Origin of the sequence: Salinibacter sp. (assembly GCF_042218895.1) — a bacterium.
Taxonomy (GTDB): Bacteria; Bacteroidota; Rhodothermia; order Rhodothermales; family Salinibacteraceae; genus Salinibacter.
Map to the genome: position 1 here is coordinate 1 of NZ_JBDGQQ010000116.1, position 56,027 is coordinate 56,027.

55 protein-coding genes and 2 tRNA genes (1 of these 57 running past the window's edge) are annotated in these 56,027 nt (G+C 64.3%); 23 read left to right on the top strand and 34 right to left on the bottom strand.

The genetic code is table 11. From position 1 onward, the window contains the following. Positions 1–252: 252 nt before the first annotated feature. The 5 genes from pth to ABEL04_RS10250 all read right to left on the bottom strand — a co-directional run bounded on the left by pth (position 253) and on the right by ABEL04_RS10250 (position 4,421). Entirely contained in the window at positions 253–819 is a 567-nt protein-coding gene (pth, locus tag ABEL04_RS10230; RefSeq protein WP_375802293.1) for an aminoacyl-tRNA hydrolase, read from the bottom strand. 110 nt (positions 820–929) lie between these two features. After that, positions 930–1,661, bottom strand: coding sequence for a 50S ribosomal protein L25 (locus ABEL04_RS10235; protein WP_375802294.1), 732 nt, complete (start codon positions 1,659–1,661; stop codon positions 930–932). Positions 1,662–1,924: 263 nt separating this feature from the next. After that, positions 1,925–2,872, bottom strand: coding sequence for a ribose-phosphate diphosphokinase (locus ABEL04_RS10240; RefSeq protein WP_375802295.1), 948 nt, complete (start codon positions 2,870–2,872; stop codon positions 1,925–1,927). 61 nt (positions 2,873–2,933) lie between these two features. Further along, a tRNA-Gln gene (locus ABEL04_RS10245) sits at positions 2,934–3,004 on the bottom strand. Positions 3,005–3,137: 133 nt separating this feature from the next. Further along, on the bottom strand, positions 3,138–4,421 hold the full coding sequence (locus ABEL04_RS10250; RefSeq protein ID WP_375802296.1) for an NUDIX domain-containing protein: 1,284 nt from the start codon (positions 4,419–4,421) through the stop codon (positions 3,138–3,140). 270 nt (positions 4,422–4,691) lie between these two features. On the opposite strand from ABEL04_RS10250, the gene ABEL04_RS10255 reads away from it, so the two are divergent. Next, positions 4,692–6,011 carry a tetratricopeptide repeat protein gene (locus ABEL04_RS10255; RefSeq protein WP_375802297.1) on the top strand — a complete coding sequence of 440 codons (1,320 nt, stop codon included), beginning with the start codon at positions 4,692–4,694 and terminating at the stop codon, positions 6,009–6,011. Positions 6,012–6,234: 223 nt separating this feature from the next. Then, positions 6,235–6,873 carry an outer membrane beta-barrel protein gene (locus tag ABEL04_RS10260; RefSeq protein WP_375802298.1) on the top strand — a complete coding sequence of 213 codons (639 nt, stop codon included), beginning with the start codon at positions 6,235–6,237 and terminating at the stop codon, positions 6,871–6,873. Between the two features lie 36 nt (positions 6,874–6,909). On the opposite strand, the gene ABEL04_RS10265 is transcribed toward ABEL04_RS10260, so the two are convergent. From ABEL04_RS10265 to ABEL04_RS10290, 6 genes are all read right to left on the bottom strand, one after another. Beyond that, positions 6,910–7,215: a NifU family protein gene (locus ABEL04_RS10265; protein WP_375802299.1), complete on the bottom strand. Its 306-nt coding sequence runs from the start codon at positions 7,213–7,215 to the stop codon at positions 6,910–6,912. Positions 7,216–7,383: 168 nt separating this feature from the next. Continuing rightward, complete coding sequence (locus ABEL04_RS10270) at positions 7,384–8,508, bottom strand: Mrp/NBP35 family ATP-binding protein (protein ID WP_375802300.1); 1,125 nt, start codon at positions 8,506–8,508, stop codon at positions 7,384–7,386. Between the two features lie 104 nt (positions 8,509–8,612). Next, positions 8,613–9,407, bottom strand: a complete 795-nt coding sequence (locus ABEL04_RS10275) for a HEPN domain-containing protein (protein ID WP_375802301.1) — start codon at positions 9,405–9,407, stop codon at positions 8,613–8,615. 78 nt (positions 9,408–9,485) lie between these two features. Then, entirely contained in the window at positions 9,486–9,608 is a 123-nt protein-coding gene (locus ABEL04_RS10280) for a hypothetical protein (protein WP_375802302.1), read from the bottom strand. Positions 9,609–9,719: 111 nt separating this feature from the next. Further along, the gene (locus tag ABEL04_RS10285) at positions 9,720–9,956 is read right to left on the bottom strand and encodes a hypothetical protein (protein WP_375802303.1); all 237 of its coding nucleotides are present in this window, start codon (positions 9,954–9,956) and stop codon (positions 9,720–9,722) included. 16 nt (positions 9,957–9,972) lie between these two features. Then, positions 9,973–10,983: an exopolyphosphatase gene (locus ABEL04_RS10290; protein WP_375802304.1), complete on the bottom strand. Its 1,011-nt coding sequence runs from the start codon at positions 10,981–10,983 to the stop codon at positions 9,973–9,975. Between the two features lie 473 nt (positions 10,984–11,456). On the opposite strand from ABEL04_RS10290, the gene ABEL04_RS10295 reads away from it, so the two are divergent. Next, positions 11,457–11,981, top strand: a complete 525-nt coding sequence (locus ABEL04_RS10295) for a hypothetical protein (protein ID WP_375802305.1) — start codon at positions 11,457–11,459, stop codon at positions 11,979–11,981. Here the strand turns inward: ABEL04_RS10295 and prmA are convergent. The 5 genes from prmA to aat form a co-directional block, all read right to left on the bottom strand. After that, positions 11,916–12,752, bottom strand: coding sequence for a 50S ribosomal protein L11 methyltransferase (gene prmA, locus ABEL04_RS10300; RefSeq protein ID WP_375802306.1), 837 nt, complete (start codon positions 12,750–12,752; stop codon positions 11,916–11,918). The two genes, ABEL04_RS10295 and prmA, sit on opposite strands and share 66 nt — an antisense overlap. A 54-nt stretch (positions 12,753–12,806) precedes the next feature. Then, the gene (gene ubiE / locus ABEL04_RS10305) at positions 12,807–13,544 is read right to left on the bottom strand and encodes a bifunctional demethylmenaquinone methyltransferase/2-methoxy-6-polyprenyl-1,4-benzoquinol methylase UbiE (RefSeq protein WP_375802307.1); all 738 of its coding nucleotides are present in this window, start codon (positions 13,542–13,544) and stop codon (positions 12,807–12,809) included. Between the two features lie 165 nt (positions 13,545–13,709). After that, a complete protein-coding gene (gene pfkA / locus ABEL04_RS10310) occupies positions 13,710–14,693 on the bottom strand; it encodes a 6-phosphofructokinase (RefSeq protein WP_375802308.1) in 984 nt (327 codons plus the stop codon). A 92-nt stretch (positions 14,694–14,785) separates the two neighbouring features. Next, positions 14,786–15,739, bottom strand: coding sequence for an N-acetylmuramoyl-L-alanine amidase-like domain-containing protein (locus tag ABEL04_RS10315; RefSeq protein WP_375802309.1), 954 nt, complete (start codon positions 15,737–15,739; stop codon positions 14,786–14,788). Positions 15,740–15,792: 53 nt separating this feature from the next. Next, positions 15,793–16,479, bottom strand: a complete 687-nt coding sequence (gene aat, locus ABEL04_RS10320) for a leucyl/phenylalanyl-tRNA--protein transferase (RefSeq protein WP_375802310.1) — start codon at positions 16,477–16,479, stop codon at positions 15,793–15,795. Positions 16,480–16,591: 112 nt separating this feature from the next. Between aat and ABEL04_RS10325 the strand changes: the two genes are divergently transcribed. From ABEL04_RS10325 to ABEL04_RS10335, 3 genes are all read left to right on the top strand, one after another. Beyond that, complete coding sequence (locus ABEL04_RS10325) at positions 16,592–16,846, top strand: hypothetical protein (protein WP_375802311.1); 255 nt, start codon at positions 16,592–16,594, stop codon at positions 16,844–16,846. A 29-nt stretch (positions 16,847–16,875) separates the two neighbouring features. Further along, positions 16,876–17,871, top strand: a complete 996-nt coding sequence (locus ABEL04_RS10330) for an SDR family oxidoreductase (protein WP_375802312.1) — start codon at positions 16,876–16,878, stop codon at positions 17,869–17,871. A gap of 120 nt (positions 17,872–17,991) precedes the next feature. Continuing rightward, a complete protein-coding gene (locus ABEL04_RS10335; protein WP_375802313.1) occupies positions 17,992–18,501 on the top strand; it encodes a cupin domain-containing protein in 510 nt (169 codons plus the stop codon). 38 nt (positions 18,502–18,539) lie between these two features. Here the strand turns inward: ABEL04_RS10335 and ABEL04_RS10340 are convergent, their stop codons facing one another. From ABEL04_RS10340 to ABEL04_RS10370, 7 genes are all read right to left on the bottom strand, one after another. Further along, positions 18,540–19,055: a copper chaperone PCu(A)C gene (locus ABEL04_RS10340; RefSeq protein WP_375802314.1), complete on the bottom strand. Its 516-nt coding sequence runs from the start codon at positions 19,053–19,055 to the stop codon at positions 18,540–18,542. Positions 19,056–19,319: 264 nt separating this feature from the next. After that, on the bottom strand, positions 19,320–21,800 hold the full coding sequence (locus tag ABEL04_RS10345) for a pyridoxal phosphate-dependent decarboxylase family protein (protein WP_375802315.1): 2,481 nt from the start codon (positions 21,798–21,800) through the stop codon (positions 19,320–19,322). Positions 21,801–22,000: 200 nt separating this feature from the next. Then, entirely contained in the window at positions 22,001–23,347 is a 1,347-nt protein-coding gene (locus ABEL04_RS10350) for an ABC1 kinase family protein (RefSeq protein ID WP_375802316.1), read from the bottom strand. A 157-nt stretch (positions 23,348–23,504) separates the two neighbouring features. Further along, entirely contained in the window at positions 23,505–24,230 is a 726-nt protein-coding gene (locus ABEL04_RS10355) for a hypothetical protein (RefSeq protein WP_375802317.1), read from the bottom strand. 151 nt (positions 24,231–24,381) lie between these two features. Then, a complete protein-coding gene (locus ABEL04_RS10360; RefSeq protein WP_375802318.1) occupies positions 24,382–25,671 on the bottom strand; it encodes a sulfurtransferase in 1,290 nt (429 codons plus the stop codon). A 1,106-nt stretch (positions 25,672–26,777) separates the two neighbouring features. Further along, positions 26,778–27,383: a hypothetical protein gene (locus ABEL04_RS10365; protein ID WP_375802319.1), complete on the bottom strand. Its 606-nt coding sequence runs from the start codon at positions 27,381–27,383 to the stop codon at positions 26,778–26,780. A 666-nt stretch (positions 27,384–28,049) separates the two neighbouring features. Continuing rightward, the gene (locus ABEL04_RS10370) at positions 28,050–28,694 is read right to left on the bottom strand and encodes a histidine phosphatase family protein (protein ID WP_375802320.1); all 645 of its coding nucleotides are present in this window, start codon (positions 28,692–28,694) and stop codon (positions 28,050–28,052) included. Positions 28,695–28,839: 145 nt separating this feature from the next. Here ABEL04_RS10370 and ABEL04_RS10375 point away from each other — a divergent pair, with 145 nt between their 5' ends. From ABEL04_RS10375 to ABEL04_RS10395, 5 genes are all read left to right on the top strand, one after another. Further along, positions 28,840–30,411, top strand: a complete 1,572-nt coding sequence (locus tag ABEL04_RS10375; RefSeq protein ID WP_375802321.1) for an endonuclease/exonuclease/phosphatase family protein — start codon at positions 28,840–28,842, stop codon at positions 30,409–30,411. Positions 30,412–30,735: 324 nt separating this feature from the next. After that, complete coding sequence (locus ABEL04_RS10380) at positions 30,736–31,176, top strand: Hsp20/alpha crystallin family protein (protein WP_375802322.1); 441 nt, start codon at positions 30,736–30,738, stop codon at positions 31,174–31,176. A 279-nt stretch (positions 31,177–31,455) separates the two neighbouring features. Further along, positions 31,456–32,325, top strand: coding sequence for a prephenate dehydratase (gene pheA / locus ABEL04_RS10385; RefSeq protein WP_375802323.1), 870 nt, complete (start codon positions 31,456–31,458; stop codon positions 32,323–32,325). Positions 32,326–32,606: 281 nt separating this feature from the next. Continuing rightward, entirely contained in the window at positions 32,607–33,482 is an 876-nt protein-coding gene (locus tag ABEL04_RS10390; RefSeq protein WP_375802324.1) for a cell division protein FtsX, read from the top strand. 138 nt (positions 33,483–33,620) lie between these two features. Further along, positions 33,621–34,526 carry a DUF4097 family beta strand repeat-containing protein gene (locus tag ABEL04_RS10395; protein ID WP_375802325.1) on the top strand — a complete coding sequence of 302 codons (906 nt, stop codon included), beginning with the start codon at positions 33,621–33,623 and terminating at the stop codon, positions 34,524–34,526. 38 nt (positions 34,527–34,564) lie between these two features. On the opposite strand, the gene ABEL04_RS10400 is transcribed toward ABEL04_RS10395, so the two are convergent. Together ABEL04_RS10400 and ABEL04_RS10405 are read right to left on the bottom strand one after the other, a co-directional pair. Beyond that, complete coding sequence (locus tag ABEL04_RS10400) at positions 34,565–35,821, bottom strand: SGNH/GDSL hydrolase family protein (protein ID WP_375802326.1); 1,257 nt, start codon at positions 35,819–35,821, stop codon at positions 34,565–34,567. A 5-nt stretch (positions 35,822–35,826) separates the two neighbouring features. Continuing rightward, positions 35,827–37,254 carry an OmpP1/FadL family transporter gene (locus ABEL04_RS10405; protein ID WP_375802327.1) on the bottom strand — a complete coding sequence of 476 codons (1,428 nt, stop codon included), beginning with the start codon at positions 37,252–37,254 and terminating at the stop codon, positions 35,827–35,829. Positions 37,255–37,536: 282 nt separating this feature from the next. Between ABEL04_RS10405 and ABEL04_RS10410 the strand changes: the two genes are divergently transcribed. Continuing rightward, a complete protein-coding gene (locus ABEL04_RS10410) occupies positions 37,537–38,325 on the top strand; it encodes a DUF4397 domain-containing protein (protein ID WP_375802328.1) in 789 nt (262 codons plus the stop codon). A gap of 114 nt (positions 38,326–38,439) precedes the next feature. Here the strand turns inward: ABEL04_RS10410 and ABEL04_RS10415 are convergent, their stop codons facing one another. Continuing rightward, on the bottom strand, positions 38,440–38,760 hold the full coding sequence (locus ABEL04_RS10415) for a hypothetical protein (protein WP_375802329.1): 321 nt from the start codon (positions 38,758–38,760) through the stop codon (positions 38,440–38,442). A 104-nt stretch (positions 38,761–38,864) separates the two neighbouring features. Between ABEL04_RS10415 and ABEL04_RS10420 the strand changes: the two genes are divergently transcribed. Beyond that, on the top strand, positions 38,865–39,866 hold the full coding sequence (locus ABEL04_RS10420) for a D-alanine--D-alanine ligase (protein ID WP_375802330.1): 1,002 nt from the start codon (positions 38,865–38,867) through the stop codon (positions 39,864–39,866). Positions 39,867–40,214: 348 nt separating this feature from the next. Here the strand turns inward: ABEL04_RS10420 and ABEL04_RS10425 are convergent, their stop codons facing one another. Beyond that, positions 40,215–40,376, bottom strand: a complete 162-nt coding sequence (locus ABEL04_RS10425; RefSeq protein WP_375802331.1) for a hypothetical protein — start codon at positions 40,374–40,376, stop codon at positions 40,215–40,217. Between the two features lie 110 nt (positions 40,377–40,486). Then, positions 40,487–40,633, bottom strand: coding sequence for a hypothetical protein (locus ABEL04_RS10430; protein ID WP_375802332.1), 147 nt, complete (start codon positions 40,631–40,633; stop codon positions 40,487–40,489). A gap of 217 nt (positions 40,634–40,850) precedes the next feature. Here ABEL04_RS10430 and ABEL04_RS10435 point away from each other — a divergent pair, with 217 nt between their 5' ends. The 3 genes from ABEL04_RS10435 (at position 40,851) to ABEL04_RS10445 (ending at position 44,071) form a co-directional block, all read left to right on the top strand. Continuing rightward, positions 40,851–42,053: a KamA family radical SAM protein gene (locus ABEL04_RS10435; protein ID WP_375802333.1), complete on the top strand. Its 1,203-nt coding sequence runs from the start codon at positions 40,851–40,853 to the stop codon at positions 42,051–42,053. Positions 42,054–42,189: 136 nt separating this feature from the next. Continuing rightward, positions 42,190–43,590, top strand: a complete 1,401-nt coding sequence (locus ABEL04_RS10440) for a GGDEF domain-containing protein (protein ID WP_375802334.1) — start codon at positions 42,190–42,192, stop codon at positions 43,588–43,590. 100 nt (positions 43,591–43,690) lie between these two features. Next, complete coding sequence (locus ABEL04_RS10445; protein WP_375802335.1) at positions 43,691–44,071, top strand: Mth938-like domain-containing protein; 381 nt, start codon at positions 43,691–43,693, stop codon at positions 44,069–44,071. Positions 44,072–44,238: 167 nt separating this feature from the next. On the opposite strand, the gene ABEL04_RS10450 is transcribed toward ABEL04_RS10445, so the two are convergent. The 5 genes from ABEL04_RS10450 to ABEL04_RS10470 all read right to left on the bottom strand — a co-directional run bounded on the left by ABEL04_RS10450 (position 44,239) and on the right by ABEL04_RS10470 (position 47,128). Continuing rightward, positions 44,239–44,646, bottom strand: coding sequence for a hypothetical protein (locus ABEL04_RS10450; RefSeq protein ID WP_375802336.1), 408 nt, complete (start codon positions 44,644–44,646; stop codon positions 44,239–44,241). A gap of 218 nt (positions 44,647–44,864) precedes the next feature. Then, positions 44,865–44,942, bottom strand: a tRNA-Arg gene (locus ABEL04_RS10455). Positions 44,943–45,223: 281 nt separating this feature from the next. Beyond that, positions 45,224–45,478, bottom strand: a complete 255-nt coding sequence (locus ABEL04_RS10460; protein WP_375802337.1) for a Clp1/GlmU family protein — start codon at positions 45,476–45,478, stop codon at positions 45,224–45,226. A gap of 132 nt (positions 45,479–45,610) precedes the next feature. Further along, positions 45,611–46,303 (bottom strand): DUF1614 domain-containing protein, encoded by a 693-nt coding sequence (locus ABEL04_RS10465; protein ID WP_375802338.1) that lies wholly within the window; start codon positions 46,301–46,303, stop codon positions 45,611–45,613. A gap of 60 nt (positions 46,304–46,363) precedes the next feature. Then, positions 46,364–47,128, bottom strand: coding sequence for a DUF6503 family protein (locus ABEL04_RS10470; protein WP_375802339.1), 765 nt, complete (start codon positions 47,126–47,128; stop codon positions 46,364–46,366). Between the two features lie 322 nt (positions 47,129–47,450). Here ABEL04_RS10470 and ABEL04_RS10475 point away from each other — a divergent pair, with 322 nt between their 5' ends. Then, the gene (locus ABEL04_RS10475) at positions 47,451–47,822 is read left to right on the top strand and encodes an SPOR domain-containing protein (protein WP_375802340.1); all 372 of its coding nucleotides are present in this window, start codon (positions 47,451–47,453) and stop codon (positions 47,820–47,822) included. A 59-nt stretch (positions 47,823–47,881) separates the two neighbouring features. Continuing rightward, entirely contained in the window at positions 47,882–48,730 is an 849-nt protein-coding gene (locus tag ABEL04_RS10480) for a carbon-nitrogen hydrolase family protein (protein ID WP_375802341.1), read from the top strand. Positions 48,731–48,781: 51 nt separating this feature from the next. Here the strand turns inward: ABEL04_RS10480 and ABEL04_RS10485 are convergent, their stop codons facing one another. Next, positions 48,782–49,252, bottom strand: a complete 471-nt coding sequence (locus ABEL04_RS10485; RefSeq protein WP_375802342.1) for a hypothetical protein — start codon at positions 49,250–49,252, stop codon at positions 48,782–48,784. A gap of 157 nt (positions 49,253–49,409) precedes the next feature. On the opposite strand from ABEL04_RS10485, the gene ABEL04_RS10490 reads away from it, so the two are divergent. From ABEL04_RS10490 to ABEL04_RS10510, 5 genes are all read left to right on the top strand, one after another. Then, positions 49,410–49,637, top strand: a complete 228-nt coding sequence (locus tag ABEL04_RS10490) for a DUF2905 domain-containing protein (protein WP_375802343.1) — start codon at positions 49,410–49,412, stop codon at positions 49,635–49,637. Positions 49,638–49,808: 171 nt separating this feature from the next. Further along, a complete protein-coding gene (locus tag ABEL04_RS10495; protein ID WP_375802344.1) occupies positions 49,809–51,644 on the top strand; it encodes a choice-of-anchor B family protein in 1,836 nt (611 codons plus the stop codon). A gap of 50 nt (positions 51,645–51,694) precedes the next feature. After that, on the top strand, positions 51,695–52,774 hold the full coding sequence (locus tag ABEL04_RS10500) for a YncE family protein (RefSeq protein WP_375802345.1): 1,080 nt from the start codon (positions 51,695–51,697) through the stop codon (positions 52,772–52,774). A 77-nt stretch (positions 52,775–52,851) separates the two neighbouring features. Further along, a complete protein-coding gene (locus tag ABEL04_RS10505) occupies positions 52,852–55,011 on the top strand; it encodes a T9SS type A sorting domain-containing protein (RefSeq protein WP_375802346.1) in 2,160 nt (719 codons plus the stop codon). 312 nt (positions 55,012–55,323) lie between these two features. Further along, on the top strand, positions 55,324–56,027 hold the 5' portion of the coding sequence (locus tag ABEL04_RS10510) for a glucose-1-phosphate adenylyltransferase (RefSeq protein WP_375802347.1). 580 nt of this gene lie beyond the right edge of the window; only the first 704 of its 1,284 coding nucleotides appear in the window; it begins with the start codon at positions 55,324–55,326; the stop codon falls past the right edge of the window.

The window sequence follows — 56,027 nt, forward strand, 5'->3', positions numbered from 1 at the left end:
CCCCTGATACGGGCTGGGAGAACAGCGGGCAAACGATTCAAACTACCGCAAGAACGTCAGCAATCTACCGAGACGTATTCGCGGTTGGTAGGGAGGTCTACGTAATTCGAAGTGAAAACCGCCGAAAAGAAGAGTGATCCGAGATGTGTGGAGTGCGGCGGGGCGCTCTGGGGCTACGATCACGCATCGTAGTGCTTCTGCATGGAGGGGAGAGGTCGCGCGCGCTGAGACTCCAGCCGAGGTCGGCACGCATCAGTTGAACTGGTTCATGGCCGCCTCCAAGTCGTCGTGGGCTACAGTCAGGATTGCGTCGCCGGCCTCCGTGATCGCGTCGCGAATCGTCGACTTCTGCCCGTCAGAAAAGGGGGACAGCACGTAGTCGACCTGCTCGCCCTCCGGAAAGTCGTTCCCGATGCCTACGCGAAGGCGCGGGTACTCGGTGGTGTCGAGCCGCCGAGCAATGTGGGCGAGGCCATTGTGCCCGCCACTGCTGCCGTTCGGGCGGAGGCGGAGGGCCCCAAGCGGGAGATGGAGGTCATCGACGATGATGAGCAGTTGGTCAAGGCCGAGGTCGTGCTGCTCGCGGAGGGACACGACCGCATTCCCGCTCCGGTTCATGTACGTGAGCGGAAGGGCGAGCCCGACGGTCTCTCCCTCATGGGTTCCCCACCCGACGAGGGCGTTCTGCTGATGCTCGAACGAGACGCCGAGCCGATCCGCCAGTGCGTCGACAACCTGGTAGCCAACGTTGTGGCGCGATCCTTCGTATTCGGCACCCGGGTTGCCGAGACCAATGACAAGAAGGGGAGAAGCGGACACGGGCGAGGCGAAAAAGAACGAGGGAAGAAAGAAAAGGACGGCCGGGTCGGCCGCCCTGAGGAAGAGGGTCGGATGGGGGGCGCTCGGACGAAGAACGAGCGAGCGCGACCCTACTGCTGCTGATACCCGGCGCCGCCTTCTTCGCCCTCGGACGGCGGCTCCTCGCCTTCTTCCTCCTCGGCTTCTGCGGCCTCTTCTTCGAGCTCGGCGATTTCCTCCTCGGAAAGCTCGGCGCGTTCTTCTTCGGTAAGCTCCAGGCCCTCCTCTTCTTCCTCCTCGGCCTCGGGCGACGGGGCTGCCTCGATCTGCGGGGCCACGACCGTCACGAGCGTCTGACTGGACGGCGTCTCGATCTGGTAGCCAACGTCGAGGTCGTAGACGTGAAGCGAATCCCCGATGGCCAACTCGGAAATGTCGACCTCAACCTGGGACGGAATGTTTTTGGGAAGCACCGAGATCGTGAGTTCCCGGACGATCTGCTGCGTGTCGCCTCCGTTCTGCTGGCCCACCGGAATGCCCGCGTAGCGCACCGGTACCGTGAGGGTCACCTCGCTGCCCTCCTCCAGCGCCTGGAAGTCGGCGTGTAGGGGGCGATCCGTGAGTGGGTGCAGATCATAGTCCTTCAGAATGCAGTTCCAACTCTCCCCATCCATCTGGACCTCAGCCACGGGGGCCGTTCGACGGTAAATCAGCTTGTCCAGCGCGCTGATGGGAACCTGTAGTGGTGTCGACTCGACCGTGCGGCCGTACAAAATGCACGGAACGCGGTCGTTATTGCGAATGTCGCGCGCAGCCTTCGAGCCGGTCTCGCGCGGCTGAGCTTCGATAACGGGGGCGTCCATGGCATCGTGCTCGGTCCGGTGAACAAATACGACGGCAGCAGGCAGGAAACCAGCAACCCGATCCCTTTCGCATGCAAGATCTTTACTAGACGTGACTCCACGATTTAGTTCCGGCCCTCCTCCGTCGATTCAAGCAAAATAGACGCCTACTCGCAGTGCGCATTGCGCAGCGCGTGTTGCGTCGTTCAGCAAAGTGAAACAGGGCAACACGAAATACGCGACTCGCGAGTGGAGCCGTTCCGGTACGGAGGCAGCGGCCGCTCCTACTCGGTAAACAGCGTCGAGACGGATCGGTCGGTATAGATGTGGCGGATGGCCTTCGCGAACAGGTTCGAGACACTCGCCACTTCGATGCAGTCCGACGGCCGCTTCAGGGGAATCGTGTCGGTAATGATGAGTCGCTCGAGCGGCGAGCTCTCAATCCGGTCGTAGGCGGGGCCGGAGAGGAGCCCGTGCGTGCACGCAGCCATGATCTTTAGGGCTCCCTGATCCCTCAGAGCCTCGGCGGCCCGGGTGAGCGTGCCGGCCGTATCGACGATGTCGTCGATGATGAGGACATTCCGGTCGTCGATGTCGCCGATGATGTTCATCACCTGGGCCTCGTTCTGATGAGGACGGCGCTTGTCGATCAGGGCAAGATCCACGCCCAGTCGCTGGGCGTAGCTGCGGGCCATCTTGAGGGCCCCAACGTCGGGGGCCAACACCACAAAATCGTCCAGGTCAAGCTGGCGGACGTGGTCGATGAGGACGGTGGAGCCCTGGAGGTGATCGACGGGCACATCGAAGAAGCCCTGGATCTGCGCCGCGTGAAGTTCCATGGTAAGGATGCGGTCAACCCCAGCCGAGGTGAGCATGTTGGCCATAAGCTTGGCCGCGATGGAGACTCGGGGCTGGTCCTTCCGCTCCTGCCGGGCGTACCCGAAGTAGGGAACCACGGCCGTGATGCGGTCCGCAGAGGCGCGCTTCGCAGCGTCGATGGTGAGGAGCAGCTCCATCCAGTTGTCGGCCTTCGGATGGGTGCTCTGGATAATGAACAGGTCGGCCCCGCGGATGGACTCTTCAAACCGGACGTAGATCTCTCCGTCGGCAAAGTCGCGGATGGTAAGGTCCCCAAGTGTTGTCCCGTAGGCCTCCGCGATCTTCGTTGCGAGGGCAGGGTTTGAGCGACCCCCAAAGATGGCGACGCGGCTGTCACTACGCGAGGCACGCATGGAAACGAAAGGAAGACCGGGGCTTAGAGCGACCGACGTGAGGGAAACGGACCGTTCTGGGTTGCCCGGGGTGGATTCGAACCACCACCGACGGCTCCAAAGGCCGCTGTCCTGCCATTAGACGACCGGGCAATGTGCATCGGCTCGAAACAGACATTTTACCGCCTGCAAGATACAAGGACTAACGACACTAATCAACGGACCATAAGGAGTCCGGTTCGTGAAGAGATCCTGAGAAGCGCAGGGGAAGGGCGGAGAACGATTCTCACGTCCAGCCCCGCAGTCCGGCGAGTTCGTCGGCAACGGCACCGACCTCGTTCGGGGACAGGGTCCCTCGCTCCGTGAAGAAGCCGCCGGTTACGAGGCCGGCCGGTGTAGTGTCGAACCGGGGCGCCCACACCGCCAGATCCTTCGGTCCGTCGTACACAGCTCTCTCGCGGACCGACTCGTCAGCCGTCTCCTCACTGACCGAAATTTTGTCGGCGGCGCATGCGACGTGCAGGGGCACCCCGGCCCGCTCGGCGGCGAGGGCGGTGCCGCGCGTCCCAACTTTGTTCACCACGGCCCCGGATGGAAGCACAGTATCGGCCCCAACGAGAACGGCGTCGATGGAGGTCTCATCTAGCCGACGGGCAAGGGCCGTATCGGGAATGAGGGTGACGTCGAGGCCAGCATCGACCAGTCGCTCGGCAACCCCGATTCCCTCCCCGCCCGGTTCCGAGACGGCGATGGTAACCGTGGGCAGGGGGTCCGTCCTGCACAGCGCTTCCAGCACGGTTCCAGACCGCGACAGGGTGAGGACGTGCCTGTCCTGCACCTGTGCGGCCGCGTGCTCTGCGGCGTCGGCGTCGGCACGCAGGGCGTCGTGGATGGCCTCGTGGGCATTTATCTCGACCGTTTCGGGAACGAGCTCCGGACGACTTGCGGACATGACACGGTGGATCCGATTCGCCAGGGCCGCCATGGACGGACGGGCGTCCAGCAGGCGCTGCACCGTGTCAACCAGGCGGGCCCGAGCGTCCTCAATCGTGGAAGCCTCAGACGTAGCGAGCATCCCCGCCCGATCGCGCAGCACCTCGAGTGCCCGGATGGACAGACGGGCGGAGCCGTGGGTCGTATCGTCTGTCAGCCCGATTATGGACGGGGCCACGCGCCGGTAGGAGGTCCAGAGGTCCGGCACCGTGTCTCGCCGGAGAATGGTCGTTGGGGAGACCCACTCACTCTCGTCGGTCTCCCAGTTCGTTTCAATCGACCGGGTCTCGGTGTCAAACAGGAACGGGTGCACGACCCAGCGGGGGTCTCGCTCCTCGTCGTCGACGGTAAAGGAGGTCCCCTGACGGACCTGTGTCACGTCCTGCTCCCGAAGCCTCGTCTCCTCTTCGATCTCGTTCAGGGCAGAAGCCACCGGGTCTGCGTCTTCCACGTGGCCGGCCACGCCCCCCCACTGGCCGGGGTACGAATCTACATCGGCACTGCGGCGGAGCAGGAGAACCTCGCCCTGATTACGGAGAAACACAGTGACGACGGGGGTCTCGGTAGGCTCAGGCATGCTGCAGGGCCGAGGCCAGTTGTGAGCAAGTACCACGACTGTGAAAGACATTTTTCCCACGCACCCGACCGCCAACCGGTTCGTCTCCAACCTTGAGAATTGGAAAATTGCTCTCCGTTTTTTATTACTAAGGTAGTAGACAGTCGAATAGTGCTTTCCCTTCCGATGAGTGCCCGACATCTGCCAGGTTCCGCTACGTTCTGCGTTCTGCTCTTGATGGGTTGTGCGGCGTCAACGCCAAGCGGCGACGGAGACGCTTCGGGGAGGAAAATGGTCCAACCTTCGGATTCGGCCCGTCAACTTTCGGTCTCGGAGGTCCGTCCAGCCTCGAAAGGGCAGGATAAAGCCCCGAGCTCGAGCCTGCGCGCGGCTTACGTGAATGGAAAGTACGAGGCAGTTGTCCGGCGCGCCCGCAAGCGGCTCCGGGACACGCTCCAGGCTGGTGAATCGGTCCGGCTGCACACGCTTCTCGGTCGGGCGGAGCAGGCCCTGGGGCGGCACAAGAAAGCGATTAGGACACTGCGGGAGGCTCGAGCGACGGCGTTTGCGGCGGGACAGTCGGTCGTTCACCTTGATCGGGCCCTTGGGGAGAGTTATGCTGCGCTCTACCGGTGGTCCCAGGCGGCGTTGGCTTTTCAGCGGGTTCTTGAGGCCCAGCCCACCAACCGGGCCTCCCGGCAGGCCCTCGCCGAGGTATACCGGCACTCTCAACACTGGAAAGAGGCGAAGCGGCAGTACACTTGGCTGGTCCGCCGAGACTCGTCGAACGGACGGTGGTGGGCACGTCTGGCAAAGTGCGAGATCGAGTTGGGCAAGGTCGGCCAAGCCATCTCCCACTTCGCCACGGCTCATCGGTTGCTGCCCCAGTCCGTGGAGGTGGCCCTAACGCTCAGCCGTTTCTACCGAAACACCATGCGTCCTGGGGCCGCTCGGCGTGTCATCGACACGACCCTTGCCCACCGGCCCGGCGATTCGCGGCTCTGGCGCCGACGGGCGGACCTCGCGTACGAACAAGAAGATCTCAAGATCGCCCGTCGCGCCTACAACCGGGCGATTGCCAGGGGAGATTCCTCCGCGACCGTCTACCGACGGATTGGCTTGATCGACGTGAAACGGCAGCAGCATGCTCGGGCGCTGTCGTCTCTCCGAACGTCCTATCGGCGAGACTCCACCCATTCCCGAACGACCCTGTACCTGGGCATTGCATACTTGAAGGTCGACAGTCTGCAGCGGGCAACGACCTATCTTCAGCGCACAATCAAGCTGGAGGCACAAGGACCGATCACGGAAGCCTTCATACAGCAGGGGGCCGTGAATGACCGGCGCGGAAACGTATCCGCAGCCGTACGGGCTTACAGGACGGCACTCCGTCTGCGGCCGGACCGGACCAGTGTGTACTTTCGTCTCGCCACGGTCTACGACGAATACTACCGGGAGAAAGCGACGGCTGCTCGCTACTATCGGCGGTTCCTGCGCACGTCGGATTCCACCCGAGAGCAGCTCCGCACCTACGCCAAGGACCGTCTCGAAACGCTCCGTACGACCCTGCACATGCAGGAGGGAATCCCGCAGTCAGACAGTGCGCCTTAGGAGCGGACGTTTGGGGACAACAAGGAGGGATCCAGCGCGAAAATGACTTGTAAAAGGGCGTTGAACAGATTGTCCCCCCATGCACTACTTCTCTCAGAACGGCGCACGCACCCTCGCTAGCGTTCAACCGAGTCGCCCCGCAACCGCGGCGGCTCCCTGAATCTAGAGCTCGTTCCCGTTTCTCCCTGAGAGGTTCTCCGTCCGAAGCGACGCCTCCCTTACCATGCGACGAATCGCTCTTCTGGCTATCGCCCTTACGCTTTTCGTTAGACCCCGTGCAGAAGCCCAGCCCGACGTCTCCCTTCGGGGAAATGTAGGGGCTGCGTTCTTTCAGTCTCCAGAAGGCCTGAACTCAGTGCTCAATTCCGGAATCGATCTGGGACTGGGAGCAAGTGTTCGGCTGTACAGCGGACTGGAACTGGTACTGCAGGGAGGATACGACGAGTTCACGTTGAATGAAAACCAGGTCGCCTTTTTCGAGGATGAATTGGAGGTCGGGTCTTCCTCGAAGGTGGAAGGGGGCGACCTGAGCCTTCTGAACGCGACAGTTGGATTGCGCTACGTCTTCCGGAATGAAGGCAGTGCGCAGCCGTATCTGTCCAGCGGGATCGGTATCTACCGAACCCGGATTGCGAGGGTGCAAGCGTTTCAGGACGGTCAGGCCGTCGGACAGGTACCGGAGCGTTCGACGAGCACGATAGGAGTTCATTTCGCTCTCGGCGTGGACTTCCGCATCGACGACACCTACACTTTCTTCTTCGAACCGCGGTACGTGCTCGTCTCCGCGGACGAGCAGGAGCTGGATATCAGGACTTCCACGCGTTACATTCCCATTCGGTTGGGGCTGGCGGTGACCCTGTAGATTGATAGACAAACAGTGCAAACAGTGACGGGTCGCTTACGCAGCTGTTGTAGCGTTAACGGCCTCCACACGCTTGATTTTGGGGACGGACCGCTTCAGGGCCTGTTCGATGCCGGCGCGCAGGGTCATCGTGCTCATCGGGCACGACCCGCATGCGCCCAGGAGCTCCAACTCGACGACGTAATCGGAGGTGACGTTCAGCAGGCGGACCGATCCGCCGTCCGCCATGAGGTAGGGGCGAATCGTGTCGAGGGCCTCTTCGATCTGGCTGCGAAGCTCCGGATCGATGTCCGGATCCACGCCGTTTCCGGCATCGGGGGATGAAGACACGTCGTCGGACATGGTCTGTGGAACGGTTGTGGGCGGCTGCACGGGCACGCAAGGCAGAGACCTTGTCGTCTCTACACGTAACGGGCATGAGGACGAGAAGATCAACTGACTCGGAATCCGATCTGTACTCGGACCTGAGGGCGGATCGATCCCCGGAGCGACTGGGGACGTTAGGGGGAATTACTCGTAGAGAATCTCGATCTTCTGAGTCGGATCGGACTCGGCGTTTCGGAGGGCCACCTGTTCGACGAGCTCGTCGGCAATCTGGGCGAAGGCCACGGCGGAGTCGCTCTCAGGGGCGGACCGGACGACGGGACTGCCCTGGTCGCTGCTCTTGCGGACCTTCTGCTCGATGGGCACCTCGCCGAGGAACGGTACGTCGAGTTCCTGCGCAAGATCTTTCGCGCCTGCCTGCCCGAAGAGGTAGTACTTGCGGTTGGGCTGGTCGGGCGGAGAGAAATACGCCATGTTCTCGACCATCCCCACGACGGGCACGTCCACGTTGTCAAACATGGCTTTGCCCTTTCGGGCATCCGCGAGGGCCAGGTCCTGAGGCGTCGAGACGACGACAGCCCCAGTGAGGGGAATGGTCTGCACGATCGTGAGCTGCACATCCCCCGTGCCGGGAGGAAGATCGAGAATCATGTACTCGACGTCTCCCCAGTGCACGTCGCCAAGGAACTGGCGCACCGCTTTCGTGACCATCGGCCCGCGCCAGACCACTGCCTGGTCGGGGTCGACCATAAATCCCATCGACAGCGTTTTGATGCCGTGTTTTTCGAGGGGGACCATTTTCCGCTCGTCGTTCACACGCGGCTTCTCGCCCTCCATCCCCATCATCTTCGGGATTGAGGGACCGTAGATGTCGGTGTCGACGAGCGCCACCTCGTAGCCCTGCTCCGAGAGGGCCATCGCCAGATTGACGGCCACGGTGCTCTTGCCCACGCCTCCCTTGCCGCTGGCCACGGCAATGGTGTTCTGGACGCCGTCCTCGCCGCTCGTCTGCTGCTTCTCGCCACCCTGGTCGCCCACCATCAGGTCGTCGCCGAGCGGAATCATCTCGCTGTCCACCTCCACGTCCACCGCCAGATCACGGCTCACCTCCTCGTGCAGCACGCGGCGGCAGGCCTCCGCCACCTGATTGGCGAAGGCCCCGTCTGGGTCCTTCACCACAACCGTGAAGGCCACGTGGCCGTCCTCAATCGTGAGGTCCTTCACCATGTCGAGCCGGATGATGTCTTTGTTCTCCTCCGGATGTTCAATCTTCCGGAGGGCATCCAGCACGTCTTCGCGGGCGACAGGCATGTGGAGTGGGAGTGATGGGCGGGGCAAGTACGTCAGTACAGCCCACCGCAGGGGCGAGCGGATGTTCCTCTTCGCAGAGGGCTTTCCTGTCGAATTACGCCATCTTACGACGCCGAATCGTCATCGTCCGCAGCGTCGAGGAGCATCGCCTCGACGGTGTCGACAAAGTCCTCGGCGCGGGCGATCCACTGTTCGGCCTCTTCGGCCGAGAAGGACGGTGTACGCTCACAGTCCGCATCCAGGCGCTCCCCTTCAGCCTCAGACAGCAGGCGGTGATACGTGGCGTCCAGAGGACCGTCTCTCACGTACGTTTCCCAGAGCTGATGCTGAACCCCTTGATGTGACTTTGGGGCCTTGCCCGCCTCATTAAGGGCCGCCCGAGCGGCGTACAGCATAGCGCAGTAGGCCCCCGAAACGGTCCGGTTGTAACCTCCGGCTTCGAAGTCGCGCCAAGCCCCGTCGGGATTATTTCGGGCACGGGTTAGAGCATCCTCAGTTGCCTCTTGCATACCGCGGGGGCCAGTCTTCGAGGGATAGGTATGGTGGTGAAAGGCCGATTCGGCCTCGGGATTGTTGGGGGGCACGAGCAGCTCCCCCTCCTCCCGCACATTCCGGTAGAGCGGCTGGTTGTAGGTGTCGAACCGCTCGCGGGAGGTGACGAGGGGCGACACGTGGGCGTCGTACTCCTCTCGCAGGGTGTGCATCACCTCGTGGGCTCGCTCCCGGTCCGAGGAATCCGGGGCCTCGTTCAACACGACGAGCACGTCGATGTCGCTGTACTCCGTTGCGTCCCCACGAGCGTGCGAGCCGTAAAGGATGAGCCGATGCAGCCGCTCGCCAAAGGCGTCCCGGAAGCGGTCCCGGAGAGCGTCGCGGAGATCGGCGGTGAGCGTCGGCATGATGACGAGTAGGCTAGTGAGCGATGATCCTGTCTCTTAACGGGCGGAGGACGGGAGAGATGCGATCGGAGTGGCCCACTATGGGTGGAGCAGGGCGCGCACCGTGTCGCGGTACGCCGTGTGGCAGGTGACGCAGCCGCGCTTCAGCCGCTCGTGGGTGTCAAGGACAGTGGCCCAGTCGCGGGCCTCGGCCGCCTCCACGAGCTCGGTGGCCGTGCGGTGGACGCGCCTGTCGTACTGAACGAACGTCTGGAACTGAGGCCCGAGGGTCTGCTTGGGAGTGGCGAGTTGGCGTGGGGGGATTTTCGGGTGCTAGGCGATGTTTCGGGCGCCCTGTTCGATGAGGTCATAGTCCTCGTGCCAGAGGCCCGTGGCGATGCGGTCCATGTCCTGGGCTAAACCCACCATCAAGGGCCGAAGCGGCTTCGTCGTGTCGGGCGGCGGATCGAGAGAGGTGAACGGCGAGGGGAGAGAGGCGCCGGGTGTCGGTAGCAGGAGAAGCAGAAGGACCAGAAAGGAACCAGTGATTCCGAAGGCGCGGAGGGACATGACAATCAAAGAGGGATTAGTCTGCAGGGGAGGCCGATTTGGACGCGAGGACTCGCAGAGCCAAGCCGTGTCTCAATTCGTACGGGCTCACGCGAAGAGTGTCTCGGTCGTAGTGGGTCATGATGCGGTCGAGGAGGATGACGCCCACCGGAAAGACATCGGCCCGACCCTCCAGGGCGTCGGGATGGAGGGCTAGGACTTCGTCTACGGACAGCCGGAGGAGGCGCTCCCGCCAGTCGCGGACCGCCCTGTGCGTGAGCACAGAGCCCTCTCCGTGCAGGGCGTCCCACGGGCTCTCCGGACCCGCATCAACGCGGGCCAGGGCTGTAGCAGTGCCTGCCGTGCCGATGAGCGTGGGAGAGGGTCCGGAATCCAGAGAGTGAGAGGCAAGACTCTTATTAATCAGTTGCTCGGTGGCATCGACGGCGTCTGGGGACGGTGGCTGTGACGCGAAACACCGCTCGGTTAGGCGCACGCACCCGATGTCGAGACTGGTCCGGGTGGTGATCGCGTCGAGATTGCTCAGAGAATCGCTGGCGAGGGGATCGTCAGCCACGGAAGGGTCGCCAGCCACAAGTTCAGTTGAGCCGCCGCCAATGTCCACGACGAGGCAGGGTCCCGTCAGGGAATCGAAGGCCGAGCACGCGGCAGCGAAGCTCCACGCCGCCTCCTCAGCCCCGGAAAGAATTTCGATCGACAGGCCGAGTTTGTCCTCCACCGCCGTGAGGATCGCGTCCCGATTCACCGCGTCGCGCAGGGCGCTCGTGCCCGTGATCGACAGGGCGTCCACGTCGTACTCGCGGGCCGTGTGGACGTACTCGTGCAGAGTGTTGAGCAGGCGATCCCGAGCGTCGGCCCCAATTCGGTTCCTGGCGTCGACCCCTTCGCCAAGCCGCACAAATTGCTCGGCGACGTAGAGGCGCCGCAACCCCGCGCCATCACGCTCGGCCACGAGGAGCTGGGCCGTGTTGGTGCCGACGTCGATGGCAGCGATTCGCGGGGTCGAGGAAGCATGAGATGAATCCATGACGGAGTGTATTTATGCTCTCAGCTTGCGCGTTCTAAACGTACAAAAGTCTACACTTCCCATCCTCGGTGTCTCAATGGTTGGCGACTCAGTTGTCAGGCTGCGGAAGGGGGGCGTTTGGGTTCCCACCCGGGGTCGTGCGCATTTGCACTGCCCGGTTCGGACGCCAACGGACACAAATCGCTGGAATGGTCGCTCGTGTCCCCGGAGAATGTGCAGACCCTGGACCCAGAGCCGCCCTTCTCGAAGGCCCACACGCAGAATGGAGAGGTCTACGTGCTCTCGGAGTGGATCGCGCAGTCGGCGACAACCAGGTGAAGGGACAAGCCACCCACCTTGATCCCCACCGCGACACGCTGGCTTAAGGGTTCTTGCAGGTCCCCATCGATTGGGTGTCCGTGTCCGAGACGAACCAAACGAACCCCCCGGCGCCGTCGCCGCACTGAGCATCATCAACGGGCGCCTCACTCGCAGTGATTGGCCTCTATGCGGCCAACCCGAAGGCGTGCTTCGGGTCGTATTCGACCGTTCATGCGCCAACCGGAACCGATGCGCTCCTGCACGCCGAAGGATGTTCGTCCAGCATCGCCCCATCGCTGGCACACACCGACGTGGCCGCCCTCTACCGCGCCGAGGCGCTCGACGACTCCTTCGACCTGTACATGATGCACGAAGCGCTGGAGAGCACGTGTGGCAGGGACGGTCAACCTGCCGGCGGTTCAGGCCAGCGACGGCACCTTCTGGCAGGTCCAGAATCTCTAGAGCTCAGCCGCGTGCGTCGCGCCGGAGAGACGTTCAAGCGCATGAAACGCCAGGAAGTAGGCCGAGTATCGATCCGAGTCCCCACCATTCTGCTGAATAGTCGAGAACTATTCGGCCCAAGGATGGTGGAGATTCACGGCGTGACCAGTCCGACGAGGAAGGGGCTGCTCTCAATGCGGCTTCGCGAAACGGGCGGCCCACCAGCCGTCCTCTGTGGCCTCCGCGTCGAGCCGTAGGTCGTAGCCTGCCGCGGCATCGAGGAGCGAGTCGCGATGTGTCCGGAGGGCGCCGGAGAGGAGGAGCATGCCGTCGGGGGCGAGGCGGGAGACGAGATCCGGCAGCAGATCCAGCAGGACGCGGCGCGTGATGTTGGCGGCAACGAGGTCGTAGCGCGTCTCCGGCACCACGTCCACCGATCCCTCCCGTACGGCCGCACAGTCGGCCACGTTGTTCGCCCGAACGTTCTCGCGGGCGTTGCGGACCGCGTCGGGGTTGGTGTCGACGCCAAGGGCCAGGGCGGCCCCGGCCCGACAGGCCGCGATGGCGAGAATTCCAGTCCCGGTGCCTACGTCAAGTACGCGGCCTTCGGACTCCACGGCATCGGCCAGAAGCTGGAGGGCGAGCCGCGTGGTGGCGTGGTGGCCCGTGCCGAAGCTCATCTGAGGATCGATGCGGAGCACAGTCGCGTCGGCGGACGCGGGCTGGGGATCGGCCGAGGTGGGACACACCAGGAAGGGGCCGGCCCGCACCGGAGCGAGGTTCTCCTCCCAGACCGCATTCCAATTCTTCGCGGCCAGGGGGCGAACCGTCAGCGCCCCCGGATAGCCGTCCGCCGCCAGTCGGGCGTCAAGCTGCTCCCGGTCCACGGCAGCCCACCGGTCGGCCGGCACGTACGCCCGAAGCTCAGCGTCCTCCTGCACAAATCCCGTGGCGTAGCGTTCTAACCACCCGATGAAACGGTCGTGCTCAGGGGCCGGAATGGACAGCGTAAGTTCGATGGTGTCCATGCCACCAGTGACTGACACGCGGCACGTTTTCCCACCGACCGCGGTTCTGAGGAGCTATTCTGCCTGCTTCCGGCCCCGGTACAAGGAGGCGATCCCGAACGTGAGCGGGTTCCACTCCAGGTCGGCAAAGCCCACGCTCTGCATGCGCTGGAGAAAGTCGGTCCCGTCCGGAAACGCCGCGACCGAATTGGGCAGGTACTCGTACGCGCCCTGGTCGGGGCTCAGCAGGCCGCCAACGCGGGGGAGGACGTGGCGACTGTACCAGTCGTAGAGCTGTTTGATCGGAAACGTGCGGGGGGAACTGAACTCGAGCACGACGAGCGATCCGCCCGGCCGCAGCACGCGCCGAATGTCGCCGAGGCCGGCGTCGAGGTCTTCGAAGTTGCGCACACCAAACGCCACAAACGCTGCGTCGAACGAGGTCTCCCTAAACGGAAGATCGGCGGCGTCCGCCTTTCGGAGCGAGATCCGTGGCGAGAGCCCCTTCCGCTCAATTTTTTCCCGCCCCCGACTCAGCATCTCCGTCGAGAGGTCGATGCCGATCGTTTCCTGGGGATGAAGCGTGCGCTCGATCTTGATCGCCAGGTCGGCCGTTCCCGTCGCGATGTCTAGAACCCGGGTCGGCTGCTCATCGCGCAGCATCCGAACGGCGCGCGTCCGCCAGTACCGGTCGATCCCGGCGCTGAGGACACGGTTGAGGAGGTCGTACCGCGGGGCCACGGCGTCGAACATCGCCTCGACGGCCTCGGCCTTGCCGTCGACCTCGCCGATGGGGGGATGGTTGTCAGGCATGCAGTAGTGCGTATTTCGCAGTGCGTATCTCGTGCAGCGGGGGAGGCAGATCCGAGTAAGCGAGAGTTACGCAGTACGCACCCCGCAGTACTACGCACCCCGCAATACGATGCCGATTACGGACAAACGGTCGCGGGCAGCAGGCCCCCGACGAAACAGGTGCCCTCAACTCAAAATCTGCGTCAGCTTCAGCAGGTCGTAGTCGATCGACTTGCGGCGACCGTACACGTTGGGCAGCGGCGTGAGCTTGACCTCTTCGTTCACAAGCCCCACCATTACGTCCGAATGCCCGTCGAGCAGCGCTTCGACGGAGGCTACGCCCAGGCGACTTGCGAGGACTCGATCGCCAGCCGTGGGGGCCCCGCCCCGCTGGGTGTGTCCCAGGATTGCCGAGCGGAGCTCAATATCGGAGAATTCCGGATCGTCGCGCAAGGCCCGTTCAATGCCCTGGGCCCCGCCCAGGTCGTCGCCCTCGGCCACGACAACAATCGTGGACCGGCGCTGGGCGGACATGAGGGAGAGGATGCGCTCCTTCACCACGTCCATCTCCGTGATGGTTTCCGGGATCAGAATTAGCTCTGCCCCCCCGCCAATCCCGCAGTTGAGCGCGATGAATCCGGCGTCCCGGCCCATCACCTCGACGAGGAAGAGCCGGTTGTGGGCGTCGGCCGTGTCGCGGATGCGGTCGATGTTTTCGATGGCCGTATTCAGGGCGGTGTCGTACCCGATAGTCTGGTCGGTCCCGTAAAGGTCGTTGTCAATCGTGCCGGGGCAGCCCACCACGGCGAAGCCGTGTTCTTCCTTGAGCTTCGAGGCCCCCCGAAAGGTCCCGTCTCCCCCAACGGCCACCAGGGCGTCGACGCCGTTCTCGCGGAGGTGCTCTGCGGCCTGTTGCCGCCCTTCTTCGCTCATGAACGCCTCGGAGCGAGCACTCTTGAGGATGGTCCCGCCCAGCTGCACGATGTTGGACACGGAACGTCGCTCCATCTCGACGAGGTCCCCCTCGATCATGCCCTCATACCCCCGACGGATGCCGGTCACCTCGAGCCCGTTGGTGAGGGCGGTGCGGACGATGGCACGGAGGCAGGCGTTCATGCCGGGGGCATCGCCCCCGCTGGTGAACACGCCGATGCGCTGAATGTCCTGCATGGTCGAGGGGTGGGAACGGTCGGGGGAGTATGCGGCAAGGGAACGGTCTCCAGAGATGTCCCCGCGGCTGCGGTCCTGGGAAGAAGGGACTGTCAGGGGACCGGTCGCGGGCGGGCCACTACCATACCAATTTGGGCGTCGATCTTCTGCACGTACCGTTGAAGATCGGGCGAAACCACGACGCCGTCGGAGAGCGATGCGTGCAGCAGCCCGATGGTGTCTGCTTCGTCCCGAGGGGCGTAGACGAGGCCCGTGTGGGCCACGTCGAGGCCGTCGACCGAAGAGACAAACGCCACGATGTCGCCAGCCCGAAGGTCGTCGTACACGGCCCGGATGGAGTCCTGCGGCACGTATCGCACCGGATCGCGCCGCTGCTGGACGTTCAGGCGAGCCTCCATCTTCTGAATGCAGGCGAACAGGCTGTCGTTCGTGGCGAAGCGCTCGTAGGCCGACCGGTGCGTGCTCATAAAGTCGAGCGTGTCGCGCAGCGGGCGTCCGCCGAGGGCCTCGCCGAGCCGGCGCACAAGCCCGCGGTCTTCGTTGTCGGAGAGCCACTCCGTGAAGTAGTGCAGCCGGTTGCAGTAGCCCACCGGACCGCCGTCCCGGTAGCGCTGCTCGGCAAGCCGGCGGACGAAGCCTGCATACGAGGAATCGGCGACCTGCGCGCTCCGAGCCAGGGCCAGCGTCGTCTCCACGAACGTTACGCAGTCGAACCCATCGAACCGGACGACGACCGTTTCGGTAGAGGGGGCGTCGAGGGTCCCCGTCAGGTACGGTTGACCCCGGAACTGCAGCCCAATGTTCTGCATCAACGCCCCAATCGACTCAGTGTCCTCTCGGTGCGACAGGGCCGCCGCCATCGCTGCGTCGAAGCGCGTAGCGGTCGTATCCGGGGGCGTGAGGACGCTGTCCTGCAGGGACAGGCCCGAGTCGGTCCGCTCCTCGGACGCAGGGGATTCTGCCGACGGCTGACATCCGCCCGCGACAGCGAGGCCGAGAAGAAGGCCCAACAAAAAGATCGAACTGCAGTGCGCAGGTGTGCGCATCGAACAAGTCGGAGGATTGGGGCATCGGGGGCCAGTTGGGGAGGCATCCCGTTTCACCCGTCTGGGGCCGATGCGTTTCCGGACGAGGAGGGGGCTGAGGTAGCAAACGCCGAGACGGGGGTGTCCAGGTCGGCCGCTTCCGGGTCCGAGAGGGGCCACCAGGAGGCCTCTACCTTGAGGGCCTGCTCGAGTCGCTCCTCGAACGCGGATCGGGGAATTTCGGTCACGCCGAAGCGCTCCAGGTGCTCGGTCGAATACTGCGTGTCGAGCAGCGCGAATCCGCCGGCTCGGAGCTGCCGCACGAGGTGGATGAGGGCGACCTTCGAGGCATTGCTGACCCGGTAGAACATCGACTCGCCGAAAAATGCACCCCCAAGAGCGACTCCGTAGAGCCCCCCGGCCAGTTCGTCCTCCTGCCAGCACTCCACGCTGTGGGCGTAGCCACGCTCGTGCAGAGCGGTGTATACCCGGACGATGCGGGGCGTAATCCACGTGCGGGGGCGGTCCGCACAGTGGCGGATGACGGATTCGAAGTCGCGATCGGCTGTCACCGCGAACTCACGCCGACGGACCCGTCGCCGGAGATTGTGGGGCACGTGGGGGTCGTCGAGTGGAAGGTGGGCCCGGGGATCCGGAGCGTGCCAGTGCACCCCGCCGGTGTCCTCACTGCCCATCGGAAAGATGCCGCTGGCGTAGGTGCGGAGCAGAAGATCGGGGGTGAGGGGAAGGTCGTTGGGCACGGGACTGTAGATTATGCGAGGGCCGACCGCTGCCGTGGGTACGAAAAACTATGACTGTGGGAAAGAGTTTGTGTTGCGGACTTGCCCTTTTCGTCCCGCCCGCTTCCTCCTCATGGGCGCCTCAGACGGCCACGTCCGCCGCGCGCTCGTCGATGATCGTGCGTTCGACGTCGCACGTCGGGACGATCGGTTGATCGTGAACGGCGAGGCGAAGGAACCCACCTTCGAGGTGCTCCTGGTACTGGAGGCCACGAAGATGGAGATCGAGCTGACGGTGCCCCTGGGAGAAGGGGTGCACGCCCTCCGCGCTACGAGGGGCGATGCCGTCGGCGACGCGGCGCTGCTCATCGAAGTCGACACGGCGTAAATCCACACACTGGAGACCTGCCACCACTCATGGCCACCACCGGAACGATTCTCGTGACGGGGGCGACCGGATTTATCGGGTCCGTGCTCACCCACCAGCTTGCCGCCGAGGGGGCCAACGTCCGCATCTTCCGACGCGACACGTCTTCGCTTGATTTGCTCGGAGACGTGGCCAACCGCGTCGAACACGCGGTGGGGGACGTGACCTATGCCCGGAGCCTATGCGAGGCCATGCAGGGCGTCGATCGGGTGTACCACCTAGCGGCCAAGGTCAGCTTCGCGCCGGGGGAGGAGGAGACCCTCCGCCGCGTCAACGCCGACGGCACGGCCAACGTCGTGAACGCTGCCTTGGAGGCCGGGGTCGACCGTCTCGTCCACGCCTCCAGCATGGCTGCGTTCGGACGCCCCGCAGAGGCGGACGGTGTGATCGACGAGACGACGACGTGGCAGGGGGGAAGCCATCGGTCCGCTTATGCTCGCTCCAAGCACCGGGCCGAGCTGGAGGTGCACCGCGGCATCGCCGAGGGGCTCGATGCGACGATCGTGAACCCGTCGCTCGTGTTCGGGGTAGGCGGGCCCGATGCCAACACGCGCCGCATCGTGGACGCCGCGCGGAGCGGGTGGCTGCTTGCCGCACCGCCGGGCGGGACGAACGTGGTGGACGTGCGCGATGTCGCAGCGGGACTCCGCGCTGCTATGGCAAAGGGGGAGACGGGCCGGCGGTATTTTCTGGGGAGTGAAAATCTGTCCTGGAAGGCCCTCACCGGCACGCTCGCGGAGGCGTTCGGCGTGGAGCCGCCGCGCTACACCGTTCCTCCCTGGCTCCTTCGGGTCGGGGGCGCACTGGCTAAGGGATTTGCCACCCTCACTGGGACGCGCCCGTTCCTCACGCGTTCGACGGCCCGTACGGCCGCGCGTACCTACCGGTACGACAACACTCGTGCCCGCCAGGAACTCGATTGTACGTTTCGGCCCTTCGAAGCAACGGCCCGACACATCGCTGACGCTCTTGAATGTGAGACGTGATGCGTGAGACGTGATGCGTGAGACGTGATGCGTGAGACGTGATGCGTGAGGCGCAATTTCCAGACGCGACGGCCCTCCCAGCTACACTCTACTCCCCCGCTCCCAAGCCGACACGCCCACATGCAAGTGCCCGACACCGCTGACGCCTGGATCGACTACCTCGACCTGGAGCGCCACCCCGAAGGCGGCTACTACCGCGAGACGTACCGCACCGACGACTCTGTTCCAGCATCGGCATTGCCGGACCGCTTCGACGGGCCACGGGACGTCGCAGCGCTCATCTACTTCCTCCTGCCCGCCGATTCGTTTTCGGCCCTGCACCGCATCCGGCAGGACGAAATGTGGCACTTCTACGCGGGGGCCCCCATCACCCTGCATCAGGTCGACGCAGAGGGAAACCACCAGACCCAGACGCTGGGCCGCGCCGTGGCGGACGGCCAGCATCTGCACACCGTCGTACCCGCAGGAACCTGGTTCGGGGCCACCGTGGACGCGGACGACGGCTACGGCCTCGCTGGTTGCACGACAGCCCCGGCGTTCGAATTCGAGGACTTCGAGCTGGCAGACCCGGATGCCCTCATCGAGGCGTACCCGCAGCATCGCGGTGTCGTTGAACGCCTGACCCGGTAGGGCGCCCCGCGCCCGGACGCTCCGGGGAAGCTGGAGCGCTACTGCTCCTCCGAAGGGGGACTGGTGCGCACGGATGCCTGAACCTGCTGCAGGCCGCTCTGCGCAAATTCCACGGTCACAAGGAATGGTTCGCCTCCTTCCTTGAGGGATTGACCGAGGCCGTCCAGCATGAGATAGGCGCTGTCGGGCACAAGGGTTACTCGGGTTTTGGCCGGGATAATCAGCGAGTCAACTGGCTGTGCCTGGGCCATCCCTTCCGCAGTGTCGGGCAGTGCGAAGATCTGGACGCTATCGTAGGCCGGGGCCTGCTGAGCTCCTAGGAGGGTGTCGGCGGTCGATTTTCCGTTCGCGACCGTCATGTAGAGGGTCGTGCTGTCTCCCCGAGACGCGGGGCGCACCCAGGGGTCTTCCACGGCGAGCTTGCCCTCGGGAAGCATCATCTTATCCTGCTGGTCGCCTTCCGTAGTATCGGACTGACATGCTCCCAGAAGAACCGCGATTGCCAGCAGTGCCGTAAGGCCATCCAGGTGGGTGGAGTGGAACAGAGACAACATGAGAATCTGGTGGGTCTGATTCCTTGAGGGTCGTCGCGACAGTGAAGCAAATATCCTGCAGAGATTGTCCCGCGGCGAGGAGCGCCGGAGGACGCCGTATGTCCCTGCAGTGGTTTTCGTCCAAAAGGATTCACTGTGGAGGATCTCCCCAAAAAGTATCATGGATCATCCCCGAGATCAAGCCCTGAACAGGTGGAGCAACAGGGCCATCGACGACCTGAGATGCCTCGGGTTCAGCCAGCACGCTTGGGCTCCGAACTGTTCTCAAGGAACCGGCTCTGCTGTCGCGTCCCGTCGGGAGTTCAGCTGCAACATGAGACGACGTGCGCTGGTCGCGAGCTCCGACTCAAGGATGACGTTCCGTAGAGGCACGCCCAGGTCCGCGAGGGGGGCCGTGACGTCGACACCGTCTGCTCCCTGATTGGTCGCGACTGCGAGTAGGTGCTCGGGAGCTACGTCGGCCTCGGCGACGAGCCAGTGGGCGATGCGGCGCGCCTGGGACGGGGCCGACGGATCGAGGTGGAGGACAATGTTGCGGACGGCGGACAGGCGGTCCGCAACGTCCTTCAGCTCCGCTGCGCTGCAGGACCGCACATCGAAGTGAGCAACCACCTTCTCGTCGTGCTCCAGGTAGCGGGCGAGACCCTCCTGCGCCCGCGGGGTCTGCTCTACCACCAGGATGGGGTGCCGGGTCGTGTTGGGACGGGGGACAGGCGGCATCGTGTGGGCCACGTACTCCTCCAGGGCCACGTCGTACAGGAAGTCGGCCACCTGCTCGGCGAAGGAGCCCTCGTCGGCGTTCCAGTCGGTCTGGAATGGGTTCATGAGGCAGGTGCGGAGGAGGGTGAGCGACTCGCCATCGCCTGCGGCCTCCCGTAGCACGTCGGCGGGAAGCATGTCCTTCAGGACGTGCGTGTAGTCGTCCACGTCGATCTCGGTGCGAGAGAGGAGGAACGCGTACTGGTTGATGTCCTCCCGGCCGTCGACGGTCATTTGCTGCCAGACGCGGTTCGTGTAGTCGTTGAGCGAGGCGACGCTCTCGACCCCGGCCTCCGGCGCCACGACGAAGCAAAAGGCCACCGTCTCGGGCCGATGGAACGGGCGCAGTTCCAGATCGCCCTCCGTGGCGGCAAACCGGTGCGTGAGGGCCTCGAAAAGCTGCTGGTTTGCCTCGATGCAGTTGCGCATGAAGCGGCCGTGGCCGTCGGGCGTGAGGGGCACCATGGCCTGCGACAGGTAGCAGCTCACCGCCACGGCGCCGGGGCGGGAGCCCTCTAGTGTCCACTGCCCCAGGAAGCCGCCGAAGCCCGCCTGGTCCTCGTCGGCGAGGTAGGGCGCTTTGTATGCGATGGCGTCGCGAACGTGGTAGTCGCGGAAGAGAACCGCGCCCGCGGGGTACGGCACGTAGCCGAACTTGTGCGGGTCGATGGTAATCGAGTCGGTGTCCGGGAGGCTCGAAAGCGCCTCCGCATTGTCGGCAGACAAAAGGCCCTCGGGGCCTACGAGGTCGTTGTCCAACTGCTCAGACGGAACGAATCCCCCGTCCTCCGTCTTTGGCAGCAGCGAGGAGAAATAGCCCCCGAACGCCGCGTCGCAGTGGTGCCAGAACGTGAGCCCCGCATCGCCGACCTCGTCCCGCACGGCTTCGATCTCGTGTAGCGGATCAATCGCGCCCTCCTCGGTGGTGCCCACGATAGAGACGACCCCGAGCACCGGCTGTTTGTTTTCGATGCACTCGTGCAGACGTTCGCGGAGGGCATTGGTGTCGAGCCGGATGCGGTCGTCCACCGGTAGCGACTCCAGCGCGTCGGCCCCCAGCCCCACGAGATCCATGTTTTTTTGCCAGCAGTAGTGCGTGGCCTGGGAAATCAGCACCTTCGGCAGGCGGGCGGGATCGCCGGGGAAGGCCCGGTTGTACCGGAGCAAGAAGGACGCGAGTCCGGCGTTGCGCACGCTCGGGAGGACCTCCTGAAAGGCTTCGGCCCGCTCGGGCGGCCCGTCGCTCAGGGCGGCCTTAATGCGCAGGTGCAGGTCTGTGATTTCGTCGATGGGCAGGTTGGACAGGCGCCACGTGGAGAGGTGGTGGAGGGCGGTCCGCTCGCCGGTGGCCGTCGTCACCTCCAGGTCGGCAAATGATGCGAACGTGTCGGTCTCTTCGGCGACGAGGCGGACGGCCAGCGGATAGAGCCGGATGTTGCGGGCAATCCAGAGGGCCTCCAGGTTCGCCACGGTGCCGCCGCTGCAGAGGTGGCCCCAGCTGTAGGCGGAGCGTCGCGTGCGGGCGTCACGAGGCAGCGTCTCAGGGAGAAACGTGGGGTAGCCCACCATCTCGGCCAACGCTGTGAAGTAGGCGCGCTCCTCGCGCACCGTCTCGGGCGACACCTCGGCCACCACGTTGTTCTGGTTGTAGAGGAGCCCGGCGAAGTAGCCCACGAAGGCGGGGAGCGACGGATCGCTTACGATGTGGGCCACCTGACGGGGCGAATAGAGGGGGGCCGCCCGCTTCAGCTCCGCCAGGATTTGGGAGAGCTCGTCCCGCAGCCGGGCGGACATGTCGTCGAACGCCTCCGTGCGCTTGTCGCGCTCGTCGATCAGGCGCGGGTCGCGCGGGTGGAAATTGCGGCGCCAGAAGACGTGGTCGCGCAGCACTTCGAGGAGCAGGCGTTCCAGCTCGCCGGCGTTCTCGCCCTTCGGCCCCAGAAAGGCGGCTTTGTGGAGCGCATCGCTCGATCGGTCGTCGGACATGGGAGATAGAGGGAGCTGTGGGTGAAGACGACATTTCTTCTTACGGCAGCCCCCCTCGATCTTTTCGGTACGGCCGTATCATTGCCGGGGAAGCACGGTGTCCTGGATGAGCTTTCACGCGGACGGCGGACGGCCGACCGCGGTCCGCCGTCTTCGTTGCAGGATCTACAATGGCCGTGCCCCAGTGACCCGAGGAAGTCTCATTTGCCGACCGGAGCACATCCCAGATCCGCCAGCGCCTCGTTGAGCAGCGACACGCTCCCCGTCGTGTCCACGCGGGCGTCCAGCCGGGTGAGCAAGTTGAGGAGGCCGACCAGCGCCTTGTTCAGAAAGATGAAGTGCGGGGAGCCGGTGGCGGCGCGGAGCTGCGAGGCCGCTTCGAAGGAGTCCTGCAGGCGCTCGCGGAAGCCAGGGGCCCCAAAGTCGAACGTAGACTGGCGATACGGCTCCACGATGAGCGAGCCGTACCGGTCGAAGAATTGGCGCAGTTCGTCCTGGGTGTCCTGCGGCAGGTCGTCGCGGAGGATGTCGAGCGCATACAGCAGGCGCGTGATCTCGTCCTCGTCGTCCGCCATGCGAGCGCGGTAGAGGCGCAGCATGTCGTCGCGGAACGGCTGCGGAAAGGTCTTCACGCAGCCGAAGTCGATCACGCCGAGCCGCCCGTCGTCGCGGAAGAGGAAGTTGCCGGGGTGCGTGTCGGCGTGGAGCGTGCGGGCGTTGCTCGCCACCTGCTCGTGGAGAAAGTCCCAGAGACGCTGGCCGAAGTGGTCGCGCCGCTCCTGGTCGGGGTCAGTGTCCAGGAACGCATCGAGATGCTGACCCTCCACGTAGGTCATCGTGAGGACCATCTCGGACGTCAGGTCGTGGACCGGACGGGGAATGACGAGCTTGTCGCCATCGTACTGGTCGGCGAAGTGGTGGATGTTCTCGGCCTCGTTGAGGTAGTCCGTCTCCTCTTGGAGGCGGGCCTTCACCTCCTCGAAGTGGTCGTCGAGGTCCTCGCCCTCAACCAGGCGCTCGAATAAGGTCCGGGCCACGGCGAGGTCCGACTCGATCGTTTCCCGCACGTTCGGGTACTGCACCTTTACCGCCACCGTGCGCCCGTCGTCGAGCCGGGCCCGGTGCACCTGCCCGAGCGACGCGGCGGCCATCGCCTCCGGCTCGAACGCGTCGAAGAGCAGCTCCGGAAAGCGCCCCAGCCCGTCCCGGATGCGCTTGCGCACCAGCGCCTTGTTCATCGGGGGGACGCTGTACTGCGCCTCCGCCATCACGTCCATAAACTCGTCCGGCAGGAGGCCGGTGTCCATACTCATCGACTGCGCGAGCTTGAGCGCCGTCCCCCGGAGCCGCGTAAACTCTTTGAAGAGGTCGCGGGCATTCTGGGTGTTGAGCTCCCGCTTCCGCGCCTCCGGATCGTCCGCGCCGGTGGCCCGGTCCATGAGATATTCGGCGTAGTTCTTCCCGACCTTCAGCCCGGTTTTGGCAAACAGGCCGCTCCGTTCGAGCTTCGAAGCGGGAAAATCCTCGGAAGCGTCGTCTGAACTCATTGCAGGAGTGCCGTGTGGAGGAGTGGTACGCAAAATCGGTGAACGGCCCCACCGACCGAAGTATTGCGTATTGCGTGGTGCGTATCGGAGCAATTACGCAATACGAACTACGCAATACGACTCGCTGGATGTGGGCAACTTGTACCGGAGGTGAGCATCACCTTCGGGAAAAGAACCGCCCCACCACCGGCAGTCGCCCCAGCCCCAGCGAGTCGTGCTGCACGAGGTGCCAGGCCAAGTCGACGCCCCGTGACACGCCCCCGAACGTGACCAGTTCAGCCACGAATGCAACGAGCTTGTCGACGAGCGCGGTGGTGGCCTCCTGGTCGTCCGTCTCGTCGCGGATCCAGTGGCGGACCACGGCGAACGTCACCGCGGTCAGCACCTCGTGCACCGGCCACAGCCCCGTCACGAGTTGGTTCGTGTTCGGGACCACGTCCTCGTCTGTCAGGAGGTCGCGGAGCGTGCCCCGCACCTCGGCCCGGAACGATGATCGGTAGCGCACTCGGGTGTCGAAGGTCTCCTGAACAAACCTCCGCTGCTCCCCGAGCGCGTCGAGCAGGATGTAGAAGAAGGACGCCAGGCGCTCCTCGAAGGAGAAGTCTTCGTAGCCGGTCGTGGCCTCCGTGAGCATCCGGTACTGCACCAGCGTGAGGTCGTAGAACGCTGGTCGGAGCGCCTCGACCGTTTCGAAGTGTTCCTCGAACGCCGTCTCGTCGATGCCTGCCTCCGCACACACGTCCGATACGGTGGGCGACCGGTCCAATTCCGCGTCGAGCCGGATCGCGGCCTCGACGAGTTGCTTCTGTTCGGCGAAGGCGTCGGGGTCGGGAATGGGGCTGGGGGCGGCTCGGAGGGGAGGCTGTGCGCAGTCATTGTACACGTATGCACAACCGGGACGGATTTTCCACGTCGGCTGCAGGCTCTGGGGGCATGGATGCCGCGGATGCGTGGAAGCAGCATGTTCGCCTTCAGGCATCCATGCCTCCAAGCGTCCACGCTTCCGTGCTTCCACACGTCCAGGCCTCCACGCTTCACTCGGGCACCCCAGTAGCGGTCTCCGTGGCAGGATGGTTGCTCCACTCGTACCACCCGCCGTCGTAAACCGAAATGTTCGGCCAGCCCATCAGGTACGCGTTTATGAACGCCTCGCTGCCCCGCCAGCCCGTGCCGCAGTAGAAGGCGATGTGCTTGTCGGGCGTGATGCCCTCCGCCGCCCACTTCTCAGCGATCTCCGGAAACTCCCGTGTGGTGTAATCGAAATTGCGGTAGTTCTCCATGTGGTAGGCGTCGCTCCCGCAGTTGCCGAACACGGCCCCCGGAATGCGGCCTGTCTTGTCGATGTAGTGGTAGCCGCTCCGTTCCCCGATGAACTCCGCCCAGCTGCGGACGCTCACGAGGTCCCCGTCGTCGGCCTCCAGGAGCGCCCGGGCGTCCTCCAGGTCCAGCATGTATTCCGGACGGGCCGGCACCTCGACCCCGAAGTCGTCGACCGGGTCGGGGGCTACGTCGTCGGTGGACGTCTCGTAGCCGGCCGACTCCCAGGTGCTAATGCCCCCGTTGAGGATCTTAACGTCCTCGACCCCGGCGTAGAGCATGAGCGCCGCGCACCGCATGGCCCCGAGGTGCCCCGCGCTCTGGGCGGGATAGTCCTGGTCGTAGGTGGGGTACGAGAACCGCCCGTACAGCACGACGGTCGTGTCGTGCCGGATGCCGTGGGCCTCAAGGGCCGCCTTCAGCTTCTCCGGGCGACGGCGATTCCAGGTTTCGGGCGACTCCAGGTCGTTCGTATTCAGGGGAATGGCGCCGGGAATGTGGCCGTTCTCGTAGTCCTGCCGGTAATCGAAATGAGCGTGGCAGAGCACAAAGTCGTCGCCCTTCATCCCAGCAGGCTCGTCTCCGGAGAGGAGGGCCTGGACCCACGCCGGATAAACAAGCTGCTGGTAGCGCGCCAGCCGCCGTAGCGGGCGGTCCGGGTTGGGGACCCACTCGTCCCGAAACGCGCCGTACACCCTCACGGCCTCGAATCCGAGCCGGGCAAGCTTATCGGCCATCTCCGCGGCGTCGTTCTGGGAGCCGCCGTAGACGGTGATGGGCGTCTCCGCGGACAGATTTTTCTCGTCGAGCACCTCCACCCAGTCCATGTACTGCGTCCACTGGAGGGGCAGGCTCTTGGCGCCCGGCACGTGTCCGCCGCGTGTTTCACCTTGAAGGGACCAGCCATTGTACGCCGCGATGGGGCGGACGTCGAGGATCGCGTGGGAGGGATCGCTCACCTGCACGGCGAACGTATCGGTGGAGACGGTGGTCAGCGTTTCGGCCATAGACACAGGGGGAGAGTCAGGAAATGGGTATCGTTCAGATACGAATTTGAGGGAGCAGCCCGTAAGACGCAACTCGGTGGTGCCGGATCCGCACACCCGAAATCGGGAAAACACCGCAACAAGTCCTCCGGCCGAGTGGAAGGAAGAGACGCGGGAGGACTCTCAGGGACGAAAGGGTACCACAGGCTCCCTCATGCGGTGGGAAGTGACAGAATGGAAAGCATGGACGGATCTGACGCGGGAGGCGGGCGTCCTTCCGGTATGAAAGCCCGAAAAAGCAGGACCGGCCGAAAGGTTCTCGTGCCGGTCGGCCCAGTGAATACACTTCACCCGTGATCTCGTACAGGGAAAGCCCGCACCCCCCAACAATCCCGGCTCCGCCGTGGTGGAATCCTGCCACGAAGAGCGGCTTAGCTCCGACGGGGGCCTTCCCTGCCTGCTAGTGGGGCCGAAAACGCTTTTCAAGGCCCCTTCACCCCCTGCCGTAAGTCGCCTTCTCCCCCGGCTTCTCGCTCCTACGGCTGACACCCTGCTCCTGGTCGGGGGCCTTTTCCCCAGCGCGGCAAGGTCCAAATTTCCGATTCCTCTTCCCCGTCTCCGCTGGTGTACCCCCGGCCGACGCCCTCGACAGAGATGCCCCCTTATGTCCCGATCACCGCCGCCAGGCGATACGGTGCCCGAGGCGTCGGGATCGATCCGAAGCTAGTCGCTAAGTCCCGAACTCGAGCCCGGAAGGCAGGAGCAACTGGGTAATGTTCCGGCAAAAAGACCCGTTCAACGCCGACCTCGGCGAAGCAACGATCGAGATCCTCTGTCTCCGGGAGGACGTCAATCTCAAGCCGTCCCCGAAGCTGTTGCGGAGACTGGGCCCAGGAAACCGGATCGCGGCCCACAACCTCAGAATGAGAGGTTGGGCACCGGACCGAGCGGTTGAGAGAGCCGGACAGAACCGAGACGGCAACCACTCGTCTCAGGACCGTTCCCAAAACAACCCTGGACGACCGGATGACGATCTCCGACGACCTGGAGGTCCCCGACGAGTCAGGGGCGAACTAGAGAGGCCGAGCGCCCAAGCGCTTTCGATCCGCAGGATCGAGGGCCCAGTGCTACTGGTTTTGCGGGTTCGGATTCTGTTTCCTCTTCATCTGCTTCTTCATTTTCCCCATTCGCTCCCTCATCTGCGTCTTCATCGCCGTCTGAAGCTGCTTCTTCAAGGTCGAGTCCTTCCGAGCCGAGCGCATGATCCTTCGGAACATCTGCGGATCCATGCCAACCTTTTTGGCCTGCTCCTGAATAATTTTCTTCTGCTTCTTCCGCATCTCCATCTGTCGGCGACGCATTTCCTTTCGGGCCTTGGCCTTCTGGGTGGAGTCCATTTCCTTGGGATTTCCATATTTCTTCCGCATGTCTTTCCGCATCTTCATGCGGTCCTGTCGGGTAGCCATCTGTGTCGACACGGCAATCTGGGCCGCCTTTTGGAGTTGGTCCTTGCTGACGTCGGAGGCGGACAGGGGCTGCCTGTTCAGCCTCGATCCCTGATCGGGCTGACCCTGCTGCTGTTGGGCCTGTGGGCTTTCCTGTTGCGAACTCGAGGACGAGGCTGAGTTCCCGCTGTCCCCGGAACAGCCGGCCAGAAGAAGCGCGGTTGTCAATACCGGCACCAGGATCTTGAGGCTGTAGCGTGCTTTTCTTTCCAGTGTGCTTGCGTTCATGGCAGGTATCTTGGTTGTAGAGAAGAATGTAGGAGCCCCAGGTGGGGACAATTTGTGCGTGCCAATTGGCAGAGGGCAGAAGTGTTCGGCATAGCCCTGTGTAGACCGGGTTGGTTCTACGCAGAAAGCGAGGCCAGAGACGCGGACTGTTCTGTCGAGCCGGCCAAGAGAGCCTGTACCGGGACCAGAACGGCCAGACTGACGGGTGGGAAACAGGGGGACAGCCCTCACCTCGGAAGCGAGCTCGGGCTGCTCGGTACCAGAGTAACGGTCTCACTGTCTCAGAAGCCGCTTCCTGTTCCGACTGTCGCGCAACTAGCAGTTCCCCTCGCCGCGCTGCATGACCTACCGTGCGTGGCCAGCGGCGTTGGCATTCGGATGGACAGGGACGGGCTCGTCGTGGAGCGGCAGGGCGATGGGGGGACTGAGATGATTGGGCTCCCCCCTCCGTGCCTCGTCACCTGCTCAAACGATATGCACAACCCGTGCTTCCCGAAGCTGGAGGACATCATGGCGGCGGAGCAGGAGCCCGTCGACGAACATCCCGCGACGGACTTCGGCGGTTCCTCCAGGACCGCGACGGCCGTAGCGGGCTACGAGCTGGTGCCGGAGCGGCAGACCGTGCCGGCGGGGTGGAAGGAACGGACCCCCAGCGTCCAGCCGGGCCTACGCCAGCCGGTCGGCCGCGCGGGCGCCATTTTCGAGGTGGCTCGTGTCGTTGCGGAGCTCGACGGTCCACGTCTCCCCGTCGCCCACCACCTTCGTGAGGCTCGCGAGGGGACAGCCGGGATCGGGCACGTGGCTCCCCACGAGGCCGTGGAGGACGCCCTGCACAGTGATGCCGTGGCCCACTAGGAGCAGCGTCTCGTCCGCATACCGTTCGACGAGGCACTTCGCCGTCGCCCCGAGGCGGGCCAGTGCCCGGTGTCGGGACTCGGGGAAGGTAGGCTCGCGGCACGTGGCGTGACTCGGATCGATGCGAGGAAATCGGTCCGTGAGGGTCGGAACAGATCTCGTGCTGGGGGGCGCTTCGAACCAGTCCTCGTTGAGCCACTCGCCGAGGCCGGGCTCCAGGAACAGCGGATCGTTGAGCGCCTCCGCTGCGTGGTGGGCCGTCTCTACGGTACGGAGGAACGGAGATGCGACGACCCGGTCGATGTCGAGCTGCGTCGTGCGGCGTCCCAGCTTCCTGGCCTGCCCGACGCCGTCGTCCGATAGACCGGGGTCGTGCGGACGGTCGGCGGTGGCGGCCCAGTCCGGATTGGCGAAGTCCTGGCGGTTGGCGTGGCGGGCGAGCCAAAGGACGTGCATAGAAGAGACGCTAGAACGAAGAACAGGCCAAGAGAGCCAGCCCTCCCGTACTCGCGACGGAAGGACGAGCAACATCATCCGGGACGCTTCGATACACCGCAGTCCCGGAGTCATTTCATGATCCCCTCGAAGGCCCGTTCCCTCCATGTCCGTCCACGAGTTGTGTGCTGCTGTCCTCGCTCTCGCCCTCGTGATTGGTGGGTGCGGGGGAATGAACGGGGCGGGAAATGGTCCTAACGAAGGAGAAAAGGCGATTCCTAGTCCGGTAAATGGGTACGCGACGCAGGCGGCTCGGATCTACGTCGACGAGAGTGGAACGGACTGGAAGGGCCTCTCCGTCCGTCACGCCGACAAGGAGGAAGAAGGGGTCCCGCTTGACATCGAGCGTCTGCAGGTCGCCCACAGCGCCCGCTATCTTTTTCTGCGGATTGATGTCGGCCAGCGCATCAACCTTCAGGAAGAAAACGCGCTGACGCTTCACCTTGACACCGACAACGATCCAACGACTGGAAGCCAAGCGCTGGGCATTGGGGCCGAACTCACGTGGACGTTTGGGGAGCGCTCCGGACAGGTGGTTCGTGGAGAGACGTCCCAGGACGTGAACCACGCCGACATCGGACTCACGTCCCTCCCAACGGTACGATCCGAGACGTTCGAGATTGCGCTGGAGCGTTCGGCGACGCCAATCGGCTCAGCGCCACTGTTCCCTGGCGACAGCCTTCGGATTGCCCTGTCGAACACTGGGGACCGCCTCCCGGATGCCAATGGGGGAGTCGGGTACGTGCTGTCGGACGCGGAGACCACGCTGGAGGAGCCCACCATCGACCGGCCCGCTGCGTCGGACGTGCGCCTGCTTTCGTACAATTCGGTAAACAACTTTGAGGAGAATCGAAGTGCTATCTTTTCGGCGGAGCGGCAGCCGAGCTTCCGGCGAATCTTCCGGGCCGCAGGGCCGGACGTGATTGCATTTCAGGAAGTTTATGCGCAAACGGCGGCGCAGACAGACTCGGTTGAGGACGAGTTGGGGCTGTCGAGCAAGTGGGAGTGGGCGAAACGTGGGAGCGACCTCGTCCTTGGGAGCCGCTATCCAATCCTCGACACGCACGCCATTCCCGGATATAAAGACTATCGGAGTGGGGCGTTTCTCCTCGACGCGAAGGCGGCCCTGGGCACCGACCTCCTCGTCGTCAACATGCATCCGCCCTGCTGCACCTACGGCCCCGAAGACGGAGAGCCTTCCAGCGATGTGCAGCGACAGCGGGTCGTGGACGGAGTCGTGGCCTTCATCCGAAAGGTGAAGCAGGGGGAGGGGCCTCTTGAGGTACCCCCCGAAACGCCAATTGTCGTCATCGGGGACATGAACTTCGTCGGGAGCGCACAGCAGCCACGGACACTCCGGACCGGTGAAATCGTCAACACCGATCGCTTCGGGCCCTCCGCCGCGCCGGACTGGGACGGATCCGCACTTCTCGACACCAATCCCCGTCAGACCGCGACCCCGATGCACACGACCTGGATCAATGCGGAAAGCTCGTTTCCGCCGGGCCGCCTCGACTACGCGTACGTGTCCGACAGCGTGCTTGAGGTGATTCACGAGTTTGTGCTGTACACCCCAGCACTGTCTGCGTCCACCCTCGGTGCGCATGGCCTTCGAAAGGACGACACGAAGGTGGCCTCGGATCATCTGCCCCTCGTGGTCGACGTGGCGGCCCGATAGCTCCGGTGGTCAGCAGTCCCCGAAGTTCGGGGCCGCATGGGGTCCTCCATTGCCGAGCACATCGGAGGGACCTGTGCTCAACGCAGGTCCCTCAGCGGCGCGGCTGCCATGGGCGAGGTGCCAGATCTTCAGGCCCCTGTCACGACGGCGGGGTTCGTTGTCGGATTTTCGGGGCGCACAGACCGAGGAGGGGAGATCAGAGGGTTGGAACGCACCTTGATGCCAATGCCGGATGGATGACTTGCTAGCCAGAGGGCGTGGATTGCCCGGTCGTTGATACGTTCGCAGTAACTCTGAACAAATCAACGCCACGAGGTGATTGCCATGACGCAGCTTACGCGCCGCACACCGAGCCGAACACTTCGAGACCTGCAGCGCGAGGTCGACAGCATTTTCGACCAGTTCTTCGACCGCGACCGCGACGAGGAGGGCACGTCTGCCGTCTGGGCCCCGCGCACCGACCTCGCCGAGACGGACGACGCCTACACCCTCCGTGTCGACGTGCCCGGCATGACGAAGGAGGACATCAGCATCAACCTCCAGAACAACACGCTGACCATCAGTGGGGAGCGCTCGAGTGAGCGGACGGAAGAGAGCGAAGAGTACGTGCGTGTCGAGCGCGCCTTTGGCAACTTCCACCGCACGTTCACCCTGCCGGACGCGGTTGACCAGGAGAACATTGAGGCCACCTACGAGAACGGCGTGCTGACGATCAACATTCCGAAGACAGCAAAGAGCACCCGCCGTCAGATCGAGATCCAGTAGTACGCGATTCGGTCCCGGGTTGGGACCTCGTTGGAAGTGAGCAATGGTGGCCGTTCATCCGGCTGCTGGATGAGCATCCCTCTCTCGCACGCCCAGTTGGGCCACTGTCCCGACTGGGCGTTTTTTCTATAGCGGCGTTCTGTAGCGGTCTTCCGGAACGGAGGGCCTCTCCAGTCGTGGGAGTGTCGACCGTTTTCCAAATCCGTCTGGTCCGACGCGCGGTTTCCGCGCTGGGCCCCACGCGCCTGCTGCACTCCCGAACTGCACTGCGCATCCGGCATGTCCCACCGTGTTGCCTTCCAGGGTGAGCCCGGCGCCTACAGCGAAGAGGCCGTCCGGCGAGTCTTCGACGAGGCCGATCCCCAGCCCTGTGCTACGTTTGAGGACGTGTTCGAGGCGGTCGAGCAGCAGGGGGTGGATCGGGCCGTGGTGCCGATCGAGAATGCCGTCTTCGGCAGCGTACGGGTGAACTACGATCACCTCCGCACCCACGCCGTAACCATCGTCGGCGAGTTTCAGTTGCGCATCCACCACTGTCTGATGGCTCCAGAGGGGGCAACGCTCGACTCCCTTGAGAGCGTTCGTTCCCACCAGCAAGCGCTAGGGCAGTGTCGGGACTGGTTGCGAACCCACGTTCCGGACGCCACCCCGGAGGCCACTCCGGACACGGCGGGGGCAGCCCGGACCGTGGCGGCGGACGGCGACCCCACGGTGGCGGCGGTCGCCTCTGGCCGGGCGGCCGAGCGATACGATCTCGTGCTCCTAGCGGAGGGACTGCAGGACGATGCGCAGAACTTCACGCGCTTTCTTGTGCTGGCGCCGGAGGAGGCGGCGGAAGTGCGGGGCACAGGACCTCACAAAACGTCCCTCGCCTTCGTCCTCCAGGAAAATGTGCCGGGCGCGCTCTTCAAGAGCCTCGCCGTCTTTGCACTCCGGGAACTGGACCTCGCAAAGATTGAGAGCCGTCCCCTGGTGGGCCACCCGGGCCGCTACCGGTTCTACCTCGACGTGCACGGGGCCGTGGCGGAGGAGCCGGTGGGGCGGGCACTGGATCATCTCCGGGAAATCACGATGGAGCTGCAGGTGCTTGGGTCGTACCCCCGCGGCACTACCTACGGCGACGGGAAGGAGGACGGACGCGCGTCCTGACCCGGAGGCGAGAGGCAGAAACATCTGGATGCCCCGCTCCAGGTGCTTTCCCTTCCCAATCCTGTCTCGTAGGTTTCTTGGAAAGCTGTCTGGCGGGCCGCCTGAAACCTGCAACGGCGCGGATCTCGTGCACCCACGACCTCGTCCTCGCGCGACCCCCGATACCGGACTTATGTGGGCGCCGTTTTGCGGCCCCGACCACCGTGTTGCGGCCTGCTTCCCCCTCGACCGACAGCTCCTGACGGCACCACGTCCCCTCACGTATTAGCCTTCGCACCGTCGTGCTGCCCTACTTTGTCCGGGAGGGACTTGCCAACCTCCGCCGCACCAAATTTGCTGCCTTCGCGTCGACGAGCACCATCACGGTGGCGCTCGTCCTCGTTGGTGCGTTTGGGGTCGTTGGGTACGAAGCAAAGGTCGTCTCTGGGGCGCTGCGCGAGCAGGCTGGCGAGATGGAGGCCTTCATCGACCAGGACGCAGGCGAACAGACGAAAGAGGCCCTCCACTCCCGCATCCAGACGATGCCCGGCGTCGCACGTGCCGAGTTCATATCCCACGAAGAGGCCGCCAAGATCTTCCGACGCGAGTTCGGCGAGGAGGCGGCTGCCTTCGAGGACCCGACGTTCCTGCCCGCCTCGATCCGTGTTGAAATGACTCCCCCTTACGCAAGGCCGGATAGCATGACCCGCATCGCGGCCCTCATTGAGGGGTGGAAGGGCGTCGACGATGTAGTGCTGAATCGGGATCTGCTTACCCAGGTGGCTCAGAATCGACGGCTTATCAACACGGTTGGGCTCGTACTGGGGGGCGTTGTCGTGCTCGCCGCCGTCATTTTGGTGGCCAACACCATCCGTCTCACCATCTACGCCCGCCGTTTGCTCATCCGGACCATGAAACTGGTCGGGGCCACGGACCGGTTTGTGCGACGACCCTTTCTCGTCGAGGGCACCGTGCAAGGACTGGTTGGGGGACTGGCCGCCAGCGGCATCGTCTGGACGCTGTATCGCGTTCTTTTCCGACAACTGGGCCAGGCCCCCATGCCCGTCTCGGTCGAGGGTACGCTCCTCGGGGGACTCGTTGGCCTCGGGGGACTGCTCGGATGGATCGGGGCTTACTTCGCCGCTCGTCGGTTCATCCAAAACGTTGAGCTTCACTAGCGCTGCTCATTGGGCTTGCCACTTCGTATCATGCATCGCCTCCCGTTTTCTATCGTCGCGCTACTCGTGTCTCTCGCACTGCTGATCGGGGCCTGTGGGGGGAACAGGACGTCGGAAGTCACACGAACAGACGAAGGGGTGCTGCGGCTAGGATCGGTCCAGGCCGCGGACACGGTGATGCGAGCCGTTGCCCCGAGCGGGCGGCCCCTCGTGCTGAAGGGAATGCGGGGCTCAGTGCGTCTGACCGGGGCCAGCCAGTCCAACGCAGATCTTTCGTTCGTGCAGAAGGGGCGCGGAGACAGCCCCGACGCGGCGCGGTCGGTACTGGAGGGGATCAGCATCACGGAGAAGGGAACCGACGCCAAGTACACGTACACGCTTTCGGCCGAGCGGAATGACGACTACGCCACCGTAGACGTGCAGGGAGAGGTCCCTCGTTCGGCCACCCTCCGGATTGATCGGTCGAGCGGCCCGGTTCACGTCAGCGGAGTGAGGGGGCCGTTGACCGTCAAGCACGAGCACGGCTCCGTAACGATCCGCGGGGCCGCCGCCCCCGTAACGGTGAACATCAAAAATGGCGACGTGCACGCTGGATTCCGGTCTGTGCCCGCCGACGGGTCCATTCGGCTCCAGACGGCGAACGGCGACGTTCAACTCCGGATTCCGCCCGGCGACTCGGCCCAAATCAGCGCTCGGACAGACGCCGGGACCATTCGAACGCAGGGCCTGTCGTTCACCGATGAGCAGCTCGCCCTGGTCAATGCGGGAGCGCGGTACGAGGCCCAGGTGGGAACGAATGGGCCTACCATCGAGCTGCGCACCCAGAATGGGTCCATCGTCGTCGGGGCGGCGGACACGACCGAAATGGCCGATACGACACAGGCTCCTCCCGCCGACACGGCGACGGCTCCTGCGCCGGCGACCGTGCCCGCCCCGGACACGACCGTGGCGCCCAAACCTGATCCTGACACGACGGAGGCCGACACGACGAATGCGGATCCCACAGGCGTCGACTCGACCGCCGCGGACACAACCCGGTTCTGAGCACTATTCGGCGCTGGTTACGACATAGGGAGCCTGTCCTACTGGCTCCCGGTAGGCAGCGAGGGCACATTCTCCGGAGGCGCCAGGCTCGTGCCGTACTGTTCGTTGATGACCTGAACCAGTTGGGCGGCCACGAGCCGATGGGTGACCGCGCTCGGATGGATGCCGTCGAGACTAAAGAAGCGCCCGAACGGCTGGTCCGACGTCTGATTGGGAAACTTCGGAATCAGGTCATTCGTCGGGTCCTGGTCGCCGTCGTCATTTGTGTAGAGTGCCCCAAGGACCTGGTTGGGGTTAAGGTACGCCAGGCCATGATTTTGAGCCTGCTCCTGAATGAAACTGTTGTACTGCTGTACCGTCTCCCCAAGAGTGGAAACCTCGTCCTGAGTGAGCACGGGCTTGCCCTGCGCCTCACAATTCAGCGTAACCGTCTGCTCGGGATTCTGTACCGCCTGGCCGATTAGGCCGAAGCCGTAGTCGATGGGCACACGCGGGGCCGGGTCCCGTGCGCCACAGTTCGACGCCACGTTAAAGTTCGGAGGGAACCGCCCAGCCTGATCCAGTCCGAGGTATGCAGGGCCGGGGGAGAAGAACGGCGCAAAGACCACGTCCACCACGCCGATGAGCACACCTCCTTGAAAGTCGGGGCTCGTCGTGAGCGAGTCGACCACATTGCCGTACCGCTGCTCAAAATCGCTCACTGGGGTTGCGTTGTCTGTTCCCCGGCGAGCGGCCCCCAGGACGTTGTTGTTTCCAATCCAGACCGTTGCGAAGGTCGGGGTGATCTCCAGGGCCGCCTCAATCTGGGTCCGCCCCCCGAGAATAAGCTGGGTGAGCGCGTTGGCCGAACTCGTCTGGTTGCTCAAGATGTCGACCACCCTCGCCCCCGGAACGGCAACGTTGTTCAAGCGAAGAGGAATTTTTTGCGTGCGAAGCGCACAGGCCGGGGCCTCGTCTGGGCGCTGTGGATCGGGGATCCCATTTTCGCCGAAGAAGTTCACGAATGGAGGCGGACATCCAGGCTCTTTGAGTCGGGGCACGCTGAACGGGGTGTTCATCTGCTCGCCGAGCAGCACGGCATAGGACTCCGACTGCGTCTCGCTGCTGATGCCGCCCGATTGAAAGCCTGCCGTGATGCTGTTGCCAAGGGCCACGTACCGCTGGAAGCGGGCATCGGTAACCTCGGGCGTGAGAAGAGACTCGTCCTGACAGGCTGTGAGGAGGGGGAGCAGTCCAAGGAGAAGCACGACGCCCCAGCGCACAGAACGGGCCGTGGGCGAGGAGGAAGCAACCATGGTGGCTACAGGCGGATCGTGAAGGTAGTCCCAATGAGGTGGGCGTGGAAGGAGTAGAGGCCGCTGTTGAGCTCAGCGACGGTGGGGGTCTCCTCGCCGGGAAGCGCGTCCCGCACGCGGCCCCGTCGGTCGTTCTGGCCAAGGTACTGGTACGCCACGCTCAATTCCACGGCCTCGACGATTTGCCAGTTGAGCCCAGCGGTGAAGTGGTTCCGGCTTGCCTCCGGCAGGAGCGGGGTCACCGTGCGGTCGGGGGCCGCAGCCTGATTGAAGAGGTACCCGGTGCGGACCGTAAGCGCATCGGTGGCCTCGTAGGCGCCCCCGATTCGAACGGCGCTCGTGTTGTTGTAATTCTCCTTGCGGGTTCGATCGAGGACATCGTTCTCGAAGTCAAGCGGGATGGCGTCGAAGCTCGACCATCCGGTCCACTGGTAATCGGCCTGGATCCGTAATCGTTCGGTCGCACGCACGGAAATTCCGGCCACCACCTGCGCGGGCATCGTCAGCGTTGTTTCGACAGACTGGTCCACGAGCGGCCCATCCACGAAGGAGGGGGCCAGCAGAAGGTCGAGCGGATTCGGCTGGCCCGTAAGGGGATTGTTGGGGGGCAGCCGGAGGCCCGTCGAGACCTTCTCGAAGGTCGCCTCCCCTTCGTAGTTGAACGTGATGGGCGACATGAAGCGGGCTCCCACGTCGAGCCACTCGGCAGCCTGTACCGAAAGACCTGCGTGAGCCCCCCATCCCACGGCGCCGGCCGCGTCGAGGCTCACGTCGGCAAAGGCCGTGTGGAAGGGGACGCCAACTTCCCCGAAGTATACGTCGTCACTCGGATTGTCCGGCGTGTTTTGGCCACGAATCCGCTGCTGGGACGCGTCGAGGCGCTGGTTCAGCGTCACACTACCGATGCCCAGGATGGGACCCGCTCCGATGCGGATCCGGTCCGTAACCTGGTACGCAACCGTGGGCTGCACGTAGATGGACCGAAGGCCATTGTCGTAGCCCTCGAAGGCCCCCTCCCAGTTTGCGGGCCACTTCGTTTCCAGGCCGTACGGAACGTAAGCCCCCAGACCGACGGCGAGCCTGGACGTCGCGCGCCAGGCCCCGTAGACGTGGGGGGCCAGCACCGGATCGTTCTGGAGTTCCGTTTCCGAACGGGTGTAGTCCGACGTGAAACGGCCCTGAGCAAGAATCGTGGTTGCCCCCCCGCTGATGGTGATGCCGTCGGTCTGGAGGAGACCGGCGGGATTGAAAAAGATCGCTGACGCGTCGCCGCACGGATGAGCGACGGCCGCACCAGCCTGGGCCATGGTGCAGGTCCCCTGCTCGTACACGCTAAAGCCCTGAGCCCAAACGGCATTCGGGACTAGGCCGCAGCACACGAGGGCGGCGAAGAGGATGAGACGGGAATTTGTACGGGACTTAGGGAGCTGCATGAGAGGAGAGAGACTGAGAGGAAGAACGAGGGGCGGCTCGGGCGGTGAGGGGGCAAGGACACCGGTGGGATCAGGAATGGCGACGAGAAAAATTCCTGAATGCCGCCTCAGGAGTTCAGGTGTAATGCTCGTGGCACGAAGGGCAGAAGGGTGTGAAAAGCGTCTTTGGGATGAATCTCTTTCCGGTACCTGATGTTGCGGTAGAACCTAATGGCGCGTAATCTTCTCTGCAACGGGAGACCAGCTGCGTCATCATTCACAACCGATAGACGCTCAACTACCATGCGCACGTTCTTCACGTTTTTGATTGGGCTCGCCGTCGCCGTCGGCCTCGCCGGCTGCGACAGCAATGGGGGCGGGAGCGGCCCCACAGCCCAGGTTCGATTCATGCACGCCTCGGCGGATGCGGGGGCCGTTAACATCATCGTAGATGGGGAAACGGTAGCGAACGGCGTGTCCTTCAGCGACCTCAGCGGTGGAATATCGGCGAATCCAACCGTTTCTGAGTACTTCGAGGTGCCGGTAGCCAGCGACACCGACATCCAGGTGCAAGACGCAAGTGGCAACACCGTCATCTCCACGACCGCTGGCAGCGCTGGTCTGCAGGAAAATGCAAGGTACACAGTAATTGTGGCCGGAGCCGTAGCGGCCGGCAGTGAGACCCCCAGTCCCGTTATCTTGCGTGATCAATTCGGGGCAGACCTCGGCAGCGACCAAGTAGGAATCCGGCTCGTGCACGGCTCAGCCATAGCTGGGGCGGTGGACGTGTACCTGACCCCACCGGGAACAGACCTGCAGAATGCGACCCCGCTGATCTCTAACTTTCGGTTCGGAAACGACTTTCCGGGGGGCTTTGCCGGGCAATTCGCTCCACAGGCCGTTACCCAGAGTGGAAGCATGCTGTCTGTCACGGAGACAGGCTCAACACAGCCCGTCCTCCAGCTCCAGGTCGGGGGGGATCAGGGACTGTCGGTGTCGCCGGGACAATACATCACCGGGGTAGCGATCGACAATCCCCAAGCGACTCCGCCGGTCGGGGCCCTGGTACACGTCGACACGCCAGGCCAGTAGCCCGTCGGCTTCCGAGGAGAACGACCGAGGGTTCGCTGGACGGCTCGCGTTTTCCCACAGGTCCGTCGCAGACGAGGGGCGGATTCAGGAGGTGCAGGACAGCGCAAGGCCCCGCTACGGCATCGGGCCATCGGGGGAATCAGCGCCGTTTTCCTCCATCACCTCGCCGACGTTCTTCATGACCTCCTCCACGACGGTCCCCGTCTCTCGTTCAGTCCGCTCCAGCGCCTCCACGGCGAGGGTGGGCCCCTCGTCGGGGTCGGAACGCTCGATAATGACGAGGGCCGCGTGACAGGGAGCGTCGCCGGTCCCCGTAGCGCCCCCCATCGGGGCGACCTGAGCCACGCGCCATCCTCGTTCCAGCTCGATATTGAGTTCTTCGAGGCCCTCGTGTCCGTTGGGCCCCGTGCGAACGATGAGCGCCTTCTGGGTCATGCAGGAAAGAGACATTGGCAGGGAAAACAGGAGAGGTACGAACGCATCTGGGGAAAATTTGTTGGGGCAAAGATCGTCGTTTGGCCCTGACTGCACTGCGCACGATGCGCATTGGACTCATCTACGACACGTTCGAGTCGTACCCGTGGAGGGAGGAAGAGCCGCCCGACGCCGATGCCGAGTACGAGCCCGTCGAAACCGTCGACATCCTAGCAGCGGCCGTCGAGCACCTCGGCCACCAGCCGGTCCGGGTTGGAACGGCCACGGATCTCCGCGAGCGACTCGATCGAGGTCTCACCCTGGACGCAGCGGTCAACATTGCCGAGGGCGCACGCAGTCGCAACCGGGAGGCCCACGCGCCCATCCTACTGGAGATGGCGAACATCCCCTGTCTCGGCTCCGACGCGCTCACCCTGTCCATGACCCTGGACAAATCCTGGACGAAGGATCTGGTGGCGGCCGCCGACGTTCCCACCCCTCCTCACCGAGTCTACCGTCGTCCCGAAGCGGTAGAACCGCAGGCTCTGCCCGGGTCGTTTCCGCTGTTCGCAAAGCCCCGGTACGAAGGCTCCTCAAAGGGACTCCGGCCGTCGAGCCGAGTCGAGAGTGTCGACGCGCTGTGCGCAGAGGTGGAGCGCCTGCGAAGCGCCTACGACCAGGACATCCTGGTGGAGAAATTCATAGAGGGAGGCGGGGAGTTTACCGTGGCCGTGGTGGGGCACGATCCGCCCGAGGCGCTCCCGGCCCTCCAGCGTGGAGTAGAGCCCACGACCGGCCTTGGCCTGCATGCCCTGGAGCACCGCGGTGCCCCAACCGCCTCCCGGGAGTGGGACTACGAGCTCCGCGGCACCCTCACTCCGACCCTCGAGGAGCGCCTGCAAACCCTCACCCTACGCCTGTTCGATCGACTGGAGTGTCGCGACTTCGCGCGGGCCGACTTCCGGGTCGACGCCGACGGGCAGCCCTGGTTTCTAGAGGTGAATCCCCTTCCCACCTTCGCTCCGGACGACACGTTCGCCATCATCGCCGAGCTGATGGGACGCGACTACGTCGACTACCTAGCGGAGGTATTCGACCGGGGGCTGCGACGATTGCAACTCGCGTAGGGTTCAGCAGGAGAGCGAGTCGAGACCGACCGAGAAGCAGATTTAATCGAGCACGATAGCCTCCTGGTCGGACGCTGCCCGGGAAGCAGGCATCGATGAGGTCGTCCATCCTGGGCTTGATGGATCTGAGCGTTGCAGGATGAATGTCCAGAACGACAATACCCAGAGGAAGGGAATCAAGATTTCGCTGGGAGGAGAGGTTGGTGTCCAATGACACCAGTACTGCGAAATTGTCCTCCAGGGCCGCCGTCAGAAGCTCGCCGTTCTCGTAATGTTCACCACCCGAGAAAGTGAGCGGTATAGACGTGGTGCATTTCTGGGAAGAAGGACCGAAGATCGGGCGGGATATTATGGTCGAGCAGGATCTTCACGCCTCAACCGTTTTGACCGCCGTAAACGAGTCTCGAAGGGCCCCAAGAATCCGTGTACCAGATCCGGATCAATGTCGTACTGGTCGAGAAATGTGTCGACCGTGTGACCCTCGTCGAGGTAGTCGAAGAGAATCCGCACCGGAATCCGGGTCCCCCGAAAACGGGGATTCCCCCGAGCTTTTTGGGATTAACCTCAATGTAGTCGTTCACCATGGGATGACTCCGGGCCGTGACAGGTTCGTTTTGGTTTCACAATGCCGCCGTGGGCCTTACATCACCGGTGATGCGCTCAGAGGCGAGCACTGTGGCCCGGTACTGCTCGTTCGCGGGGACATCGGTGTGGTCGTCGCTGCAGGCCGGACACATGTAGGCGGCGGCCCTGGTCGATGAGGGCATTCTGGGCGTCGAGCAGTTCGCACTCGGCGCGGGTGGGGTGGGTGGCCTGCAGGGCGTAGAGGCGGCACATTCGTAGGTGGAGAGTTGAGGGTTGTTCGTTGAGGGTTATGCGTTGAGGATTGGGAATAGACGGTGCGGAGCGCAACGTTCGGTCGGTGAGGTGCGTGTAAGAACGTACGTGGTCTCGTTGACTCAGGTCGTTTTCCCGATGGCACCGATGGAATCGCGTCCAGGGCCGGAGCATCCCGACTGGACAGATTGGCGCTGGCAGATGCAGAACCGCATCCACGGCGCCGAGGCGCTTCGAGAGTGGATCGACCCGACCGATGAGGAGCTGGCCGCCATCGACCGGGCAGGGGACACGTTTCGGTGGAACATCACGCCGTACTACGCGCGCCTGATGGCCCCGACGGATCCCTCGTGCCCGGTGCGCCGGCAGGTCGTGCCCTCGATGAAGGAATTCGGGTCCGACATCGTGGACGAGGTAGACCCCCTGGATGAGACTGGTCACGAGCCGGTGAAGAACCTCATCCACAACTACGAAGATCGTGTGGCCTTCTGCATCACGGCTGAGTGTGCCATCTACTGCCGCTACTGCCTGCGCAAGCGGATGGTGGGCGACGCCGAGTACTTCATGCGCACCGACGAGCACCAGGCGGCCATCGACTACATCGCCGCCCATGATGAGATCCGCGACGTGCTGCTCACCGGCGGCGATCCTCTCACCTTCAATGAAGCCAACCTGGAGTGGCTGCTCGGCCGGCTGCGGGCCATCGATCACGTGGAGCTCATTCGGTTCGGCTCGCGGATGCCGGTGAAGCTGCCGTACCGCATCACCGAGGAACTCTGCGACCTTCTGGCCGAGCACCACCCCATTTGGGTGAACACCCACTTCAACCACCCGAAGGAGCTCACAGACGACGCCGCCGCGGCCATCGACCGGTTGAAGAGTGCGGGCGTACCGGTAGGGAACCAGACGGTGTTGTTGCGGGGCATTAACGACGATCCGCAGACGATGAAGACTCTGAACGAGGGACTCGCCCGCATGCGGGTGCGACCGTACTACCTCTATCAGGCCCAGATTATCGGCGGTACGGCCCACTTCCGAACCCCCATTGAGGTCGGAATGCACATCATGCGTCGCCTACGAGGACGGACGTCGGGCTTTGCCATTCCCACGTACGTCCTCGACACGCCCCACGGCAAAGTGCCCCTCAACCGCAGCTACGTGAAAGGGCGAGCGGGGGATCACGTGCTCATGGAGAGCTACGACGGAACCCTGTGGGCGGAGCCCAATCCGGTCCCGGACAGGGACGACCTTCCCCTCCGCCTGCCTTCCGTCGAGTTGCCGGAAACGGTGAACACCATTCCGGTAGACCCCTCAGCGGTTTCGTCGACGCCACCCGTTGCCGAGGCGTAAACATGGGCGGCCCTGATCCCGGAGGGCTTGCGCTCGAAGTAGATCCTGTTCGTCGGATCCTTTGACATTACCGCCGGGACGAAGTACCTTCAGCCTATCATCTCTGTTTGTAGAAGGGAGTACAGTTCTACGCGGCATGTTTCGCTATCTGCTCGCTCTCCTTACCGTCGTCGTTGCGGGCCTGGCCATTCTCTTTGACCGTCTCTGGCTGCGGGTCGGAGCGATCGGGCTCCTCGCCGGGGGCCTCGGACTGCTGGGGTGGCAGTTCTGGAACGCGTACCAGGACGACGCAGTCAGCCGGCCAGTGTCCGAGTCTTCGTCCTCCGAAGATTCGCTCGAAGACTTAGGCATTGGGGACGTCCGCCCGCGGGACGAGGCCGCCTCCGAATCATCCCTAGGAGCCGCACGCACGGACGAGTCGGGCGAGCAGGCGAAAGGGGCTTCCTCTACGTCGGGGGCTTCCGAGGGCAGCCGTTCTACGGAAGAGGAACTCGCATCAACTCAGGCCGCCGCCGCACCATCGAACGGAGGGGAGGCAGGCACGACCGACAGTGCTGACCGATCCGTTGCGACCAACGGAGCCCCTGTCCTCAGCCCGTTTATACGGTCGCTGCGCGCGGCACTCGACGCGCAGACGGCGTGCCTCCTGGTGCAGGAGGAAATCGCCCTCACCTACCGCATCGAGGCCCTCGCCAGCACGCATGCCCAGACGCGGCGCGAAGGAACGTTTGACACCCAGGCGCCACTCCTGACGGCCACCATGTCTCGGCAGTCCGTCAGCGTCCGGCCCCTTACCGAAGACGAGGTGGCGATTGAGGATCTGGGATACTACGAGCGCCCTCCGGACGTCGATCACTTCGCCGTCGCCCCCGTGCCTCGGGACGGTCCCTCCACGACGTTCCTCCTGGCCGACGCTCCCTCTACCTCGGATCTCGGTCAGTCTCAGGCCCGCACCCTGCTTGAACGATACGCCGAAATGGCGAGTCTCCTTCTTAAGACCCAGGCCCCCTCGGAAGGGCGCGAGCAACGGGCGGGAGATCAGGATCGAGGGCAAACGGTCCGGTCGTCGGAGGGCCCCTCCGATACAGACGAAGAATCCTCAGTGGCCCCGCGTCCTCGCCGGGACATCATCGCCGAAGAGATGGACGCGGCAGACACAGCCTCGAAGCCCCTTGCTCTGGTTCTCGTTCATCTCAATCGGGCCGAGTCGATTGCTCGGCAGGGGGAGGAGGCCGTGGCCACCGCCGAGCGGCTGCTGCAGGGGCGTCTCGAACAGTTCGCCCCAGATCAGCGGGTCGAACGGTTTGGAGAACTTACGTACGGCATCTTTTACCGGGGCAGTGCCGAGGTCGTCGAGTCCTGGGTGACTGACCTCGAAGCCGGCATGGCGAAAGAAGAAGGCAGGCTTGAGGGCGGCGTGAGCGTCGGAGCTGCCGTCCGGCGCCCTCGCCACGATGATCCGGAGGCCCTGCGGGCCGACGCTACCGAGGCGCTCCGGGAGGCCTACAAGACAGGGACCTGTACGGTTGTGGCGTAGGGAGCGTGGCCGCGGACTCGATGAACTCGTGGCCCCCTGCTCCGTTGTGTTTACGGATCGTTCCTCTTCGGTCTTCGTCGCTGAACCAGCAGTCCTCGTCATGCGCACAAACGGTGAATCACCACACATCACGCACATCTCGTGGGGATGCCTCGAGATCGAGGGTCGGGATCGGCCCTTCAAAGACGCAAAGCTGTATCCCGGAGGGGCTCGCCAGTGGGACTGGAACGAAACGGGCACGTCGCACGACCCCGGCATCCAGCCCGCCGACGTCGAGGAGTTGCTCGAGCATGGGGCTTCTGTCGTGGTCTTGTCCCGGGGCATGAACAAACGCCTAAAGGTGAAGCCCGAGACCCTCGACATGCTCGACGAGGCAGACGTCGAGACCCATGTGCTACAGACTGAGCAGGCTGTCCAGCGCTATAACGAGCTACAGGAAGCGCAGGAGTCCGTTGGGGGACTGTTTCACTCCACGTGCTAGCTGCAGGGACCAGCGCCGGCATCCCTCAGTCGCGGCGAGGCAGACCTGAGGTAAAATCCGCTTCCCCTGCGAGGCGCGGAAACGACCACTCGGGCCGTCGCCCCGATGTCCGAGCGGGGGGCTCCCGTAGACTCCACCTCCGAGAACGTCCCGATTTTCGTCTGGAGCTACTTGTTCCCGGTCCGGGTGCGGACGAGAATCGCCCCTGAGACATTTCCGAGGCCAAACTTGTACTGCGCTTCCTGGGCGTCGAAGTGCTCGACCGTGGCGACATTCTGCGCGTTGAGACGGCGAAGAGAACGAATCCCCCCGTACGGCGACCCGGCGTTATCGACGTAGACCTTGATGGGAACGGGATTGTTGATGCTCGACGATCCACGCTTGCGGAGCCAGTTGGAGTTTTCTCGTTGGATGAGGTCGTACACCGACAACCCGCTCACCGGATACGACAGGTCACTTACGACGATCCGGTCGGAGGTAGCGCCCGAGGAAGACTCGTCCGAGGTCGCGTTCTCCGATGAGGCACAGGCGGTTAACAGGAGGGGGAGGACGAAAAGGGCAATGACCCGAGACATGGCAACGCAGTCTGTGGTAGAGGAAAACAGTGCGCACCGCGTGAATGAAGGACTGGCATAACGGTTTCTCAGAGAGGCAGCTCGGAAGGAGGGGGGAGCCTCCGCAATTGCCTTCGAGGGAACCCGGGCCGCGCCCCACTCGTCGTCCCAATATCCTCCTGGACCCCACACTGCCCCGCCCCGGACAAAAACCCGCCCCCAGCGACGCTGAAGGCGGGTGGCGGGCCCGGGAGGATTCGAACCCCCGACACTCGGCTCCGAAGGCCGATGCTCTATCCAGGCTGAGCTACAGGCCCGTGTGCGCTCGGCTCTGGTGACAAACGGTAGACAACATACCCCTACGAGTCGTCCCCAAATTGGATTCGTCGGCGCGGTGTATTCACCATGAACTGAGGGGAGAGCCCACGGAAAGCAGGTGGACACACAGAGGTAATCGGGACCAACTGAAGTCTCCACCGTGACTGTGCGGGCCGCTGCGTGACGGCGTGGGGGGGAAGGCCGACGATTTGGATTTGAGGGGAGGTGTGATGGCGCACGGGGAGGAAGCGGCCCCAGCTCACCCGCTGCAGGGCCACGATCATGGAACGTTGAAGTAGGTCGATGAGGGGGGTACCCTGAGCGCCCGACCCGGCGCGTCCTGACAACACTGGTGGTGCGTGGGGGACGACATCGGGCGTGGCGTCCTGGACGGGTCCCCCGAAGGAAGAATGGCCGTGAGCGTCGTGGGGACACCAAGCGTACTCTCTCCCGGATCTCCGTCGATTACGGCTACGGATTGGTGGTCGGCGCGGAGCGTTTCGTAGAAGGCGCGCACCGCCGTGCTCTTGCCCATATCAGTGCCCCCGAGCACCATCACCGATCCCGTCCACGACGGAGGAGACGCCCGTCTGCCAGGCCGGAGAGATGCGCAAATCGGACATGGGGGGTGAAGATGCCCTCGGAGTGCCACGCGGATCACACTCGACTACAGGGCGCCCGGCACGAGGAGCGTAGCCACGAGGCCTGAGAGCACAATCCCGTCGAACGTTCCGGCACCGCCGATGCTGGCCATTCCGGTCCCGAGGTCGGCAATGTCGTCGAGGTGCAGGAGGTCGGCCCCGATTACCGGCCCGAGCACGCCGGCCGAGAAGGCGATCGGTGGGGCCCACGTAGGCGCCAGGACCAGTCCGCACAGGGCCGCTGCGGCCGCCGGTACGAGCGGCTGCATAGCGATGCCCTTTTGAGGAACGGGCTCGGCGAAGTAGTAGCACAGGGCCACGTTGACCGCCAGTGCTGCCCCTGCCGCGGGGACGGCGGACGGAGCCTGGACGGCGAGGCGCCCGATCTGATACCCGGCCAGAATCGTTGGGACGATGCATCCCCCCAGGTTCACGGCCACGACCGTGAAGGACTGTTGCTGAACCGGCCGTCCCAGTAGACGACCCAGGCCGAAGAGTCGGGTCGGCACGTACTCGACGGTTCGGGTCTGCTCAACGCGCGTCACAGGAACATTGACGGCACTGCCCAGGAAGATTCCGAGAGCCGCCAGAAGGGAGGTCGTCGGGCCGAGGCCGAGCTTCGACAGGGCCGTCAGAAAGACGTTGGCGAGGAAAAAAGGAAGGAGCAGCAGTAGGCCCAGAAGCAGCAAGGATAGGCAGCCAGGAGGCGCGGTGCGCATGGAATGAGTGCCACGTAGAGGATTGCGTGGAGGTTACGGGGGGCGGGGCGGAGGATTCGGTCAGAGGGGCCGGACCTGTACGCTGTCGATCTGAACCCGAGACACGAGCCGTACCCCATCCCGAGCCCACAGGTCGGGGTATCGGGCCAGTTGGTCGGCAGAGAGGGTGTCGGCCGTGTAGTTGTAGTAGTCAGCCCAGCGGATGCCGTTGACCCGGCGAACATTGTATGCTTCCCGGAATCGGGTGCCCGGCTCCTCATCAGGCCCTTGCCCGTAGGCGTAGGCGAAGTAGTCCATCGCGTAGGTGTCGGTACGGAACCAGTACATGAACACGTCCTGCCAGTCTTGCCCTCCGCCTTCCTGGCGGAAGGTTACCTTCAGGCGATGGTACGGAACGCCGTCAATTGTGTCACGCCCGCTGTAGGTGGGTTGCACGGCCGGGTCCCCGAGCGGCTCGGGGAGAAGGGAAAAGTAGGAGACAGAATTGACGGTCGTCCGGACCGATTCCCGCTCCGATGCAGAGAGCTCGACGGCCTTGCCGTTCACGCGCCGGTAGGTGCTGTCGTTCGTGATTCCCTCCGTCACCGTCCGGTTCAGCGAGTCCGTGTAGGTCCGCCGATAGTGAAACCGCCCATTGTCGTGGCGGAGGCGGTAGCGATCGCCCCGAAAGTTGAACGTCACGACGGCCTGCTCAAGCGCAGACCCCCCGTGGGCCGCGAGGGCGCTGTCGATGACAGCGGCGGCCGAGGGAGGCGTTTCTGGCGCTTCGCAGGCGCCAGGAACGAGAAGGAGAAAGACGGCGAGAAGCGAAAAAAGCACACGCATGAGCGTAGTGGGCCCGGCACAGACGGTAGTGTATGTGGTACACGACCCTTAATAATCATTCCGAGACGACCGAGTTGCAATGTCGTGCGGGCGCATTGCCGCTTCGGAGCGGTGGGCGAGCCTCCACGCGGGGGAAGTCCGGTCGCTGTCAAGCACCTCAGGAAGGAATTGGGAGACCCCAGGTTGGCATTCTGAACAGCAGTCCAGGGGGCGCGTAGGCCAGGCAGATCTTCTTCCGAGAGATGTCCGGGTCCCAAAGCGCTCCTGCCTCTCCACCGTGAACGTCGAAGCCGTGGCACGCTTGTGTCAGATTGTAGCGAGCATGCTCCTGTGCGCGGGACTTTTGCTTGCGTGCTCGGGGCCTCACTCCGGCAGCACAAAGACCGAGTCGGAGACGACGGTTCAGCGCGTGTATCGCGTGCAGCTGCGGATGACGGAGGAAAAGACGGAGGCCGTCCAGGCCCGCAGTCGTGCCACGCAGTGGTGGAAGAATCGGCCCGCGTCCGAGCGGCCCCCGATCGCGCACACCGGTCCGGCGGAGGCGTCCGCGGTCACCATCGACTGGAAGCCGCCGTTCTACCGGGTCCGGCTGGGGCCGTTCGCAACACGCCAGCAGGCCGAGGCGGTGCTTCAGGCGGCCCGCTCGGTGTTTCCGGATGCGTTTGTCGCGCCGAAGCGGATCACCAACCGCTGAGCGCATACTCGTCTCGGAGACCTCCTGCATCTGTGTGTTCCAGACTCCACGCGTCCACCATGCACGTAGCGCTCGTACAGTCGCCCGCTCGTACAGAGGCTTCCGACGATGCTGAGCAGCGGGGCCGTAGGGCGTTGGAGGAGGCCGCCGGAACCGGCGCGGACCTCGTTGTGTTTCCGGAGCTGTCGTTTACTCCCTTCTATCCCCGCCTTCCGGCGTCGGAGCGGGCAGCGTCGGTCCTCGATCTTGCTGAGCCTGTACCGGGACCCACGACGGAGGCGATGGCCGAAAAGGCGGCGGAGCTCGGCCTTGTCGTCGTCTTTAACCTGATGGAGCGCGATGGGGACCAAACGTTCGACACCTCGCCCGTCATCGACGCCGATGGCACCCTGCTCGGGCGAACCCGCATGATGCACATTACGGCGTACGAGCACTTTCACGAGCAGGGATACTACGCGCCCGGAGACACGGGCGCACCGGTCTACGACACGGCCGTGGGCCGTCTCGGGGTTGCCATCTGCTACGACCGGCACTATCCCGAGTACCTGCGTGCGCTGGCCCTTCAGGAGGCCGAGATTGTAGCGGTGCCGCAGGCCGGAACCGTCGGCGAATGGCCCGACGGGATGTACGAGGCGGAACTCCGGGTCGCGGCTCTCCAGCACGGGTTCTTCACGGCCCTTGCAAACCGGGCGGGCCAGGAAGGAGACATGCGTTTCGTGGGACGTTCCTTCGTGACGGATCCGCTCGGCCGCGTCGTGGCCCAGGCAGAAGCAGAGGAGCCCACCGTGCTATGCACGTCGGTTGACCTCGCCCGGTGCTCGGAGGCGCCGGCCCGACAGTTGTTTCTCCAACACCGTCGACCTAACCAGTACAAGCGGGGCGCCGTCGCCCCAGATCATGCCGAGTAGATCGGGCCGTCTCTCCCGGCCAGCGCGTTGTGGAGGCGTTTCGACGACGCGCTACAGGTATGCCGCGAGGTACCGGTTCCAGAACATCAGAACGAGCATGACGAGCCAGAGCAGGTGCCCCACACCCGTGCCGATGGCCACGCGCTTTCGGGCGGACTCCGCGGCATCGACATCCAGCGACGCTCCCCCGGCCACGGCGTTCTGAAGTGCGTTCCAGCCAGGCCGGATGACGAAGAGCTGGTCCACGACGAGCAAGATGATTAGGGTGACTGACGTGTGATAGACGGGTCCGTAGGTGGCGAAATGACCGCCCGCAATGAAGGCACCGAGCGAAAAAACGAGCGTGAGCACGACGAACAGGTTCATCTGCCACACAGAGTCCGCCCCGTCCGACGCCAACGCGGCCCCGGCGTCGCCGCCGAGGTCGGTCACTTTGCGGGCCTGCCCGGCGAGGCGCAGGCCGAGCCCGAACCACGCGGCGGCGGTGATGGTGTGGAGAACGACAAAGATGGACTTGAGCATGAAGCAGGGAGGGATCGGTGGAAGTCGCGTGTCGACCTTCTCTCACGGGCGGCGCAGGGTAGAGTTTTGCCGTTTTCCTCCCCGGGCCCCCGATGAACGTGGGCGGAGAGTTTCAGTTGACACCGGCGAGCCAGTACCAGACAGATCAGCGCGAATCATGGATGCCAGTACGCTCGGACGGGGATTGGTCTATCTGGGTCTCGGAATCGTCGTCCTAGGGGGGCTCATTCTGCTGCTCGGGCGAGTGATCGATTTGGGCAATCTCCCGGGCGACCTCGTCTACAAAGGCGATAATGTGCGCGTCTACGTGCCCATCGCCACGATGATTGTGCTAAGCGTGGTGCTCACGCTCCTCCTCAACCTCGTACTTCGGCTGTTTCGGTAGCATTGACGTCGCACGCGATGGCGGCCGCCCTGAGGGGCATCCACAGCGTTTCCGGATCTTCTGGGGCGCCTGTGGATTGCAGAAAGGTCGGAAGGTTTTTAAACAAAAGAAACAAAGCCCCCTTCCGACCTACGAGGCGCGCGATCTTCTTGGTTTCCGATTTCCAGTTAGGTGGTGTATTCACTTCACTCTTCTGTCCTGCGCGTTGCTCTACTCTGTGCCGTCGGGGGTGGGCTGATGTTCGGGGGAGGGGTACAGTCGGCCCTGGGACAGCAGTCCTCGATTACGGGGAACAAGATCGAGTGCGAGGACGGGACTGCGGACCGGTATCCGTGCAAGAACGTCGACCTTCTGTCGTTTTTGTCGATCGGGGACCTGGGGGGGACGTTCGAGACGCAGATCAACGACGTGTGGGGGTGGACCGACCCGAAGACCGGCGTCGAGTACGCGCTGGTGGGCCGGACCGACGGCATCGCGTTTGTCGACCTGAGCACCCCTACCGATCCGGTCTACGTCGGGGAGCTGCCCACCCGTTCGGAGGCCAGCACCTGGCGCGACGTGAAGGTCTACGACAACCACGCCTTTGTCGTAAGCGAGGCCTCGGGCCACGGGATGCAGGTGTTTGACCTGACCCAGCTCCGCGAGGCCACGGCCAAGGGCCGCCGGCCGGTGGTTTTCGAGGAGACCGCCCACTACGGCCGGGTGGAGAGCGCCCACAACGTGGCCGTCAACCGCGAGACGGGGTACGCCTACATTGTCGGGGGGAACGGGGCGGGGCGGACCTGCGGGGGCGGGCTTCACGTGGTCGACGTGCAGGACCCGGCGGCGCCGGCCTTCGCCGGGTGCTTTGCCGACCCGTCGACCGGGCGGGCGGGCACCGGCTACACCCACGACGCCCAGTGCACGGTCTACGAGGGGCCGGACCGGGAGCATCGGGGCAGGGAGGTGTGTTTCAACGCCAACGAGACGGCCCTCAACATCGCCGACGTGACCGACAAGGACAGCATGGAGACGATCGCCACCGCGAGCTATCCGCTGGTCGGGTACGTCCACCAGGCGTGGTTGACGGAGGATCAGCGCTACCTCTACGTCGACGACGAGCTGGACGAGTCCCAGGGGCTGGTGAGCCAGACCCGCACGCTTGTGTTCGACGTGCGGGACCTGGACACCCCAGAGCTTGCGGCGAGCTACACCGGGCCGACCGGCGTGATCGACCACAACCAGTACATTGAGGGGGCCTACGCCTACCAGGCCAACTACCAGGGCGGGCTTCGGGTCCTGAACGTGGCCGAACCGGAGCGGCCGGAGGAGGTGGGCTACTTCGACACGTACCCGGGGGGGGACGCCGCGTCGTTTGAGGGGGCGTGGAGCACCTACCCGTTTTTCGAGCGCAACATGGTCCTGATCAGCAGCATCGGCGAAGGCCTCTTCGTCGTGCAGCCCAGTATTTCCCCCATTCTGTCGTTCACCGGCACACGACGCGAGCAGGGGGCCCTCCTCCGGTGGTCCGTCTCGGCCCAGGCCCAGACGGATCGCATTGAGGTGGAGCACAAACCTCCTGCGGCGCGCACCTGGAGGGTGGCCGAAACGAAAGACGGTCGCAGCAGCGCCAGCATCCGGGAGTACGAGTTTTTGTTCGAGGACCTTCGTCCTGGCACCCACCAGTTTCGGGTTCGGCACTACTCAACGGACGGGACGGTGCAAACGAGCGGTGCCACGTCGGTACGAGTGTTGCCGACCGAGCCATTTGTCGCCCGCGGTCCCTCACCAAATCCCGTCCAGACCCAGTCCCTCTTCCGACTGACGCTACGGGAGGCCCAGAGGCTCCGTGTTGCCCTCTACGATGCGACCGGCCGTCGCGTCCGACTTCTTCACGAGGGGGCCGTCGAGGCGGGTGTCGTTCAGCGGTTCCGGATTCGGGCTCGTCAACGGGCCAGCGGCACATACTTCCTGCGGGTGCGGGGGGAGTCGGTTCAGCTCTTGCGGAAGGTGGTCGTTGTGCGGTAGATCGCGCGCCTCCCTCTCTCGATCTCTTCTCTTCGACAGCACTTCCTACGATGAGCATCTCCAGCGCGTGGGTTCGCGGCGTCGTTCTCGTCGTCCTTCTGGCCTTTGGAGGGTGCGACGGGAGGGGGCCCGGCACGCCGCGCAACCCAGCGAATGCCCTGTACGTGTGCAACCAGCCCGACGCGACGATCTCGATCATCAACCCGTCGACGCGCACGGTCGCTACGACAGTCGACCTTACCGAGTACGGCTTCTCCGCCAACGCCAAGCCCCACCACGTGGTCGTGGAGCCGGACGGGTCGGCGTGGTACGTGTCGCTGATCGGGGACAACACGGTGGCCAAGTTCAACGCCAAGAACGAGCTGGTCGGCAGGATCGAGTTTGAGTCGCCCGGCATGCTGTCGCTACACCCGACCGAGGATCTCCTCTACGCCGGGCATACGCTGAGCCTGCCCAATGTACCCAACACCGTGGCGGTCATTGACCGGGCGAGTATGACCCCGGTGGAAGTCCCTCTTGCCGTGCCCATCGACCGGCCCCACGGCATCAAGGTGAGCCCGACCGGCAACTACGCGTACACCACCAGCCTGACTGCGAACGAGATTGTGGCCATCGATACGGAGACCCAACAAGTCCAGTCGCCCGTGAGCCTTCCCGGTCCGCCCCAGTTCTACGTGCAGCTCGACATTACGGCCGACGGGCAAACGGCGTACATCACCGGCGACCAGGGCAATCAGGTGCAGGTGCTCGACCTACAGAACCCGATCCAGCCCACGCTCGAGGCCCGTGTGACGGTGGACGGCCGCCCCTGGCACCCGCAGCTGTCGGACGACGGGTCCACGCTCTACTTTGGCAGCAAGGCGACGGACACCGTCACGGCACTTAATGCCTCGAGTCTCGCCCCCGAGACCCTGGAGGGCAAAGGACTTGCGAACCCGCACGGGAGTGCCCTTTCTCCCGACGGGCAGTTTCTCTACATCTCGAACGCGAATCCCAACGGGAGCTACGAGTCCTCGTCCGGGGAAACGGTGGGTACAGTGGTCGTCATCAACACGCGGACGTTCGAGATCGAGGATGTCATCGAGGTGGGGAACGAACCGGCAGGCATCAACACGCGGTGGCAGCCGTGAGGGCAAGTGTGGGGGCAGCGGTGACCGTTCTCACTCGTAAGAAGAGAAGACTTCGTCGCACACTTCTTTTTCCGTCGATGGATCTTCAACGTGTTTGTACTGGCGTCGCGCTCGGGGTCCTCGTTGGGTTTCTGTTCAAAGCGGGGGCCGTGCAGGCGCAGGACTTTGAACAGCGCGTGTCTCCGTTTCCGGTCCGGGACACGACAGGATCCGCGTACGACATTCCGTTCCTGGGTGGCCTGAACACCCCGCGTCCGCAGCTCGCAGACATCGACGACGACGGCGACCTCGACCTGTTCCTCCAGGAGCGGCGCAACCGTCTCATCTACTTCGAGAACACAGGCACGCCGACGGCTCCAACCTTCAAGTGGCGCACAGATCACTTTCAGGACCTGGACGTGGGGGCCTGGTTCCGGTTTGGTGACCTCAACGATGATGGGACCCTCGACCTCCTGGCCGAAGAGCCCACCAGCAACGTTCGATTCTACAAGAACGAGGGGACCCCGACGACGCCCGACTTCGTCCGGGCTGCGGGGCCGCTCCGCCGCGCGGACAGCACCGCGATTTCCGCCGACCGCCAAAACGTGCCCGCCCTAGTGGCTCTCGACTGCAGCGGCCCGCCCGACCTGCTGCTCGGGACCCTGCAGGGACGGCTCCGCTACCTCGCGCACGCCGGAACTCGGGACGACGGCGTCCCTGTCTTTCGGAAGGTGACGGACGAGTACCAGAACGTGTGCGTGGGGCCGGAGAGCGTGTGTGGGAGCGCCACGCCGCGATCCCTGCGGGGCGCCGGCTCGACGGAGAAACACGGCGCCAACGCGCTGGCCACCGGCGATCTCGGGGGCGACGGGGACCCAGATCTGCTGTGGGGCGATTTCTTCAGTCAGAGCTTCTACCTGATCGAGAACACGGGCTCGTGCGCGGCCGACTCCCTCGAGCGCGTTGCCGACACGTACCCCCTGTCCGACCCCGTGCAGACCAGCGGGTACAACGTGCCGCACCTCGCGGACCTCGACGGCGACGGGGATCTGGACCTGCTCGTGGGGGTTCTCGGCGGCAGTGGGGCCGGCAGTAGCGCGGTGGAAAACCTGCTGTATCTCGAGAACGACGGGACGGCCGCCCAGCCCTCGTATACGCTCCGCACGCGGCGATTTTTGTCTACCCTCGACGTTGGGGAAGTGAGCGCTCCGGCCCTCGTGGACCTTGACGGCGACGGCGATCGCGACCTCGTGGTGGGCAACAATCAGGAGCCCGGGGCCACCTCGGCGCGTCTCCACCTCTTCGAAAACGTCGGGACGTCGACCAATCCCGCCTTCGAGCGACGCTCGGCCCCGCTCCTGCCGGACGCAGAGCGGGGATTCAACTTCGTCCCGGCGTTTGCCGACGTCGATGCCGACGGCGATCCGGACCTCTTTCTCGGTACCTTCTCGGGCACGGTGCGCTTCTACCGCAACACCGGGACGACGGAATCGCCGCAGTTCGAGCGAGAGCCCAGCGGAGACGTTGAATTGCCGCAGGGCAACTTCGCCACGCCGGCGCTCGTCGACATCGACGCGGACGGGGATCTGGATCTGTTCCTCGGGTCCTCTGATGCCGAGGGCACCGTGTCGTTCTACCGCAATGAGGGCACGCCGGAGACTCCCGATTTCACGCTGGTGGACGAGACGTACAATGACATCCGGGCTGGGGAGGGCCGGACCCATCCGGCCTTTGCGGATCGAAATGACGACGGCGCGCCGGAGCTGTACCTCGGGACGAAGAGTGGACTTAGGATGTACGAAAACACGGGCACGCCCCAGTCCGCCGCGTTCGGGAGCACGCCCGACTCGCTGGCCCTCCCGTTCCGCCCCCTTGTCGCTCCCGTGTTCGCGGACGTAACCGGGGACCGCCGGACCGACCTGATGACGGGCGGTGAAGGGGGCGGCGTCAAGTTTTTTGCGCCCCAAGAGGCGTCCGGCGGGTCCGCGATCACCCCAGAGGACGGCGTCCGGGCCGCCCCGAACCCGTTTGTGAACCAGACCCGCCTCACGTTTGCCCTCGACGAGGCCGCCCGCGTCTCCCTGCAGGTGTACGACCTGCTCGGGCGCCGCGTCTCCGCCCTCGTGGACGAGCCGCTCGACCCTGGATCACACACGGCCCGATTTCGAGGGACGGGTCGGGCGAGCGGGATGTACATCTACGTGCTGAGTGTGGACGGGCAGATCCGCGACCGCGGACGAGTCATCCACGTCCGGTAGGCCAGGCAGGACCTGCGCCCGTCTCTCTCAAGACGAGCCGGGAGGCCTCAGGCCTGCGCCGAGCAGACGGGCGCCACGGCCACGAGCATCGGCGTCGTGGAGTCGGTTGTGACGGCCACTCACTCCTGCGCCATGCTGGTGAAGTCCCTGCCCGGGGATCGTCCGAACTCGTTCAAATTTCCGTTGCATCACACGCTGCGGCTTTCTTTCTTGGTCCGTCCCCAGTCGGCAACGTTCTGACACGCGAGCACTCCTGCCCCTGACACGCAGGGGCCACAGTGGCCTTGCCCATCCATTCCCGTGCCCCACACCATGTCCATGCCGCTCGATACGTCCATCCTCACCGTCATCCTTGGCGGTGGGAAAGGGACCCGCCTCTATCCGCTCACCAAGCTCCGGGCCAAGCCGGCCGTACCCCTTGCGGGACGCTACCGCCTGATTGATGTCCCTGTCTCGACGAGCATCAACTCGGGCATCACGCGCATCTTCGTCCTCACCCAGTTCAACTCGGCCAGCCTGAATCGCCACCTCGCCCGCGCCTACCAGTTCGACCGGTTCAGCAACGGCTTCGTCTCGATCCTGGCCGCCGAGCAGACGCCCTCCTCCAAGGACTGGTTCCAGGGCACGGCCGACGCGGTGCGGCGCAGCCTGCCGCACATCGAGGGCCATCGGCACCAGCACGTGCTCATCTTGTCGGGCGACCAGCTCTACTCGATGGACTACCGCAACATGCTGGCCCACCACCACGAGACGGAGGCGGACGTGACCCTGGGCACCATCCCCGTGACGGCCGACGCCGCGACGGCCTTCGGCATCCTCAAGACTGACGACGAGGACATCATCACAGAATTCCACGAGAAGCCCGCCGCCGACGAGCTCGACGGCCTGGAGAGCCCGGTCGCACCCGAGCTCGAAGCGGAGGGGCGCACCTATCTCGCGTCGATGGGCATGTACATCTTCGACCGGGAGCCGCTGCGCGAGCTGCTCGGCGCCAACCCGGACGACCACGACTTTGG

Bases quoted from the DNA above. Each gene is read 5' to 3' on its own strand.
- ABEL04_RS10410 (WP_375802328.1), top strand. From the start codon at position 37,537: ATGCGCACGTTCTTCACGTTTTTGATTGGGCTCGCCGTCGCCGTCGGC.
- ABEL04_RS10335 (WP_375802313.1), top strand. From the start codon at position 17,992: ATGCAAGTGCCCGACACCGCTGACGCCTGGATCGACTACCTCGACCTG.
- ABEL04_RS10405 (WP_375802327.1), bottom strand. From the start codon at position 37,254: ATGCAGCTCCCTAAGTCCCGTACAAATTCCCGTCTCATCCTCTTCGCC.
- ABEL04_RS10370 (WP_375802320.1), bottom strand. From the start codon at position 28,694: ATGCACGTCCTTTGGCTCGCCCGCCACGCCAACCGCCAGGACTTCGCC.
- ABEL04_RS10450 (WP_375802336.1), bottom strand. From the start codon at position 44,646: ATGTCTCGGGTCATTGCCCTTTTCGTCCTCCCCCTCCTGTTAACCGCC.
- ABEL04_RS10430 (WP_375802332.1), bottom strand. From the start codon at position 40,633: ATGCCCTCATCGACCAGGGCCGCCGCCTACATGTGTCCGGCCTGCAGC.
- ABEL04_RS10415 (WP_375802329.1), bottom strand. From the start codon at position 38,760: ATGACCCAGAAGGCGCTCATCGTTCGCACGGGGCCCAACGGACACGAG.
- ABEL04_RS10315 (WP_375802309.1), bottom strand. From the start codon at position 15,739: ATGCGCACACCTGCGCACTGCAGTTCGATCTTTTTGTTGGGCCTTCTT.
- ABEL04_RS10400 (WP_375802326.1), bottom strand. From the start codon at position 35,821: ATGGTTGCTTCCTCCTCGCCCACGGCCCGTTCTGTGCGCTGGGGCGTC.
- ABEL04_RS10475 (WP_375802340.1), top strand. From the start codon at position 47,451: ATGCTCCTGTGCGCGGGACTTTTGCTTGCGTGCTCGGGGCCTCACTCC.
- ABEL04_RS10350 (WP_375802316.1), bottom strand. From the start codon at position 23,347: ATGAGTTCAGACGACGCTTCCGAGGATTTTCCCGCTTCGAAGCTCGAA.
- ABEL04_RS10365 (WP_375802319.1), bottom strand. From the start codon at position 27,383: ATGAACGCAAGCACACTGGAAAGAAAAGCACGCTACAGCCTCAAGATC.
- ABEL04_RS10275 (WP_375802301.1), bottom strand. From the start codon at position 9,407: ATGCCGACGCTCACCGCCGATCTCCGCGACGCTCTCCGGGACCGCTTC.
- ABEL04_RS10330 (WP_375802312.1), top strand. From the start codon at position 16,876: ATGGCCACCACCGGAACGATTCTCGTGACGGGGGCGACCGGATTTATC.
- ABEL04_RS10345 (WP_375802315.1), bottom strand. From the start codon at position 21,800: ATGTCCGACGACCGATCGAGCGATGCGCTCCACAAAGCCGCCTTTCTG.
- pfkA (WP_375802308.1), bottom strand. From the start codon at position 14,693: ATGCAGGACATTCAGCGCATCGGCGTGTTCACCAGCGGGGGCGATGCC.
- ABEL04_RS10380 (WP_375802322.1), top strand. From the start codon at position 30,736: ATGACGCAGCTTACGCGCCGCACACCGAGCCGAACACTTCGAGACCTG.
- ABEL04_RS10270 (WP_375802300.1), bottom strand. From the start codon at position 8,508: ATGCCTGTCGCCCGCGAAGACGTGCTGGATGCCCTCCGGAAGATTGAA.
- ABEL04_RS10500 (WP_375802345.1), top strand. From the start codon at position 51,695: ATGAGCATCTCCAGCGCGTGGGTTCGCGGCGTCGTTCTCGTCGTCCTT.
- ABEL04_RS10470 (WP_375802339.1), bottom strand. From the start codon at position 47,128: ATGCGTGTGCTTTTTTCGCTTCTCGCCGTCTTTCTCCTTCTCGTTCCT.
- ABEL04_RS10480 (WP_375802341.1), top strand. From the start codon at position 47,882: ATGCACGTAGCGCTCGTACAGTCGCCCGCTCGTACAGAGGCTTCCGAC.
- ABEL04_RS10325 (WP_375802311.1), top strand. From the start codon at position 16,592: ATGGGCGCCTCAGACGGCCACGTCCGCCGCGCGCTCGTCGATGATCGT.
- ABEL04_RS10420 (WP_375802330.1), top strand. From the start codon at position 38,865: ATGCGCATTGGACTCATCTACGACACGTTCGAGTCGTACCCGTGGAGG.
- ABEL04_RS10460 (WP_375802337.1), bottom strand. From the start codon at position 45,478: ATGGGCAAGAGCACGGCGGTGCGCGCCTTCTACGAAACGCTCCGCGCC.
- prmA (WP_375802306.1), bottom strand. From the start codon at position 12,752: ATGGACACCATCGAACTTACGCTGTCCATTCCGGCCCCTGAGCACGAC.
- ABEL04_RS10250 (WP_375802296.1), bottom strand. From the start codon at position 4,421: ATGCCTGAGCCTACCGAGACCCCCGTCGTCACTGTGTTTCTCCGTAAT.
- ABEL04_RS10360 (WP_375802318.1), bottom strand. From the start codon at position 25,671: ATGGCCGAAACGCTGACCACCGTCTCCACCGATACGTTCGCCGTGCAG.
- ABEL04_RS10445 (WP_375802335.1), top strand. From the start codon at position 43,691: ATGCGCACAAACGGTGAATCACCACACATCACGCACATCTCGTGGGGA.
- ABEL04_RS10490 (WP_375802343.1), top strand. From the start codon at position 49,410: ATGGATGCCAGTACGCTCGGACGGGGATTGGTCTATCTGGGTCTCGGA.
- pheA (WP_375802323.1), top strand. From the start codon at position 31,456: ATGTCCCACCGTGTTGCCTTCCAGGGTGAGCCCGGCGCCTACAGCGAA.
- ubiE (WP_375802307.1), bottom strand. From the start codon at position 13,544: ATGCCTGACAACCATCCCCCCATCGGCGAGGTCGACGGCAAGGCCGAG.
- ABEL04_RS10435 (WP_375802333.1), top strand. From the start codon at position 40,851: ATGGAATCGCGTCCAGGGCCGGAGCATCCCGACTGGACAGATTGGCGC.
- ABEL04_RS10440 (WP_375802334.1), top strand. From the start codon at position 42,190: ATGTTTCGCTATCTGCTCGCTCTCCTTACCGTCGTCGTTGCGGGCCTG.
- ABEL04_RS10285 (WP_375802303.1), bottom strand. From the start codon at position 9,956: ATGTCCCTCCGCGCCTTCGGAATCACTGGTTCCTTTCTGGTCCTTCTG.
- ABEL04_RS10290 (WP_375802304.1), bottom strand. From the start codon at position 10,983: ATGGATTCATCTCATGCTTCCTCGACCCCGCGAATCGCTGCCATCGAC.
- ABEL04_RS10235 (WP_375802294.1), bottom strand. From the start codon at position 1,661: ATGGACGCCCCCGTTATCGAAGCTCAGCCGCGCGAGACCGGCTCGAAG.
- ABEL04_RS10465 (WP_375802338.1), bottom strand. From the start codon at position 46,303: ATGCGCACCGCGCCTCCTGGCTGCCTATCCTTGCTGCTTCTGGGCCTA.
- ABEL04_RS10255 (WP_375802297.1), top strand. From the start codon at position 4,692: ATGGTCCAACCTTCGGATTCGGCCCGTCAACTTTCGGTCTCGGAGGTC.
- ABEL04_RS10265 (WP_375802299.1), bottom strand. From the start codon at position 7,215: ATGTCCGACGACGTGTCTTCATCCCCCGATGCCGGAAACGGCGTGGAT.
- ABEL04_RS10260 (WP_375802298.1), top strand. From the start codon at position 6,235: ATGCGACGAATCGCTCTTCTGGCTATCGCCCTTACGCTTTTCGTTAGA.
- ABEL04_RS10505 (WP_375802346.1), top strand. From the start codon at position 52,852: ATGGATCTTCAACGTGTTTGTACTGGCGTCGCGCTCGGGGTCCTCGTT.
- ABEL04_RS10240 (WP_375802295.1), bottom strand. From the start codon at position 2,872: ATGCGTGCCTCGCGTAGTGACAGCCGCGTCGCCATCTTTGGGGGTCGC.
- ABEL04_RS10340 (WP_375802314.1), bottom strand. From the start codon at position 19,055: ATGTTGTCTCTGTTCCACTCCACCCACCTGGATGGCCTTACGGCACTG.
- ABEL04_RS10375 (WP_375802321.1), top strand. From the start codon at position 28,840: ATGTCCGTCCACGAGTTGTGTGCTGCTGTCCTCGCTCTCGCCCTCGTG.
- ABEL04_RS10485 (WP_375802342.1), bottom strand. From the start codon at position 49,252: ATGCTCAAGTCCATCTTTGTCGTTCTCCACACCATCACCGCCGCCGCG.